Source organism: Cobetia sp. PDI-12MA, from assembly GCF_059507695.1.
On record NZ_CM183351.1, the window covers coordinates 2,122,130 to 2,179,800 of the forward strand.

At 62.7% G+C, this 57,671-nt stretch carries 46 protein-coding genes (2 of these 46 running past the window's edge); 35 read left to right on the forward strand and 11 right to left on the reverse strand.

The window, feature by feature from the left end; all coding sequences use genetic code 11:
• The 8 genes from AC5WNI_RS09120 to AC5WNI_RS09155 all read left to right on the forward strand — a co-directional run.
• A protein-coding gene (locus AC5WNI_RS09120; protein ID WP_175088840.1) for an NAD-dependent succinate-semialdehyde dehydrogenase crosses the window boundary here: on the forward strand, nucleotides 1-770 show its 3' portion. The gene continues 724 nt to the left of window position 1, outside the view; only the last 770 of its 1,494 coding nucleotides appear in the window; its start codon lies off the left edge, out of view; the stop codon is at nucleotides 768-770.
• Between the two features lie 137 nt (nucleotides 771-907).
• Nucleotides 908-2,194: a 4-aminobutyrate--2-oxoglutarate transaminase gene (gabT, locus tag AC5WNI_RS09125; RefSeq protein ID WP_438940911.1), complete on the forward strand. Its 1,287-nt coding sequence runs from the start codon at nucleotides 908-910 to the stop codon at nucleotides 2,192-2,194.
• A 306-nt stretch (nucleotides 2,195-2,500) separates the two neighbouring features.
• On the forward strand, nucleotides 2,501-3,925 hold the full coding sequence (locus tag AC5WNI_RS09130) for an amino acid permease (protein ID WP_175088841.1): 1,425 nt from the start codon (nucleotides 2,501-2,503) through the stop codon (nucleotides 3,923-3,925).
• Nucleotides 3,915-4,907: a homocysteine S-methyltransferase gene (gene mmuM / locus AC5WNI_RS09135; RefSeq protein ID WP_175088842.1), complete on the forward strand. Its 993-nt coding sequence runs from the start codon at nucleotides 3,915-3,917 to the stop codon at nucleotides 4,905-4,907. The genes AC5WNI_RS09130 and mmuM overlap by 11 nt, the downstream gene beginning before the upstream one ends.
• A gap of 282 nt (nucleotides 4,908-5,189) precedes the next feature.
• Nucleotides 5,190-5,843, forward strand: coding sequence for a DsbA family oxidoreductase (locus tag AC5WNI_RS09140; RefSeq protein ID WP_175088843.1), 654 nt, complete (start codon nucleotides 5,190-5,192; stop codon nucleotides 5,841-5,843).
• 204 nt (nucleotides 5,844-6,047) lie between these two features.
• The gene (gene rihA / locus AC5WNI_RS09145; protein ID WP_175088844.1) at nucleotides 6,048-6,983 is read left to right on the forward strand and encodes a pyrimidine-specific ribonucleoside hydrolase RihA; all 936 of its coding nucleotides are present in this window, start codon (nucleotides 6,048-6,050) and stop codon (nucleotides 6,981-6,983) included.
• Nucleotides 6,984-6,999: 16 nt separating this feature from the next.
• The gene (gene choxAB / locus AC5WNI_RS09150; protein WP_175088845.1) at nucleotides 7,000-8,679 is read left to right on the forward strand and encodes a cholesterol oxidase; all 1,680 of its coding nucleotides are present in this window, start codon (nucleotides 7,000-7,002) and stop codon (nucleotides 8,677-8,679) included.
• Between the two features lie 167 nt (nucleotides 8,680-8,846).
• On the forward strand, nucleotides 8,847-9,074 hold the full coding sequence (locus AC5WNI_RS09155) for a glutaredoxin family protein (RefSeq protein WP_175088869.1): 228 nt from the start codon (nucleotides 8,847-8,849) through the stop codon (nucleotides 9,072-9,074).
• Nucleotides 9,075-9,219: 145 nt separating this feature from the next.
• Here the strand turns inward: AC5WNI_RS09155 and AC5WNI_RS09160 are convergent, their stop codons facing one another.
• Together AC5WNI_RS09160 and AC5WNI_RS09165 are read right to left on the reverse strand one after the other, a co-directional pair.
• Nucleotides 9,220-10,089, reverse strand: coding sequence for a hypothetical protein (locus AC5WNI_RS09160; protein ID WP_495928354.1), 870 nt, complete (start codon nucleotides 10,087-10,089; stop codon nucleotides 9,220-9,222).
• 80 nt (nucleotides 10,090-10,169) lie between these two features.
• Nucleotides 10,170-10,835 (reverse strand): GntR family transcriptional regulator, encoded by a 666-nt coding sequence (locus tag AC5WNI_RS09165; protein WP_175090151.1) that lies wholly within the window; start codon nucleotides 10,833-10,835, stop codon nucleotides 10,170-10,172.
• Between the two features lie 428 nt (nucleotides 10,836-11,263).
• Here AC5WNI_RS09165 and AC5WNI_RS09170 point away from each other — a divergent pair, with 428 nt between their 5' ends.
• The 4 genes from AC5WNI_RS09170 (at nucleotide 11,264) to madM (ending at nucleotide 15,873) form a co-directional block, all read left to right on the forward strand.
• The gene (locus AC5WNI_RS09170; RefSeq protein ID WP_495929185.1) at nucleotides 11,264-12,727 is read left to right on the forward strand and encodes a malonyl-CoA decarboxylase; all 1,464 of its coding nucleotides are present in this window, start codon (nucleotides 11,264-11,266) and stop codon (nucleotides 12,725-12,727) included.
• Nucleotides 12,728-12,811: 84 nt separating this feature from the next.
• Nucleotides 12,812-14,371 (forward strand): malonate--CoA ligase, encoded by a 1,560-nt coding sequence (locus AC5WNI_RS09175; RefSeq protein ID WP_175090150.1) that lies wholly within the window; start codon nucleotides 12,812-12,814, stop codon nucleotides 14,369-14,371.
• A gap of 247 nt (nucleotides 14,372-14,618) precedes the next feature.
• The gene (madL, locus tag AC5WNI_RS09180; protein WP_175090149.1) at nucleotides 14,619-15,101 is read left to right on the forward strand and encodes a malonate transporter subunit MadL; all 483 of its coding nucleotides are present in this window, start codon (nucleotides 14,619-14,621) and stop codon (nucleotides 15,099-15,101) included.
• Between the two features lie 10 nt (nucleotides 15,102-15,111).
• On the forward strand, nucleotides 15,112-15,873 hold the full coding sequence (madM, locus tag AC5WNI_RS09185) for a malonate transporter subunit MadM (protein ID WP_175090148.1): 762 nt from the start codon (nucleotides 15,112-15,114) through the stop codon (nucleotides 15,871-15,873).
• Nucleotides 15,874-16,046: 173 nt separating this feature from the next.
• Here madM and AC5WNI_RS09190 read toward each other — a convergent pair whose 3' ends face one another.
• On the reverse strand, nucleotides 16,047-16,937 hold the full coding sequence (locus tag AC5WNI_RS09190; protein ID WP_175090147.1) for an alpha/beta hydrolase: 891 nt from the start codon (nucleotides 16,935-16,937) through the stop codon (nucleotides 16,047-16,049).
• A gap of 65 nt (nucleotides 16,938-17,002) precedes the next feature.
• Entirely contained in the window at nucleotides 17,003-19,174 is a 2,172-nt protein-coding gene (locus AC5WNI_RS09195; RefSeq protein WP_175090146.1) for a TonB-dependent siderophore receptor, read from the reverse strand.
• A gap of 141 nt (nucleotides 19,175-19,315) precedes the next feature.
• Between AC5WNI_RS09195 and AC5WNI_RS09200 the strand changes: the two genes are divergently transcribed.
• On the forward strand, nucleotides 19,316-20,329 hold the full coding sequence (locus AC5WNI_RS09200; protein ID WP_175090145.1) for a helix-turn-helix transcriptional regulator: 1,014 nt from the start codon (nucleotides 19,316-19,318) through the stop codon (nucleotides 20,327-20,329).
• 46 nt (nucleotides 20,330-20,375) lie between these two features.
• Here the strand turns inward: AC5WNI_RS09200 and AC5WNI_RS09205 are convergent, their stop codons facing one another.
• Nucleotides 20,376-21,080, reverse strand: coding sequence for an alpha/beta fold hydrolase (locus tag AC5WNI_RS09205; RefSeq protein WP_217485894.1), 705 nt, complete (start codon nucleotides 21,078-21,080; stop codon nucleotides 20,376-20,378).
• A gap of 359 nt (nucleotides 21,081-21,439) precedes the next feature.
• Here AC5WNI_RS09205 and AC5WNI_RS09210 point away from each other — a divergent pair, with 359 nt between their 5' ends.
• The 8 genes from AC5WNI_RS09210 (at nucleotide 21,440) to AC5WNI_RS09245 (ending at nucleotide 31,551) form a co-directional block, all read left to right on the forward strand.
• Complete coding sequence (locus AC5WNI_RS09210) at nucleotides 21,440-22,747, forward strand: O-acetylhomoserine aminocarboxypropyltransferase/cysteine synthase family protein (RefSeq protein WP_175090161.1); 1,308 nt, start codon at nucleotides 21,440-21,442, stop codon at nucleotides 22,745-22,747.
• Nucleotides 22,748-23,099: 352 nt separating this feature from the next.
• Nucleotides 23,100-24,092, forward strand: a complete 993-nt coding sequence (locus tag AC5WNI_RS09215) for a TRAP transporter substrate-binding protein (protein WP_175090143.1) — start codon at nucleotides 23,100-23,102, stop codon at nucleotides 24,090-24,092.
• Between the two features lie 2 nt (nucleotides 24,093-24,094).
• Nucleotides 24,095-24,688 carry a TRAP transporter small permease gene (locus AC5WNI_RS09220; protein WP_254627136.1) on the forward strand — a complete coding sequence of 198 codons (594 nt, stop codon included), beginning with the start codon at nucleotides 24,095-24,097 and terminating at the stop codon, nucleotides 24,686-24,688.
• On the forward strand, nucleotides 24,685-25,974 hold the full coding sequence (locus AC5WNI_RS09225) for a TRAP transporter large permease (RefSeq protein WP_175090142.1): 1,290 nt from the start codon (nucleotides 24,685-24,687) through the stop codon (nucleotides 25,972-25,974). Before AC5WNI_RS09220 ends, AC5WNI_RS09225 begins: the two co-directional genes overlap by 4 nt.
• A 3-nt stretch (nucleotides 25,975-25,977) precedes the next feature.
• Nucleotides 25,978-26,799 carry an aldolase/citrate lyase family protein gene (locus tag AC5WNI_RS09230; protein ID WP_175090141.1) on the forward strand — a complete coding sequence of 274 codons (822 nt, stop codon included), beginning with the start codon at nucleotides 25,978-25,980 and terminating at the stop codon, nucleotides 26,797-26,799.
• Between the two features lie 168 nt (nucleotides 26,800-26,967).
• Nucleotides 26,968-28,701 carry a thiamine pyrophosphate-binding protein gene (locus AC5WNI_RS09235; protein ID WP_175090140.1) on the forward strand — a complete coding sequence of 578 codons (1,734 nt, stop codon included), beginning with the start codon at nucleotides 26,968-26,970 and terminating at the stop codon, nucleotides 28,699-28,701.
• 1 nt (nucleotide 28,702) lies between these two features.
• Nucleotides 28,703-30,028: a Zn-dependent hydrolase gene (locus AC5WNI_RS09240; RefSeq protein ID WP_175090139.1), complete on the forward strand. Its 1,326-nt coding sequence runs from the start codon at nucleotides 28,703-28,705 to the stop codon at nucleotides 30,026-30,028.
• A complete protein-coding gene (locus AC5WNI_RS09245) occupies nucleotides 30,025-31,551 on the forward strand; it encodes an aldehyde dehydrogenase (RefSeq protein ID WP_175090138.1) in 1,527 nt (508 codons plus the stop codon). Before AC5WNI_RS09240 ends, AC5WNI_RS09245 begins: the two co-directional genes overlap by 4 nt.
• A 136-nt stretch (nucleotides 31,552-31,687) precedes the next feature.
• On the opposite strand, the gene AC5WNI_RS09250 is transcribed toward AC5WNI_RS09245, so the two are convergent.
• Nucleotides 31,688-32,707 carry a LysR family transcriptional regulator gene (locus AC5WNI_RS09250; RefSeq protein WP_153635881.1) on the reverse strand — a complete coding sequence of 340 codons (1,020 nt, stop codon included), beginning with the start codon at nucleotides 32,705-32,707 and terminating at the stop codon, nucleotides 31,688-31,690.
• 186 nt (nucleotides 32,708-32,893) lie between these two features.
• Here AC5WNI_RS09250 and AC5WNI_RS09255 point away from each other — a divergent pair, with 186 nt between their 5' ends.
• From AC5WNI_RS09255 to AC5WNI_RS09275, 5 genes are all read left to right on the forward strand, one after another.
• Nucleotides 32,894-34,321: a sodium:solute symporter family protein gene (locus AC5WNI_RS09255; protein WP_175090137.1), complete on the forward strand. Its 1,428-nt coding sequence runs from the start codon at nucleotides 32,894-32,896 to the stop codon at nucleotides 34,319-34,321.
• Between the two features lie 562 nt (nucleotides 34,322-34,883).
• Nucleotides 34,884-35,873: a TRAP transporter substrate-binding protein DctP gene (gene dctP, locus AC5WNI_RS09260; protein ID WP_172978676.1), complete on the forward strand. Its 990-nt coding sequence runs from the start codon at nucleotides 34,884-34,886 to the stop codon at nucleotides 35,871-35,873.
• Nucleotides 35,874-35,883: 10 nt separating this feature from the next.
• A complete protein-coding gene (locus tag AC5WNI_RS09265) occupies nucleotides 35,884-36,408 on the forward strand; it encodes a TRAP transporter small permease (protein ID WP_175090136.1) in 525 nt (174 codons plus the stop codon).
• A 3-nt stretch (nucleotides 36,409-36,411) separates the two neighbouring features.
• Nucleotides 36,412-37,716: a TRAP transporter large permease gene (locus AC5WNI_RS09270; protein ID WP_175090135.1), complete on the forward strand. Its 1,305-nt coding sequence runs from the start codon at nucleotides 36,412-36,414 to the stop codon at nucleotides 37,714-37,716.
• Nucleotides 37,717-37,738: 22 nt separating this feature from the next.
• The gene (locus tag AC5WNI_RS09275; protein WP_175090134.1) at nucleotides 37,739-38,407 is read left to right on the forward strand and encodes an RraA family protein; all 669 of its coding nucleotides are present in this window, start codon (nucleotides 37,739-37,741) and stop codon (nucleotides 38,405-38,407) included.
• Between the two features lie 159 nt (nucleotides 38,408-38,566).
• Here the strand turns inward: AC5WNI_RS09275 and AC5WNI_RS09280 are convergent, their stop codons facing one another.
• Nucleotides 38,567-39,070, reverse strand: coding sequence for an OsmC family protein (locus tag AC5WNI_RS09280; RefSeq protein WP_153635887.1), 504 nt, complete (start codon nucleotides 39,068-39,070; stop codon nucleotides 38,567-38,569).
• 157 nt (nucleotides 39,071-39,227) lie between these two features.
• Here AC5WNI_RS09280 and AC5WNI_RS09285 point away from each other — a divergent pair, with 157 nt between their 5' ends.
• The gene (locus AC5WNI_RS09285) at nucleotides 39,228-40,313 is read left to right on the forward strand and encodes a hypothetical protein (protein ID WP_175090133.1); all 1,086 of its coding nucleotides are present in this window, start codon (nucleotides 39,228-39,230) and stop codon (nucleotides 40,311-40,313) included.
• A gap of 76 nt (nucleotides 40,314-40,389) precedes the next feature.
• On the opposite strand, the gene AC5WNI_RS09290 is transcribed toward AC5WNI_RS09285, so the two are convergent.
• Nucleotides 40,390-42,045 (reverse strand): sigma-54 interaction domain-containing protein, encoded by a 1,656-nt coding sequence (locus AC5WNI_RS09290; RefSeq protein WP_254627140.1) that lies wholly within the window; start codon nucleotides 42,043-42,045, stop codon nucleotides 40,390-40,392.
• Nucleotides 42,046-42,456: 411 nt separating this feature from the next.
• On the opposite strand from AC5WNI_RS09290, the gene speB reads away from it, so the two are divergent.
• The 4 genes from speB to AC5WNI_RS09310 all read left to right on the forward strand — a co-directional run bounded on the left by speB (nucleotide 42,457) and on the right by AC5WNI_RS09310 (nucleotide 48,356).
• Nucleotides 42,457-43,407, forward strand: coding sequence for an agmatinase (gene speB, locus AC5WNI_RS09295; protein ID WP_175090132.1), 951 nt, complete (start codon nucleotides 42,457-42,459; stop codon nucleotides 43,405-43,407).
• A 310-nt stretch (nucleotides 43,408-43,717) separates the two neighbouring features.
• Entirely contained in the window at nucleotides 43,718-45,034 is a 1,317-nt protein-coding gene (locus AC5WNI_RS09300; protein ID WP_175090131.1) for a YjiH family protein, read from the forward strand.
• 123 nt (nucleotides 45,035-45,157) lie between these two features.
• Nucleotides 45,158-46,810, forward strand: coding sequence for a 5-guanidino-2-oxopentanoate decarboxylase (locus AC5WNI_RS09305; RefSeq protein WP_175090130.1), 1,653 nt, complete (start codon nucleotides 45,158-45,160; stop codon nucleotides 46,808-46,810).
• A 94-nt stretch (nucleotides 46,811-46,904) separates the two neighbouring features.
• Nucleotides 46,905-48,356, forward strand: a complete 1,452-nt coding sequence (locus tag AC5WNI_RS09310) for an aldehyde dehydrogenase family protein (protein WP_175090129.1) — start codon at nucleotides 46,905-46,907, stop codon at nucleotides 48,354-48,356.
• Between the two features lie 113 nt (nucleotides 48,357-48,469).
• Here AC5WNI_RS09310 and AC5WNI_RS09315 read toward each other — a convergent pair whose 3' ends face one another.
• The 3 genes from AC5WNI_RS09315 to AC5WNI_RS09325 form a co-directional block, all read right to left on the reverse strand.
• The gene (locus AC5WNI_RS09315) at nucleotides 48,470-50,266 is read right to left on the reverse strand and encodes a SulP family inorganic anion transporter (RefSeq protein WP_175090128.1); all 1,797 of its coding nucleotides are present in this window, start codon (nucleotides 50,264-50,266) and stop codon (nucleotides 48,470-48,472) included.
• A 22-nt stretch (nucleotides 50,267-50,288) separates the two neighbouring features.
• Nucleotides 50,289-51,596 carry an NAD(P)/FAD-dependent oxidoreductase gene (locus tag AC5WNI_RS09320; RefSeq protein WP_217485893.1) on the reverse strand — a complete coding sequence of 436 codons (1,308 nt, stop codon included), beginning with the start codon at nucleotides 51,594-51,596 and terminating at the stop codon, nucleotides 50,289-50,291.
• Between the two features lie 154 nt (nucleotides 51,597-51,750).
• Nucleotides 51,751-52,641, reverse strand: a complete 891-nt coding sequence (locus AC5WNI_RS09325; protein ID WP_131432162.1) for an MBL fold metallo-hydrolase — start codon at nucleotides 52,639-52,641, stop codon at nucleotides 51,751-51,753.
• Between the two features lie 325 nt (nucleotides 52,642-52,966).
• On the opposite strand from AC5WNI_RS09325, the gene AC5WNI_RS09330 reads away from it, so the two are divergent.
• From AC5WNI_RS09330 to AC5WNI_RS09345, 4 genes are all read left to right on the forward strand, one after another.
• Nucleotides 52,967-54,358: a sugar porter family MFS transporter gene (locus tag AC5WNI_RS09330; protein WP_131432163.1), complete on the forward strand. Its 1,392-nt coding sequence runs from the start codon at nucleotides 52,967-52,969 to the stop codon at nucleotides 54,356-54,358.
• A 412-nt stretch (nucleotides 54,359-54,770) separates the two neighbouring features.
• Nucleotides 54,771-55,772 carry a substrate-binding domain-containing protein gene (locus AC5WNI_RS09335; RefSeq protein ID WP_175090126.1) on the forward strand — a complete coding sequence of 334 codons (1,002 nt, stop codon included), beginning with the start codon at nucleotides 54,771-54,773 and terminating at the stop codon, nucleotides 55,770-55,772.
• An 85-nt stretch (nucleotides 55,773-55,857) separates the two neighbouring features.
• Complete coding sequence (locus AC5WNI_RS09340; RefSeq protein ID WP_131432165.1) at nucleotides 55,858-57,126, forward strand: ABC transporter substrate-binding protein; 1,269 nt, start codon at nucleotides 55,858-55,860, stop codon at nucleotides 57,124-57,126.
• A 205-nt stretch (nucleotides 57,127-57,331) separates the two neighbouring features.
• Nucleotides 57,332-57,671 carry the 5' end (the start) of a carbohydrate ABC transporter permease gene (locus AC5WNI_RS09345; RefSeq protein ID WP_043334942.1) on the forward strand. It continues 509 nt past the right edge of the window, so only the first 340 of its 849 coding nucleotides appear in the window; it begins with the start codon at nucleotides 57,332-57,334; its stop codon lies off the right edge, out of view.

A 57,671-nucleotide genomic window follows, 5' to 3' on the forward strand; every position in this document is an offset into this window, starting at 1 on the left:
AGGTGTCCTTCACCGGCTCCACGCCGGTGGGCAAGACGTTGATGGCGCAGTGTGCCTCCACCGTCAAGAAGACCGCGATGGAGCTGGGCGGCAATGCGCCCTTCATCGTCTTCGATGATGCCGATCTGGATGCGGCCGTCGATGGCGCCATCGCCTCCAAGTTCCGCAATGCCGGCCAGACCTGCGTGTGCACCAACCGCTTCCTCGTCCAGGACGGTGTCTACGACGCCTTCGTCGAGAAGCTCGCGGCACGCGTTGAAAGCATGCAGGTCGGTGATGGTCTGGTCGAAGGCAACACCATCGGCCCGCTGATCAATGATGCGGCGGTCAGCAAGGTGCAGAGCCACGTCGATGACGCCGTCAGCAAGGGCGCGCGCCTGGTCACCGGCGGCAAGAAGCACGCTCTCGGTCACAGCTTCTTCGAGCCGACCGTACTGGCCGATGTCACCACGGAAATGGTCGTCGCGGCTGAAGAAACCTTCGGCCCGCTGGCGCCGGTGTTCCGCTTTGGCAAGGACGAGGAAGCCATCGCGATGGCCAACGACACCCCGTTCGGGCTGGCCGCGTATTTCTACGCCAACGATTACCGCCGCATCTGGCACACGCTGGAAGCGCTGGAATACGGCATGGTCGGCGTCAATGAAGGCCTGATCTCGACAGAACTCGCGCCCTTCGGTGGCATCAAGGAATCCGGTCTGGGTCGGGAAGGATCTCACCACGGTCTGGAAGAGTTCACCGAGCTGAAGTACGTCTGCATCGGCGGCCTCTGATCCTGCGAGGGCGCCTCGCGACGACGCATCGCGCCGATGCCTCGAGAGGACGTCCCACAACGGTATCCCACTACGTTTACTGCACATCGGTGGCATGGCCCGTGCCATGCCACCGACAACAAGAAAAGGAACCTGACATGAGCCACTCTCAGCTGAGCAACGAACAACTCGACGTCCTCAAGCACAAGTACGTCGCCAAGGGTGCCGTCACTGCCACACCGCAGTTCGCCGACACCGCGCTGAACGCGGAAATCTGGGATGCGGACGGCAACCGCTGGATCGACTTCGCCGGTGGTATCGGCGTGCTCAACCTGGGTCACCGCCACCCCAAGGTCGTCGCCGCCGTCAAGGCACAGCTCGACAAGGTCATGCACACCGCCGCGGGCGTCATCTCCTACGCGCCGTATGTGCAACTGAGCCAGAAGCTGGCCGAGCTGACGCCGGTACGTGGCCCGGAACGCAAGACCCTGCTGGTCAACTCCGGCGCGGAAGCGGTCGAGAACGCCATCAAGATCGCACGTGCCGCCACCGGACGCAGCGGCGTCATCACCTTCGACGGCGCCTTCCACGGCCGCACCATGATGACCCTGGCGATGACCGGCAAGGTGCTGCCGTACAAGAACGACTTCGGTCCGATGCCGGGTGATATCTTCCGTGCGCCCTACCCGAACCCGATTCACGGCATCAGCGAAGAGCAGTCCCTGAACGCCATCCGTACCCTGTTCAAGACTGACATCGCACCGCACCGCACCGCCGCCATCGTCATCGAGCCGGTGCAGGGCGAAGGCGGCTTCTACATCGCCTCGCCGAGCTTCCTGACCGCCCTGCGTGAGCTGTGTGACGAGCACGGCATCCTGCTGATCGCCGATGAAGTGCAGTCCGGCTTCGCGCGTACCGGCAAGCTGTTCGCGATGGAGCACAGCGGCGTCGAAGCCGACATCATGACCATGGCCAAGAGTCTGGCCAACGGCATGCCGCTGTCGGCCGTCGTCGGTACCGCCGAGGTGATGGATGCCTCCGGCCCGGGATCGCTGGGCGGCACCTACAGCGGCAACCCGCTGTCCTGCGCCGCGGCCCTGGCCGTCATCGACGTCATCCGCGAAGAGAATATCCTGGAGCGCAGCACCCAGATGGGCGAGCAACTGGCCGCGCGTTTCGCCCAATGGGAAGAACGCTTCGCGCATGTCGCGCACTCACGCAACCAGGGTTCCATGGCGGCCTTCGAGCTGGTGGATGCCGATGGCAAGCCGGACCCCGCCGCGACGGCGGCCGTATGTGCCAAGGCCAAGGAGCTGGGGCTGATCCTGCTGTCCTGTGGCTTCTACTCCAACTCCATTCGCGTGCTGGTGCCGCTGACGGTCGAGCCCGAAGTGCTGGAAGAAGGTCTCGACATCGTCGAGAAGGCGCTGGAAAGCCTCGTCTGATCGGTTGCCTTTTCCGACACACCTGTAACAGAACGGCCACCTTCGGGTGGCCGTTGTCGTTTCCAGCGCCACTCGCTGCGCTGGAGGGAAACCCTGGGCCAAGAAATGAGTCGCAAGCTCATTACCCATCTAACCATATAGCCAATCAACCCAAGCAGCCTTTTGTGGCAACTAATTGATTAAATTATGATATTCGCTGCATTTCTGCGTATTCCCGACCGATTCTCGCCATGCCACACGCCATCGTGAACGACGGCTGCCAGAGAAAGGCCTTTCTCATCGGCAGCCCCTCGAGTGACCCCGACCATGACTGACAGCAACGCCCACGACTTCAAACGCAGCATGCAGCAGCGCCACCTGGTGATGTTGTCCCTCGGCGGTGTCATCGGCACCGGCCTGTTTCTCAGCTCCGGCTATACCATTCAACAGGCCGGTCCGGCGGGGGCGGTACTCGCCTATCTGATCGGCGGCCTGGTGGTCTATCTGGTAATGATGTGTCTCGGCGAGCTGGCCGTGCACCACCCGGAACCCGGCGCCTTCAGCGCCCACGCCACCCGCTATCTTGGCCCGGCCACCGGCTACACCGTCGCCTGGCTCTACTGGCTGACCTGGGCCGTGGCACTGGGCTCGGAATTCACCGCATCCGCCGTGTTCATGGGCCGCTGGTTCCCCAGTGTCGAACCCTGGATCTGGTGCGGGCTCTTCTCGCTGATCGTGTTCGGCATGAACCTCGTCTCGGCACGCTTCTTCGCCGAATCCGAATTCTGGCTGTCGTTGATCAAGGTCGCCGCGGTGATCGTGTTCATCGCCGTGGGCGCCGCCGCCATGTTCGGCTTCACGTCACTCTCGGGCAATACCGAGGCGCCGGGCGTCACGCGCATCCTGCAGGAGGGGGTGTTCGATCACGGCGTGATGCCGATCCTGATGACACTGCTGGCCGTCAGCTTCGCCTTCTCCGGCACCGAACTGATCGGCATCGCCGCGGGCGAAAGCGAGAATCCCGAGAAGAACGTGCCCCTGGCGATCCGCGCCACCCTGTGGCGACTGATCATCTTCTTCATCGGCACCATCATCGTCATCGCCGCCCTGTTGCCCCAGGACAGCGCCGGTCTCAAGGAAAGCCCCTTCGTGGCGGTCTTCCAGCTCACCGGCATCCCCTACGCGGCGGATATCATGAACTTCGTGATCATCACCGCACTGCTGTCGGCGGCCAATTCCGGTCTCTACGCCGCCTCGCGCATGCTGTGGACCTTGGCGGACCAGAAGACGCTGCCCCGCGTGTTCAGTCGCGTCAATCAGCGTGGCATTCCGGTGCCCGCACTGCTGATCACCATGCTCGGCGGCCTGCTGTCGCTGCTCTCGAGCGTCTATGCCGAAGACACCCTGTATCTGGCGCTGGTGTCGATTTCCGGGCTTGCCGTGGTGCTGGTGTGGATGGCGATCGCCGCCAGCCAGTTCAGCTTTCGCCGTCAATGGCTGAAGGCCGGCCACAGCGCCAGCGAGCTGACCTACCGCGCGCCGCTGTACCCCGTCGTGCCGATTGCCGCCTTCCTGTTCTGCGCGCTGGCCTGCATCGGCATCGCCTTTGACCCCAACCAGCGCATCGCGCTCTACTTCGGCGTGCCCTTCGTGGCGCTGTGCTATCTGGTGCACTTTCTGACCCATCGCTCGTCTACCGACGCCGCCAATTCCCCGACTCCGACCCCGCAGGAGGCCCTCGATGCCCGCTGATGCCACCCGCAATCCGCTGAGCGCCATCACCGCGCGCCAGCCCTTCCTGATCGTCGATGGCGCCCTGGCCACCGAGCTTGAGCGTGCCGGATTCGATCTCAACGACTCGCTGTGGTCGGCCAGGGTGCTGGCCGATGAGCCACAGGCGATCGTCGATGTGCACCGCGCCTACTTCGAGGCCGGTGCCGATGTCGCCACCACCGCCAGCTATCAGGCCACGCTCGAGGGCCTGATGGCGCGCAGCCTGAGCGAGACCCAGGCCAGCGCGCTGATCCAGCGCTCCGTCACCCTGGCCGCCCAGGCCCGCAGCGAGTACCTGGCCGCGCACCCGGAGCGTCTGGACTGCCCGCCGCTGGTCGCGGCCTCCGTCGGCCCCTATGGCGCATATCTCGCCGATGGCAGCGAATACCGTGGCGGCTACACGCTGGACCGCGCCGGCCTGCGCGACTTCCACCGTGCCCGTCTCGCCACGCTGCTCGATGCCAAGCCCGACATTCTCGCCGTGGAGACGCTGCCGTGTGCCGAGGAAGCACTGGCCGTGTGTGATCTGCTGCGCGATGACTTCCCCACGGCGCGTGCCTGGATCGCCTTCAGCGCGCGCAATGCCACCGAATTGAGCGACGGCACGCCGATCCGTGAGGCCGTGCGCGCCATCGCCAACTACGAGCAGGTGGTCGCCATCGGCGTCAACTGCACCGCGCTTGAGCACATCGAATCGCTGGTGCGTGAGATTCGTGGCGAGACCGACAAGGACATCGTCATCTACCCGAACTCCGGCGAGGTCTATGACCCAGTCACCAAGACCTGGTCTGCCGCCTGTGCCGTCTCAGATGCCGATGGTCACGGCTATGAACACGATCATGACCTCGCCGGCTGGACACCACGCTGGCTGGCCGCCGGCGCCACGGCCATCGGTGGCTGCTGCCGCACCGGCCCGGACGACATCCGCGCCCTGGCGGATCTGCGCAAGGCGCTGAGTTGATTGAGGCACGGGGCTAGTACGAACGCTGAGTACGCCGCAGTGAATACGCAGCACTGAGCTCCAAGTACTGAACTCGAAGTGTTGAACTCCAAGCACTGAACACGAACGCCCTGTCCGGTCATGTCGCATGATCGGTCAGGGCGTTTTCGGTAGCGTCCCGCGCCCCAAATCGCTAGGATGGCAGGACACTGATGAGCGATTGCTCAAAATCATTTCGACGTGCTCTCACAGCGCCCTTCACGCTGTATTGAAGAGCGCATGAGAGATCAGCAGGAGAACCCCATGTCACAGCTCGATATCCAGGTCGCCTACGATGTGGTCTGCCCCTGGTGCTGGATCGGCAAGCGCCATCTTGATGACGCCATCGCGCAACTCGACTTCAAGGATGAGGTGCGCGTCAGCTACCTGCCCTTCCAGCTCAATCCGTGGGTGCCACGTGAAGGCATGGCGCGCGCCGACTATCGCGCGCAGAAGTTCGGCAGTGTCGAGCGTGGCGCGGAGCTGGATGCGCAGGTGGCACAGTCCGGCGCGCAGAGCGGCGTCACCTTCCGTCATGCCCTGATGAAGCGCACGCCCAACTCCACGGACGCCCAGCGCATCGTCTGGCGCCAGCAATCCACGGGCCTGGCGGAGCGCCCGTTGCTGGAAGCGCTGTTCAGCGCCTACTTCCACGATGGCAAGGACGTGGGCGACCGCCAGGTGCTGGCAGAGATCGCAAGCCAGCACGATGAGAATCTGAGCGTCGAACAGGCGCTGGCCTTCCTCGAATCCGGCGAGGGCGAGCAGGAAGTCGTCGCCCAGCAGGAAGCGCTGCGCAACGCCGGTATCCAGTCGGTGCCCAGCACCATCGTCGGTCAGTACTACGTGCCCGGCGCCCAGCCGGTGGAAGTGCTGGTGCAGATGCTCAATGAGGCGCGTGCCCAGCAGACGGATTGATCTGCCACGCACTGTCACCAAGCACTGACACCAAGCACTGACACCAAGCGCTGACACCAAGCGCTGACACCAAGCGCGAATGCCATGAACGGACAGACGACACGCCCTTCGCAAGGATGGCGTGTCGTTTTGCGTTCAGGCATAAAGGAAAGGCTGATTGAGGCAAGTCACGACAACAATACGACTCACGACAAGGACTGCTGCATGCCGCGCCCCATCATTCTCGATTGTGATCCCGGCCACGACGATGCCATCTCGCTGATTCTGGCCCTGAGTTCAGAGGCGCTCGACGTACTGGCCGTCACCACCAGTGCCGGCAACCAGACGCCTGACAAGACCCTCAACAATGCGCTGCGCGTGCTCACCCTGCTGGGACGGCATGACATTCCGGTCGCCGGTGGCGCGCCCAAGCCGCTGGCGCGTGAGCTGATCATCGCCGACAACGTGCATGGGGAAAGTGGCCTGGATGGCCCCAAGCTGCCGGACCCCGCCTTCGCTCCCGTCACCCAGAGCGCCATCGAGCTGATGGCCGAGAAGGTCCGTGCCTGTGAGCAGAAGGTCACGCTGGTGCCCTCCGGCCCGCTGACCAATATCGCGCTGTTTCTCTCAGCCCATCCGGAGCTTCACCACAAGATCGACAGCATCGTGCTGATGGGGGGCGCGGCAGGTGTCGGCAACTGGACCCCCGCCGCCGAGTTCAACATCTTCGTCGACCCCGAAGCCGCCGACATGGTGTTCAAGTCCGGGCTGCCCATCGTGATGTGCGGGCTGGATGTCACCCATCAGGCGCAGATCATGGATGAGGACATCGAGCGTATCCGCGCCATCGACAATCCCGTCGCCCAGTGTGTCGCCGAGCTGCTCGACTTCTTCATGATCTACCACCGTGACCCCAAGTGGGGCTTCAGCGGTGCGCCATTGCATGACCCCTGCACCATCGCCTGGCTGCTGAAGCCTGAGCTGTTCACCGCTGTCGATTGCTGGGTCGGGGTCGAGACACAGGGCGAGCATACCCAGGGCATGACGGTGGTCGACCGTTACCAGCTCACCGGCAAGCCGCACAATGCCAGGGTATTGTTCGATATTGACCGCCAGGGTTTCGTTGACCTGATCGCGCAGCAACTCAAGCGCTATCAATGACTACCGATGACTATCGATGACTACCGCTGATCGCCACGCCAGTGCCACTGCGCCACAAGAGCACGACCACGGCCACGACCACGACTACCTGATCGTGGGCTCGGGCTTTGGCGGCTCGGTGTGCGCGCATCGCCTGACCGAGAAAGGCTATCGCGTGGCGGTCATGGAACAGGGCAAGCGCTGGACGCCGGACAACATGCCCCGCTCCAACTGGCGTCTTCGCCGCTGGCTGTGGCGACCGATGCTGGGGCTGCGCGGCTTCTTCACCATGAGCTTCTTCCGCCATGTCATCGTGCTGCACGGCAACGCGGTGGGTGGCGGCTCCATCACCTATGCGCAGACACTGCTGGTGCCGCCTGCAAGGATCTGGGACAACGGCCAATGGGCAGGACTCAATGACTGGCATGCGGTGATGCCAGAGCACTACGCCACGGCGCAGCGGATGCTCGGCGTGACGACCAACCGGATCATCGCGCCGGCGGATGACGCCCTGAAACGCATGGCGGAAGTCGCCGGCTGCGAAGACACCTGGTACCCCACCGAGGTCGGCATCTTCTTCGGCCCCGAGGGCGAAAGCGGCACGCCTGCCGCCGGTAGCACCCATCCAGACCCCTATTTCGCTGGCGAAGGGCCTGAACGAAAAAGCTGTATCGGCTGTGGCGGCTGCATGATGGGCTGCCGTCATGGCGCCAAGAACACACTCGACAGAAACTATCTCTATCTGGCCGAGAAGCACGGCGCCAAGGTGCACGCCGAGACCAAGGTGATCGATGTCGTACCGCTCAATGGCAAGGCGGATGGTGCCGATGGCTATGTGGTAACGACGGTGCCCTCCACCTTCGCCGGGCTCTATCTTGGGCTGGGACAGCGCCGTGTCACCTGTCAGTCCATCGTCTTCGCAGGCTCGTCGCTCGGCACCCAGGAGTTGCTGTTCCACCTCAGGGACAAGGGCTCATTGCCGAACCTCTCGGACGCGCTGGGCAAGCGGGTGCGCACCAATGCGGAGTCCTTGATCAGCTGCCGCATGCCGGGAAGTCACGATGACATGTCCAAGGGCATCGCCATCGGCTCCGGCATCCATATCGATGAGCACACCCATATCGAAGCCACGCGCTATCCCGCGGGCTCCGATTTCATGGGGCTGCTCTTCACCGCGATGGCTAGGGGCAAGCCCGGCTGGACACGCCCTTTTTCCTGGCTGAGCGCGATGGCGAAGCTCTTCCTCGCCAATCCACTGCGCGCGCTGAGATTCCAGCTGCCGTGGGGCTTCGCGAAGGAGACCATCATCTTTCTGTGCATGCAGACGGCGGAGGGCCACCTCGACATGACGCTCAAACGCCTGTGGTACTGGCCATTTCGCAAGGCGCTGGTCACCGAGGGCAAGCGCATTCCCACCTTCATCCCCGAGGCGAATGACTTCGTCACGCGTGGCGCCAAGGCCATCGGCGCCATCCCCGGCAGCAGCATCCCCGAGATACTCTTCAACATCCCCACCACGGCGCACTGCATGGGCGGCGCGGCCATGGCGGCCTCCCCCGAGGACGGCGTCTGCGATGGGCAAAACCGGGTCTTTCATTACCGCAACATGCTGATCTGCGACAGCTCGATGCTCGCCGCCAATCTGGGCGTCAATCCCAGCCTGACCATCACGGCACTGGCGGAACATGCGATGAGCCATATCCCGCGCAAGGGCTGATTTTCAGGGTGCGCAATGTGGGGAGCTGATAAGGGAGGTGCTGGGATAGAGAGTGCTGGTGTAGAGAGAAAGCGACGGCTGGTATGATTGCCCGCCAGCGCCTCAGGCCAGCAACTCAGGCCACGTGCCTACAACACGCGGGATCGATCAACACGGGAGCAACAGCAATGAAACGGGTGTCACTCTTCACCATGGCAAACTGCCCGCACTGCAAGACAGCCAAGCAGTATCTGGAGCAACAGAAGATCGGCTTCCGCCTGGTGGATGTCAGATCCCCCGCGGGCCAAAAGGAATTCGCCAAGACCGGCTTTCGCAGCGTGCCGGTCCTGAAGATCGGCGATCAGTACCTGAAGGGGTTCAGCGTCAAAGGCTTCAATCAGTTGTATAAGGGTTGAGTGAATAGTTTATAGCGGAAGAGCACTCTCTACATACAAGTCAACAATCTGAATAATCGCCTCCTAAAAGGCGACACCAACTCATCTAACTATTAGTAAAAATTAAACTATAAAAAGAATATTTGAAATCAGAAACCCAATACTATTATATACTTTTTATTTTGACCTTGAGATTTGCAAATGCTCCTCTACCTTTATCTACTTCTCCTGAATGTGCATAAGTCTTCGACCATGCAGCAACCATGTCTAAGTACTCTTGCCTAGCCCTGAGTAATGTCTTTACCTCAAGATCATCAAACATGGCTTCAGTACCTAGAAATATACAGCTATCATCACGAAAAGGGTGAACTATTCCAAAAGAACTCCAAGATACTAACAAAGACCACATTCTTATTAAGACTGAAATATCCCTATCTATATCTTCCCATACAACTTTTGGAGTAGCTTCATTATGCGAAACAAATTTATTGCGGAACAACATAGCCTTAGACTTGTCGTTAGTAAACAACCCCGTCTTAACACTTAAGCATCCATTGATATAGTCAGTCTCTTGCTTTAAACAAGCTCCATCCTCTAGCATAATCGGGGAGATCAATTGCCATAGTTTTCGTAATGAATTGTCTCGAGAATCTTTACTTAACAATTTCCCAAAAATAGAAAACACACCGTAAATAGCTCCTAGATACCATTGTGCAAAGAAAGCACTTTCTTCAAAAGCATTTCTTTTAGTTTCTACTCTCTGCAAAGCATATATCATGGCTCTCCACTCAATCATCTCAATTATCAATTCATCAATCCCCTGAGGGAGAAGACCATCAACATAGTCTTGATTAACACTTAACTCCTTAAATTTTTCGAGCTCCTCAGCCCACAGCTCTCTAGATTCTTCAGTACAAGCTTCATTGACCTTATCTCTACAGTCACTTATCACACCTTCAAGTTCCTTTTTATTCAGTAACCTATTCGTTTTTAGAACAACATACTCTTTCGCCTCAGAGCTGTTATTGAATATCATATAGAATCCCTGAAATATCAAAATGAGTAAGATTTAAACTGTATAAAAATAAAGCAAAAGCTTACGTAAGTTAAAGTTAATTACCCAACTTCATGCAAACGCTCAAAATTCGCCACCAGGTCCGTAAACCTCTCCCCCTGGATATGCACGTGATCCTTCAGCGCCTGCTCGGCAGCAGCAGCATCGCCGGCTTCGATGGCGGCGACGATGGCTTCGTGTTCAGCGTAGGAGCTGTGCATGCGGTGGCGGACGTGAAGTTGCAGGCGGCGGTAAGGCTTGAGGATGGCGTGCAGGCGCGTGGCTTCTTCGGTGAGGAAGGCATTGTGGCTGGCGCGGTAGAGACAGTGATGAAAGAGGCCGTTCTCGTAGTAGTAGCCATTGGCGTCGTCGGCTTCCAGGCGTTCACGGCAGGCGGCGTGGGCGTCCTTGAGTTCAGAAAGTTCCTGCGGGGTGATGCGTCGCGCGGCGAGTCGGCCACACATGGCTTCCAGTTCCGCCATGACTTCAAAGCGTTCCACCAGCTCCGACACCCCTAGCTGCGTCACGAAGGTGCCGCGCTTGGGCACTACCTTCACCATGCCGGAGGCGGCGAGCTGCTGCAGCGCCTCGCGAATCGGGGTGCGGGAACACTGATACTCGCGGCCCAGCGCTTCGGGATCGAGCTTGGTGCCCGGCGGGAAGCGCCCTTCGACGATGGCGTCTTCCAGCAGGTCTCGCAGGCGTTGCGCATGAGACATCTTGATCATCATCGGCGTCCTTGTGCTGTGGCCTGGCGGCTGTTCTCGTTGAAGCGGTCTTGATGGGGCATCGCTTGTCAGTCGCTGTGGCCTTGTCAGTCACCATGAACGTGTCAGCAGCGGTGATTCTGAAAGCGACCTTCTTATTGTTGCGCCTTTGCTTTTAAAGAAGAAATCGATTCACCGCTGTCACGCCCACCACCACGCGCTTCAGGCTTTGCTCCCTGCCCTCATTGAACAGGGGATGCGGCCGCACAGGAAACTGACTTTAGTCGTGTCTGGCATGCCAAGACTTGACGCTAACACATCAGACGCCTATCTGTTGTATACAACAAGACGAAGCCAAATATTCAAGTCTCAGACGCCATACTGAGCAATGGACAGGAATCAGCCACCACAGCTTCGCGTCTCGCGCCTTGAGGAAGACCGCTATGAACATAAATCTGAGTTTTCTGCAGGACCTGCTGACCCACGTCGGCCAGCGTGCCCGCCAGCAGGTCGGCCTCTCGCCCGGCGCCGGCAATGAAGACACTGCCCTCGCCCGCCTGACCGAGAGCTGCCACAACCTCACCGAGAGCAGCGGTGAAGCCTCACGCATCATGATGGCCCAGCGTGCGCTGGAGGATTATCAGCAGCTGGACCACGAACAGCGCCTCGCCTTCTTCCGCGTGCTGGCCGAGCACTACGCCGCCGATGAAGGCCGCATTCACGCCGCCTACGCCGCCTATCGCGACTCCCCGGACAACGCCAATCTCAGTGCACTGTTCGACGCCAGCGAACCCAGGCGCCAATCGCTGCTGCGCCGTCTGAACCTGTGCCCCGGCGGCACCTATGAAATCGTGCGCATGCGCGCCGACCTGCTCAAGCTCATCAAGCAGCACCCGGAGCTCAAGCCGCTGGATGCCGACTTCGCGCATCTGTTTGCCTCCTGGTTCAATCGTGGCTTCCTGATGCTGGAGGCCATCGACTGGAACACCCCCGCCGCGGTACTGGAGAAGATCATCCGCTACGAGGCAGTGCATGCCATACAGGACTGGAGCGACCTGCGCGGCCGTCTCGATCCCGAGGACCGCCGCTGCTACGCCTTCTTCCACCCGGCCATCGGCGACGAGCCGCTGATCTTCGTTGAAGTGGCGCTGTGCAAGGGCGTGCCCAACAACATCCAGCATCTGCTCGCCAACAGCGGCCAGACCACCGAACGCGAGGCGGACACCGCCGTCTTCTACAGCATCAGCAATTGCCAGAAGGGCCTGAAAGGCATCTCGTTCGGCAATTTCCTGATCAAGCAGGTGGTGCAGGAGCTGCAACGCGAACTGCCCAACCTCAGCCGCTTCGTCACTCTCTCGCCGGTGCCAGGCTTCAGTCCGTGGCTGGCCCGTGCACGTGATGACGAAGGCCTGGAAGTCTCCGACCTGCTGGCCCATCACCTTGAGCACGATGACTGGATGAATGACGAGGAGGCCCAGCAGAAGATGGCGCCGGAACTGCGCGCCCTCGCCGCCCACTATCTGGTCAACGTCAAGCACCGCAGCGGCCAGCCGATGGACCCGGTCGCCCGCTTCCACCTCGGCAACGGTGCCAGCCTGCATCGCCTCAACTGGCCCGGCGATACCTCGCCCAATGGCCGCCAGCAAGCCCACGGCCTGATGGTGAATTACCTCTACGAGCCGCACCGCATCGAGCAGAACCACGAGGCCTTCAGCCGCAACGACAGCGTGGTGTGCAGCAGCGAGGTCAAGAAGGAGTCGAAAGCCAACAAGGAGCTGGCCAGGGCGCCGAAGCGCGAAGCCAGAAAGGAAAGCGATTCCTTGCCACCCAAAACAGACGAGCAGCCGCCCGCGCCGAAGTCGGCTGCTGATGCCAATGACAGCAAGCCAGCGCCTGAGTCTTTGGAAGAATGAGCCGCTCGAAAAATGATTCGCCCGTCAGGCACGCCGCCTGCCGGAGCACGCCTCACTACAACAACAACGCCATTGGAGCCAACGATGCCTCACGCCGACAACGACAACCTCTATCTGCAATTCGCGCGCAACTTCGATGAGCGCCCGGATGCCACCCTCCTCGACACCGTCGAAGGCCACGGCTACACCTTCGCCGAGGCACGCACCGCCGCCGGCCAGATGGCCACTGCCCTGCGCGAGCTGGGCGTGGCACCGGGCGACCGCGTCGCGGTGCAGATCGACAAGAGCTGCGAGACGGTCATCCTGTATCTGGCCTGCCTGCAGGTCGGTGCGGTCTATCTGCCGCTGAATACCGCCTATACCGGCGAGGAAATCCGCTACTTCCTGGGCGACGCCGGTCCGCACCTGTATGTCTGCCAGCCCAGGGTGCTGGAGACGGCGCGCGCACTGGGCAAGGAATGTGGTGTGCCGCGTGTTGAGAGTCTGGGCACCGAGCAGGACGGCAGTCTGATGGAGCAAGCGCGCCAGTGCAGCGCAAGCAGTGAAATCGAGCCGCGCGCCGCCGATGATCTCGCCGCCATCCTCTATACCTCCGGCACCACCGGGCGCAGCAAGGGCGCTATGCTGACCCACGCCAATCTGGCCTCCAACTGCCAGGCGCTGGCCGAGACCTGGCGCTTCACTGCCGATGACCATCTGATCCATGCCCTGCCCATCTTCCACACCCACGGCCTGTTCGTAGCCTGCAACATCGTGCTGACGGTGGGCGCCTCGATGACCTTCCTGCCGAAGTTCGATGCCGAGCAGATTCTGGACCTGATGCCGCGCGCCAGCGTGCTGATGGGCGTGCCAACCTTCTACACCCGCCTGCTGGAGTCCGAGCGCCTCAATCGCGAGACGACCGCCGGCATGCGTCTGTTCGTCTCCGGTTCCGCACCGCTGCTCAGCGAGACCCACAGCGAATTCAGCGCACGCACCGGCCACGCGATTCTCGAACGCTACGGCATGACCGAGACCAACATGAACACCTCCAACCCCTACGATGGCGAACGCCGTCCGGGCACGGTGGGCATGGCGCTGCCCGGCAGCGAAGTCCGCATCACCGACCGCGAGACAGGTGCCATCCTGCCGCGTGGCGAGACAGGCCTGATCGAGGTGCGCGGTGCCAATGTCTTCAAGGGCTACTGGAAGATGCCGGAAAAGACCGCCAGCGAATTCCGCGAGGATGGCTTCTTCATCACCGGCGATCTCGGCCATATCGATGCCGATGGCTATCTGTGCATCAGCGGTCGCGACAAGGACCTGATCATCTCCGGCGGCTACAACATCTACCCGAAGGAGGTGGAGCTGCTGATCGATGACATGCCCGGCGTCAACGAATCGGCGGTGTTCGGCGTACCGCATCCAGACTTCGGCGAAGGTGTCTGTGCAGTGGTGGTCATGCAGGCCGGCCACCAGGGCAGTCTCGATGAAGCAGCGGTGCTCGCCGCCCTCAGCGACACGCTGGCCCGCTACAAGCAGCCCAAGCGCGTATTCTTCATCGACAGCCTGCCACGCAACGTGATGGGCAAGGTGCAGAAGAAACAGCTGCGCGAGGAGTATGCGGAGCTGTTCGCCCCTGAGCCGGCCCGTTCACACGGCTGAGCCACCCCTGACAGGCCTGATACTCGATACATTCGTGCCATCGGCATGGCGTGACGCCATTACGTCATGCCGGTGGACTCACTCACCCTCAAGCCCAGCCAAGGACAGACAAAGGACGCGCAATAGTCAGACACAAGACACTCAACGCCAGGCCAGCCAACCTGGATAAAGAGACAAGTCGGATAGACGACAAGACGCCACACTGATTCACCACCACTTAACCACAACAACAAGAAGGTATTACGCCATGGTGATCTACGGAGTTGCCCTGCTCGCAGGGTGCATGATGGCCGGTCTCGTGATCGGGGACCTGCTCGGAGAAATGCTCAATATCGATTCCAATCTCGGCGGTGTCGGCATCGCCATGCTGCTGCTCATCTTCATCACCGGCGTGCTGAAGGACCGCGGCAAGATGGCCGACAGCACCGCCAGCGGCATCAATTTCTGGAACGCGATGTACATCCCCATCGTGGTCGCGATGGCCGCCAGCCAGAACGTGGTCGCGGCCTTCAGTGGTGGCATGGTCGCGCTGGTCGCGGGCGTGCTGGCCGTGGTGCTGGGGCTGGCCCTCGTGCCGCTGCTGACCGGCAAGCGCCCCGAGAATGCGCTGGAAGATGACCCGCTGGCCGGCGAGACCCGCTACACGCCGACCAGAACCTCAGTGACGACGGGTGCCCCGGTGCTGGACCGCAACCGCCACGCTTCCTCCACGCCTGCGCACAAACTCTGAGGGCTGAACCATGATCGATTCACTCGTCCAACTGTTCGACAAGTATCATCTGGTCGCTGCCTTCGCCGTGATCGGCCTGGCGATGTATGTCGCCTACTGGATCAGCAACAATCTGACCCACGGCAAGCTGCACGGCTCCGCCATCGCCATCATCCTCGGCCTGGTGCTCGCCTATGTGGGCGGTGCGACCACCGGCGGCAGCAAGGGGCTCTCGGATGTCACGCTGTTCTCGGGGCTTGGCCTGATGGGTGGCGGCATGCTGCGCGATCTCGCGATCATCGCCACCGCCTACGGGGTCAACCTGCGCGAAATCCGTCAGACCGGCTTTCGGGGTGTCGTGGCGCTGTTCGTCGGCGTGCTGATCTCCTTCGTCGCCGGTGGTGGTGTCGCCATCGCCTTCGGCTATACCGATCCTGTCGATATCACTACTATCGGCGCGGGCGCAGTCACCTATATCGTCGGCCCGGTCACCGGGGCAACGCTCGGGGCCAGCTCCGAAGTGGTCGCGCTGTCGATTGCCGCCGGGCTGGTGAAATCAATCCTGACCATGGTGGCCACGCCGATGACGGCGCGCCTGATCGGGCTCGACAACCCCCGCTCCGCGATGATCTTCGGCGGCCTGATCGGCACCACCAGCGGCGTCGCGGCCGGTCTCGCCGCCACCGACGCCCGTCTGGTGCCCTACGGCGCGATGACGGCCACCTTCTACACCGGCCTGGGCATTCTGCTCGCCCCGACGGTGCTGTTCCTCGCGGTGCGTGCGGTGATGTAAGCATCGCTCTGACACGAGAGGCTATGACACGAACCGCTCTGAACAAGCGGCGCTGAAACAAGACGACGGCGGCATCAGTCAGGACGCTACATGTCCCATGCTGATGCCGCCGTCGTCTTGTTACTGCCTGACTGCTTCCTTTCACATGCACGCTCTCACGCAGGCAAGCCTGATCAGCGTGCCTCCAACAACATTTCCATCACCGAGCGCGCGGCGGGCCACATCACGCTGCCATGATCTTCGCCTGCATAACGCCGCCATTGCACCTCGATCTGCGGGCAGCGCTCGCCCAGCTGGCGGGCATAGGCATGGGCGTTGTCGATCATCGCGCGCTGGACACGCAGTCTGTCCCGCTTCGGGTCATTGCGCTGTGGCTGCGGCGATTGCTCGCGTCCGCCAGCGGCAATCAATACCGGACCCGCCGCCTCGGTACAGGCAAGACGCAGCGGCCAGTTGGCCTGGTCATTTTCCTGCAGCCACCACAGCGAAGGACTGATCGCGAAGATGGCGCCGAAGGCCTCGGGCACCTTCTGCTGGGCATGGAGTGCGAACAGGCCACCAAGCGAGTGACCGACCAGCGCAGGTCGCTCGAGATCGAGCGGATAGCGTGAGGCCAGTTCAGACGGCAGAGCCTGGGTCAGATAGGCGAGAAAATCTTCACCACCGCCCGTCCCCTCAGGGGCCGTGCCGCTGGTGAGCGGTGGCGTGAAGTCCTTGTAGCGCAGCGTCGTGACGGTACCCCGCGCCACCTCTTCCTGCTCGTCAGTGCCCGCATAGCCGACCGCGACGATGGCGAGATCTGACGGCGCCTTGTCAAAGCCACGGCGACCCAGCACGTCCCGAGCCGCCGTGAAAAGGTCCAGGTAGCGATTGCCATCCAGCACCAGCAGTACCGGATAACCTCCTTGAGGCGGCGCGGCCTGCGGCAGCGCCACCTGGATCAGATAATCGTGCCCCGTGAGACGCGAATGCTGGGTGAAAGAGGTCGTGGTGCCTGGCAGAGCATCATCAGCGGTGTGAGCCATGGCAAAGCCCGGCAAGCAGACGGTACCGGTGGTCAGCATGATGAGGCCCCAGGCCTGTCGCCGGACGAATAGCCTCACGCGTGCTCGCAATCCGAGACGCATCATCAGAACTCGTACTTCATGGTCGCGACGGCACTGGCCGGGCGTCCCACGAAGTTGAAGACACTGGCCGAACCGGCGCGCACGTAATATTCACGATCGAAGAGGTTGTAGACGTTGAGCTGGCCACTGAGTCTGGGCGTGAACTGATAGCCCAGCATGGCATCGAACACGGCATAGCCCGGCGCATGGATGGTGCCCTGGGTGCTGTCGAAATCGCTCAGCGCCGTCATGCCGGCACCGACGGACACGCCATCCAGCAGGTTGCCCTCGAAGCGATACTGGGTCCACAGATTGACCATGTTGTTGGGCATCAGCATCAGCAACGCATCGGAGCTGCCGGCTTCCAGAACCTCGGAGTCCATGTAGGTGTAGCCGAAGATGACATCCCACTGCGGCGTGATGTTGCCGGCCAGTTCAAGCTCGGCGCCGGTGATGCGCATCTTGCCGGAATCCACCGAGTAACTGACGCTTCCGTCGGTCGAGGATGCCGCGCGGTGGCTGTCGGTCAGCTGGAAGCCGCTGATGCGTGCATTCAGCGCACCATCCAGATAGCTGCCCTTGATCCCGATCTCGTATTGCTCGCCTTCGCGCGGGTCGATCAGATTGCCATCTTCGTCTTCACTGGTCTGCGGCTCGAAGACCTTGGAATAGCTGGCGTAGATAGAGTGGTCGGCATCCAGGTCATACACGAGTCCGCCATAGGGCGTGAACGCGGTGTCCTGCATGTCGCTGCTGCCGCCGTTGAGCTTGTCTTCGGTCTCGGCCGAGAACTGGCTGACGCGCGCACCCACTATCACTGCCAGCGGTGCCACGGGACGCAGTGTCACCTTGCCGTAAAGGCTCTGCTCTTCCAGGGTGGTCTCGGTGCGCGACAGGCTGTAACCGCTCACGCCATCACGGGCATTGCCGAGTATGTCGACATAGGCGAGGTTGTTCAGCTCGCTGATGCTGGCGCCAGAGCCGGTCAGGTTGCTGGTGCGCGCTGCGGTGGTGTCCGATTCCGATGTCTTGTAATCGACCCCGACCACGAATTCGTTCTGGTTGCCGAAGGCATCGAAGCCCTGGGTATAGCTGGCATCCACGCTCACCGAGGTCTCATCGGTGAAACCGGCATAACCCGCGACACTGCTCAAGTCGCCGGTATCGCTCAGTGCCGAGCCGCTGTAGGCGTATTCATAATCCGCATTGCGGTCACTGTAACGCGCCGCCAGCCGGCCATAGCCGCGTGAGCTGAAGCGATGGGTCAGCTCGGCGATCACATCGGTGGAATCACTCTCGAAGCTGTTCCAGTCCGCGCCGTAGAATGCCGAACGGCGGCCATAGGTGAAGTTGTTGTCTCCATCCACCGGCTGACCCTGATTGACGGTGATGTCCTTGGTGTTGTGGATCACCCCCAGTGACAGCTCGGTATTCTCATCCAGATCGATATCCAGCGCGCCATAGAAATCATTCAGGGTGTTGTCGTTGTCATCCACCCATTGCGCCTGCTCGGTGGAGCGGGTCACCAGGCGGCCGCGGATACGGCCCTGCTCATCGATGGGTCCGGAGATATCGACACTGACGCTTCGGTCTTCCAGCGTCCCGACACTGCCGCTGATGGAGCCCTGGAAGGTATCGGTCGGGCGCTTGCGCACCAGATTGATCACACCGCCCAGCTCACTGGTGCTGTTGAACAGGCCGGACGGCCCACGCATCACCTCGACCCGGTCGATGGCAGTCAGGGAAGGCACCGAGCCCGTCAGACTCGACATCGGTGCGGACAGCCCATCGATGCTGTAGGCATCGTATTCATAGCCACGCGCGAAGATCGAGGAACGACCGCTGTCATTGTTCAGCACCCGCACACCCGGCGTACGTGCCGCCAGCTGATCCAGCGTGATGAAGTTCTGGTCCTCGATGGCGTCATGGGTCACCACGCTCACCGACTGCGGAATGTCGCGCAGCGAGGCCGGTACCTTCGAGCCCACCGTGGCAGCATCAACACTGTAGCCGCCGCTCTGCTCACTGGACGCCATGTCATACAGACGCAGCCCCGTCACCCGCTGGGTATCCAGCACCATCGTCGCATCTTCCGCCTGTGCCGGCAGACTGACCAGCACCACACCTGCCCCGATCATCAGACGACGCGTGCCTGCCCCGCACAGACCGCGTCCTCGTGCATTCACCTTCTTCATCGTGTCCCCTTGCCTGTCGTGTCCTGGATCATCGCCACTAATGATAATTATTTGCATTTGATGTGCTGACGGGGCATTTTGGCACTCCAGAACGACAAAAACCTTTGCGGAACCCTCCCTGATGTTTGCAGGTGCGACAAGATGAGCCTTACCCCCCCTCCCGGCCTCGCCAGTTCTCACACCTCGGCAAGCGCACGCCACCGGATCATCGAGCTCGATCACGTGCATCGCATGGCGCGCGCGCTGACCAGCGACCACCAATGCCAACCTGCCGAGGGCCAGTCCGCTGACGGCGCCTTGATCGGCAACATGCATCTACAGGAAGCGCAGCCGGGACTGTTCATGCGCCTCAACCGCGTGCGCAAGCGAGCGGATCTGATGATTCGCTCCCGAATCGAGCCATCGCTGAAGATCGCGGTGGTGTGGCGTGGAGAGCCAGAGGTCAGTTTCGGGCCACGCTGCCATGCGCTGAAGCCGGGGCGTGCACTGTGCATCGCCCTGGACGAGCCCACTGAATTCCGACTGAACAGTCCCAAGGGAGCCCACGAACACAGCGCCATCCTGACACTGACGCCGGCCTGGCTGAAATGGCACCTGAACGTCTCACGTGCCAGTGAGGTGATGTCCCACATGCGCCATCTGGCGCATTTCCACTGGTGGCCGTCCCCTCGTCTGCTGGAACGACTGGACACCTTCAGCCGACAGCGTCCCACCTCCCCGGCACAGCGTCTGGGAATCGAATCGCTGGCGCTGGAGATGATCAGTGAATGCCTGGCGGCCGGACCCGCCCAGACGGGAGCCGGGGAAAGGCATCCTCCCCGGGAGACGGCAGACTGGAAGGAAACGCTGGAAGACTGGATCCACAACGGGGAAGTCGCCTATCAAAGTCAGGCGGAGATCGCCGCTCGTCTGGGCATGAGCGTGCGCCAGTTGCAGCGCCGCTATCGCGACGCCTACGGCCAGACCATGACGCAGGACCTGAGACGACGACAGTTGGTCCGTGCCGCTCACCTGCTTCAGGACCGCAATGTGACGGTGGAGGCCGCGGCCGAAATGGCGGGGTATCGCAGCGCCGCCAATTTCGCCACCGCCTTTCGTCGCCAGTTCGGCGTGCCACCCAGTCAGCGGCCTGTCATTGACAACGGCGCGGTGTAGGGTGAGTCGACATGCAAGGGGGACGGTCGGGGCAAGGCGCTGGATGTCAGACGCAAGCGGCAAGGAAGCGGACAAGTCGTGTCATCACTTCCTCTGGCTGTTCGCGATGCGGAACATGTCCGCAGTCGTCGAGAAGATGCAGCTCAGCACCGCGCCCCGCGTTCTCGGTCAGGCGCGCCGGCTGGGAAGCACTTCCGTACTCATCCTGCGCGCCATGGATCACCAGCAGCGGACAACGCAACGCTGCCAGAGAGGCATCGAGACACCAGTCACGGAAAGCGGGGGCCAGCCAACTATCGATCCAGGCGCTGAGCACCCACTCGGTCCTGGAGCCGTGATATCGGGCAAGTCGTGCGCGCTGGTCGGGCTCGGCAAACAGGCGTTGCGCTTCACGGATACCGCTCAGGGTCAGCTCCTCGACCATCGCCTGCGCCGCCAGGGTGATGACAGCCTGACAACGCGCATGATGTGTCGCGGCGCCGGCGATGGCCATGCCCCCGCCGACACTGTGGCCAAGCAGGATGAAGCGCTCCAGCGCGAGCCCTTCGATCACGGCCTGCAAGTCGCCGCGAGCCTCCTGCTCGATGAAATCCAGCGGCATGGGGTGATGGCGTGCCTCCGAACGGCCGAAGCCTGCCCGGTCGTAGGCGATTACCTCGCGTCCGCTACTGGCCGCCAGCGTTGCAGGAAAGCCTCGCCACAGCGTCACGCAGCCCAGTGAATCATGCAGCAGAATGATGGGCGCACGCACTGGGTGATTGTCCGGGACAGCAGGCTGCCACCGGGCCACGAACAACGCACCATACGGGCCTTGCAACCAGTTCTGCTGGCATATGATGTCTTGTGATGTCACATCCATGTCTCCTGTGCCCACCATGATGGAATCTCCGAGCTGTCGCTCTCAAGACACTGCCACAGCCCGCGCCGGGAAACGCTTAGACATCCTGATGACCCATTGCTAATGTTGGGCGTCGTCGCGGTATGCGCCCCTGTTGGTGTTGGCGGCAGATCGCAGCCGCACGATAGCAAACAGCACGAACGAAAAGCGCACGACAGAACAAGAACTTCGCCACGCTCTCGCACAAGGACACTGTCATGTCGGTTGACAACATGAAGCTGGAATCCCTCGCCCTGCATCACGGCTATACCTCGGAAGCCACCACCAAGGCCGCAGCGGTGCCGATCTACCAGACCACTTCCTACACCTTCGATGATACCCGGCACGGCGCGGATCTCTTCGACCTCAAGGTGCCGGGCAACATCTATACCCGCATCATGAACCCGACCAATGACGTGCTGGAGCAACGCATGGCCGCCGTCGAAGGCGGTATCGCGGCGCTGGCGGTGTCCTCCGGCATGGCGGCGATCACCTATGCCATCCAGGCGCTGGTACAGGTCGGCGACAACATCGTCAGCACCAGCCAGCTGTATGGCGGCACCTACAACCTCTTCGCCCATAGCCTGCCGCGTCAGGGGGTCGAGGTACGCATGGCAGCCTTCGATGATTTCGAAGGCCTCGAAGCACTGATCGACGACAGGACCCGCGCCGTCTTCTGCGAATCCATCGGCAACCCTGCCGGCAACATCGTCGATCTCGCGCGTCTGGCCGAGATCGCCCACAAACATGGCGTGCCGCTCATCGTCGACAATACCGTCGCCACGCCAGTGCTGTGTCGCGCCTTCGATCACGGCGCCGATATCGTGATCCATTCGCTGACCAAGTACATCGGCGGCCACGGGACCACCGTGGGTGGCATCATCATCGATTCCGGCAAGTTCGACTGGGTCGCCAACAAGGACCGCTTCCCGATCCTCAACGAGCCGGACCCCTCCTACCACGGCGTCGTCTACACCGAAGCCTTCGGCCCGGCTGCCTATATCGGGCGTTGCCGCGTGGTGCCGCTGCGCAATACCGGCGCGGCACTGTCACCGCAGAGTGCCTTCCTGCTGTTGCAGGGCCTGGAAACCCTCAGCCTGCGCATGGAGCGCCACTGCAGCAATGCGCTTGCACTGGCCGAATACCTTCAACAGCACCCGAGCGTCAGCTGGGTCAACTACGGTGCCCTGCCGGACAGCCCCTATCACGCCACCTGTCAGAAGATCACCGGCGGCAAGGCCTCCGGCATCATCAGTTTCGGCATCAAGACGGACGCGACAGGTGACGACAAGGCCGAAGCCGGGCGCATCGCCGGCGGCAGGTTCATCGATGCGCTGCAGATGATTCTGCGCCTGGTCAATATCGGCGATGCCAAGTCACTGGCCTGTCACCCGGCCTCCACCACTCACCGCCAGCTCAACGAGGAAGAACTGGCCAAGGCCGGCGTCTCGGCGGATCTGGTGCGCATCTCGGTGGGGATCGAGCATATCGACGACATCATCGCCGATGTCAGCCAGGCACTGGACAAGGCGGTGGCCTGACGCGGGAGCGGTTCCTAAACGACAGTCAGGCGACATTGAGACGCCAACCAGGCAGTCTCAGTCATATCTCAGCGCCCGCGAAGACTCGCTTCTTCGCGGGCGCCTTGTGTTGCGTATCCCGATGACTGCACTTCTCTCAGGTCTGCCAGACCTGCAAGTGACGACAAGAAAGATAACGGTATATATGCAGCTGAACCGTCAGATCGGCGGGACATCCAGACCCAGCATAAATCTGGTTAATACCAAGAATAAAAAATCGAAACTACCGAAATACACGAGCAGAACACACTCTTGGCTCAAGGCGCACACAGAGGCGCCTGTCACGATGATAACAACTCCAAGAGGTGTCCCGATGAAATCCGTCCAGTTGAAGCCAGCTCTGCTGACCACCGCCATCGCGGTGGCCTGCGCCTTGCCGCTGAGCGCCGCTCAGGCCCAGGATATCAAGCTCGGCCACGTGCTGGCGCCCACCCATAGCTGGAACATCGCGGCGGAAGGCTTCGCCAAGGATGTCGCCGAGGCCACTGATGGCCGCGTCAATTTCCAGGTCTTCCCCAGTGGTCAGCTCGGCAACGAGAAGACCGTCGTCGAAGGCATGCAGATCGGCAGTGTGCCAGCTGGCGTGATCGGCTGTGGCTCCTTTCAGCCGCTGGATGCCCGCTTCGGCATCGTCGAACTGCCCTACTCCTGGCCGGACCGCGAACACGCCTACGCAGCCTACGATGGCAAGCTGGGCGATGCGCTCGAGGACATCGCCGACGAGCACAACATGAAGATCCTGTCGTGGTGGGAGAACGGCTTCCGTCACGTCACCAACAACCGTGGCCCCATCACCACCCCGGAAGACCTCGCGGGTCTGAAGATTCGCGTCACGCCGGACAAGATGCGTCTGGATACCTTCACCGCGCTGGGCTCAAGCCCCGCACCGCTGTCCTTCGGTGAGCTCTACTCCGCGCTGCAGCAGGGCGTGTTCGATGCCCAGGAAAACCCGCTGGCCATCATCTATTCCTCTTCCTTCAGCGAAGTGCAGGACTACGTCTCCCTCACCGGTCACGTCTGGGCACCGGCGTGTCTGACCATGTCCAACTTCACCTGGAACCAGCTTTCCGAGCAGGATCAGGCGGCAGTGCAGAAGAGCGCCGACGAATGGCGTGACAAGCAGCGCGCGATGACCCAGAAGGATGACGCCGAACTGGTGGCCAAGCTGGAGGAGGCCGGCATGCAGGTCAACGAGGTCGATACCGCGCCCTTCAATGCCAAGGTGCAGGGTGTCTGGGCCGAGTACACCGACGTCTTCGGGCCTGAGCTGATGGGCCTGGTCGAGCAATACCGCAAGGGCGAGTGACGATGTCTTCCGCCTCTCCCTCCGTCAAGCCGCAGGCCGTGTTGTGTGCCTTGCGTACCTTGATGATCACCCTCTCACGTTGGAGCTGCCGGGGCTGTCTGGCCCTGGCTGCCAGCGGAGTCGCCGCGCTGTCGGCACTGGTGATCTGGACCGTCTTCATGCGCTGGGTCATGGGTCAGCCGCCGCACTGGGCAGAAGAGTTGCCGCAGCTGGTACTGGTATGGACCACCCTGCTGGCCGCGGTGTCCTGCACCCGCAACCGCACTCACCTGAGTGCGGGCCTGCTGCCGCTGCTGGTGCACTCGGTGCGTATCCAGCGCATCACCGGCCGCATCACTGACGCCATGATCCTGATCATGCTGCTGATGCTGGCCAAGGCAGGCATGGACCTGACCGCCATCACGATGCGCCAGACCACCACCGCGCTGCAGATTCCGGCCGGTATCGTCTATCTGTCCGTGCCGCTGTGCTGCACCGCAATGGCCCTGATCCAGCTTGAGCATCTGTTGAGCCCTTCGGCCATCGCAGCCGAGGTTCACGAGACGGATACCACTGCGTCTGACAACGCTTCATCTCGCCAAGGAGATGCCCCATGACACTCGGCGCCCTGGCTCTGCTCGGCGTCTTCGCGCTCGGCATCCTCATCGACATCCCCATCGCCTTCGCGCTGTTGATGTCGGCCCTCTTCTACCTGCTGGCCTTTGGTGCCGCGCCCATGATGGTCTCGGCGCAGCAGTTCGTGGCCGGAATGGAAAGCTTCACCCTGCTGGCGATCCCGCTGTTCGTGCTCGCCGCCCAGTTGATGAACCGCGCCGGTCTGACCGAACGCCTGGTACGCCTGTGCATGGCGATGGTCGGTGACATCCGCGGCGGCCTGGCGGTGGTCGCGGTTCTCGCCTGCATGATGTTCGGCGCGCTGTCCGGCTCCGGCGTGGCGGACGTGATCGCCATCGGCAGCATGCTGCTGCCCACCATGGCCCGCAACGGCTATGACAAGGGCTTCAGCAGTGCGCTGGTCGGTACCGCCAGCTCCATCGGCACCGTGATTCCGCCCAGCATCGTGATGATCGTCTACGGCACCACCTCCAATACCTCGGTGGGCCAGCTGTTCATGGGCGGCATCACCCCCGGACTGATGCTGACCGTCGCGCTGGTCGGCGTCGCCCTCTACCTGTCACGCAAGCATGGCTGGTCGGGTGGTGTCGCGGCCCGTGTGCCCGGCGAGCGTCGCCGTGCCCTGCTCAGCGCCATGCCGGCCCTGATGGTGCCGGTGATGATCATCGGCGGTATCCGCTTCGGGGTCTTCACGCCCACCGAAGCCGCCGCCTCCGCGATTCTCTACGCCATCATCATCGGCACCTGTGTCTATCGCAGCCTCACCTGGCGCGGCTTCCTGGACAGCGTCCGCGCGACCGCCGAGACCACCGGCGCCATCCTGCTGATCATCGGGGCGGCCGGCATGTTCGCCTGGGGCCTGACCTACGAGCAGGTGCCGCAGGCCATCGCCCAGCTGATCGGTGAATTCACCGACAGCCGCATCAGCGTCCTGCTGCTGCTGACCGCCGTGCTGCTGGTGCTGGGCTCCTTCATGGAAAGCGTGGCGATCATCATCATCGTGACGCCCATCGTGATGCCGTTGTTGGCGCAATACGGCATCAGCCCGGTGCACTTCGGGGTGCTGCTGACCGTCAATCTGGCCATCGGCGCCAACACGCCGCCATTGGGGATCGATCTGATGGCCGCCTGTCGCATTGCCGGGATAAACGTCAGCGACTCGCTGCGTCCGCTGGGCCTGATGCTGGGCGCGATGCTGACCGTGCTGATGCTGATCACCTTCATCCCGGAACTCGTGCTGTTCCTGCCCAACCTGATGGAGGGCTGAGTGATGACCACCGCCATGGACCACAAGCTTCCCCAGCGCTGGCTGTTCGTGCCGGGTGACGACGACGCCCGTCTGCAGGCCGCCCTCACCAGCGGCGCCGATGCCATCGTCGTCGATCTCGAGGAGTTCACCCCGGCCACCGGACGCAAGCTTGCCATCAGTCGCTTTGCCGACTTCGCCAGACGCGCCCGTGCCCTGAAGGTGTGGCCGTGCGTGCGTCTCAACCCGCTCACGCACGGCGGACATGACGAGCTGGCCGAACTGATCAGCACCACCCAAGGCGATTCCAGCGGGACTCCCGCCGCCATCTTCCTGCCTGCCGTCGAGCAACGCACCCAGCTGGCAGCGCTGGATGACGCCCTGGCCGAGCAGGAAGAGCTGCACGGCCTACCACGGGGCAGTCTGAAGAGCATCGCGACACTGGAAAGCCAGGCCGGACTGATGGCCGCCGAGGAACTGCTCGCCGCCGGCGATGATACGCCACGCCTGTTGGGCGCACTGATCGGTACCGGAGATCTGGCTGCGGATCTGGGCCTGATGCCCGACCAGCCTGTCGCCACCATCACCGAGACCCTCAAGCCGTGGCGCGCGCGGCTGGCGAAGGTCTGCCAGCGCCATGAACGACTGGCCATCGATGGCCCATGGCGCTGGCAACACGGGCTGGGCACCGACCAGCACTGGGCCAATCAGCAGGGGCTGCAGGCGCGTTGCGTCATCCACCCCGAACAGCTCGAGGCGCTCTATGACTTGATGCCCGCTCGCGGCGGTGACCCGATGCCCGCTCGCGGCGCTGGCCCGAGGCCCGCTGATGGGGCGGTGACCTGATGCCCGCCGACAGCACCGCGTCGCAGTTCTGAAAGGCGGCCCTGCCGAGCGCGCACCGAATTCATTGCCGCTTCAACACTAGCTGCGTCTCAACACCGATTTCTCAACATCGAATTCTCAACACTGATTTCTCAACACTGATTTCTCAACAACAACGAGAGCACTCCCATGACTCAGGCCACGAACACTTCCTCCGCTTCCACCCTGCCGCTGCGCAATGGCGGGCAGATCCTCGTCGACCAGATCCGTCTGCACGGCACCAGGCGTGTCTTCCTGGTGCCGGGCGAAAGCTACCTGCCGTGCATCGATGCGCTCAATGAGCACAAGGGCGCCATCGAGCCCATCGTCTGTCGCCAGGAAAGTGGTGCAGGCTACATGGCCGAAGCCTACGGCAAGCTGACCAACGAGCCGGGCGTATGTTTCGTTACCCGTGGCCCGGGCGCGACCAACGCCTCCATCGCCGTGCACACCGCCTATCAGGACTCCACGCCGATGATCCTGTTCATCGGTCAGGTCGGTGGTGACTTCATCGAGCGCGAAGCCTTCCAGGAAATCGATTACCGCCGCATGTTCGGCGAGATGACCAAGTGGGTCGCGCAGATCGACGACACCTCACGCATTCCGGAATACATCGCCCGTGCCTATCAGGTGGCGCGCAGCGGCCGTCCGGGGCCGGTGGTGCTGGCATTGCCCGAAGACACCCTGTGGGGCGAAGCCCAGGTCGCGGACGTCAAGCCGCACCCGCGTCTTGCCACCTACCCGGGACAGCCGCAACTGGATGAGCTCAAGCGCCTGCTCGCCAGCGCCGAGCGCCCCTTCCTGATGGTCGGTGGCAGCGGCTGGACCCGCGATGCCCAGGTCGCGCTGGAAGGCTTCGCCCAGCGTTTCGATATTCCCACCGGTGTCGCCTGGCGCCGTCTGGAGTGCGTCGATGCCGAACTGCCGCAATTCGCCGGTCACGTCGGCATGGGCATGCATGACGCACTGCGCCAGCAGCTGGTCGAGAGCGATCTGGTGATCGCCGTCGGCACCCGTATCGGCGAGGCCACCAGCGAAGGCTACAGCTGGATCCAGTCGCCGGTGCCGACCCAGAAACTGGTGCACATCTATGCAGACCCGGAAGAGCTGGGCCGCGTCTATCAGCCAACGCTGGCCATCAATACCGACGTCAACGGCTTCGCGCTGGCGCTCGCCACCCTGTCACCGGATAGCGCCCCGCGCTGGTCCAACATTACCCGCGAGGCGCGCGCCGCCTATCTGGCCACGCTGGAAGAGCAGCCGTCGCCGGGTCCGCTGAGCCTGGACAAGGTCAGCCTGACCGTCGACCGCATTCTCGATGGCAAGGGCTGCATCAGCGTCGGCGCCGGCAACTACGCGCTCTACGCCCACCGCTATGTGCGCTTCCGTGGCCTGGGCAGCTCGCTGGCCCCGACCGTCGGTTCCATGGGTTACGGCCTGCCAGCCGCCATTTCCAGCAAGCTGGAATTCCCGGAACGCCCCGCCGTCTGCTACGCCGGTGATGGCTGCTTCCAGATGAACCTGCAGGAGCTGGGCGTGGCGCTGCAATATCGTCTGGGCATCGTGGTGCTGGTGTTCAACAACGGCATGTGGGGCACCATCCGTGCCCACCAGGAAAACGACTTCCCGGGCCGCGAGATCGCGCTGACCTTCACCAACCCGGACTTCGCCGCCCTGGTCACCGCCTACGGCGGCCTGGGTCAGGTGGTGGAGAAGGACGAGGACTTCGAGGAAAGCTTCACGCGCGCGCTGGAATTTGCCGACCGCGAGCGTCTGCCGGCCCTGATCGAGCTGCGCTATGACCCGGACGGCATCGCCCCGGGCAAGCTGCTCAGCGGCATCCGTGAAGATGCTCTGACACGCAACGACAAGGGAGGTATCTGACATGAGCACATCCACAACTCAAGCGACTCAAGACGTGCTGGACTCCCTCGCCCTGCGCGTCGATGGCAAGCGCCTGTGGGACGCGCTGATGACATTGGCCGAGATCGGCGCGACGCCCAAGGGCGGCAACTGCCGCCTGGCACTCACCGAAGAAGACCGCGCCGGCCGCGAGCTGGTCACCGGCTGGCTCGAGGCCGCAGGCCTCACGCTGCGCGTCGACGAGATCGGCAACATCTTCGCCCGTCGCCCGGGCCGCAATGACAGCCTGCCGCCAGTCGCCACCGGCAGCCACATCGACACACAGCCCACCGGCGGCAAGTTCGACGGCTGCTTCGGCGTGCTGGCTGGCCTGGAAGTCATGCGCGTGCTGGATGAGCACGGCATCGAGACCGAAGCCCCGCTGGAAGTGGTGATCTGGACCAACGAGGAAGGCAGCCGCTTCGTGCCGGTGATGATGGGGTCCGGGGTGCATGCGGGCCTGATTCCGCTTGAGAAGGCACTGGCCGCCACCGACCGCGACGGCGACAGCGTTGCCGCGTCACTGGCGCGCACCGGCTATGCCGGCGACGTGCCGGTGGGCAGCCACGATTTCGGCGCCTATTTCGAGGCGCATATCGAGCAGGGCCCGGTGCTGGAGCAGGAAGAGATCACCATCGGTGCCGTCACCGGCTCGCTGGGTCTGCACTGGTTCGACGTGGTGGTCAGCGGTCAGGAAGCCCACGCCGGCCCGACACCGATGCCCTACCGCCGCGATGCGCTCAAGACCGCCTGCGCGCTGGTCAGCGACATCCTGACGCTGGCCGATGCCTATCAGCCCAACGGTCGCGTCACCTGTGGCGAATTCAATGTGCATCCCAACTCGCGCAACGTGATTCCGGGCCAGGTGCGCTTCAGCGTCGACCTGCGCCACCTGGAACCGGCGGTGCTCGCCGAGATGCACGACCAGCTCAAGGCGCTGTGCCTCAAGCATCACGCCGCCAACCAGAGCGACAGGCAGCGCGTCGATATCGAACTGATCGAGGTCCAGCACATTCCGCCGACGCCCTTCGCGCCGGAACTGGTCGAGATGGTGCGCAGCGCCAGCCAGGAGCTGGAACTCAGCTTCCGCGACATGGAAACCGGCGCCGGTCACGACGCCGTGCAGATCGCCGGTATCAATCCGGTGGCGATGATCTTCGTGCCCTGCGAAGACGGCATCAGCCACAACGAGAGCGAGAACGCCGAGCCTGCCGATCTCGAAGCCGGTGCCAATGTGCTGCTGCTGGCGATGCTCAAGCGCGCCGGTGTCGTCAGCACCAACACTACCACCGTGGAGAACGCCCAATGAGCGCAACCACTGCAACCTCCGTTCCGCTGACGCATGCCGACTGGCAGCAGCGCGCCGCCGCGCTGACCTTCGAGACGCGTGCCTTCATCGACGGTGCTTATGTGGAAAGCACCGGCTGCGACACCTTCCCGGCATATAACCCGGCCACCGGTGAAGTGCTGGCGCATGTCACCGCCTGCACCGAGCAGGACATCGACCGCGCCGTGATGGCCGCGCGTCGCGCCTTCGACTCCGGTGTGTGGTCGCGTCAGTCCCCCCAGGCCCGCAAGGCCGTGCTGCAGCGCTTTTCCCAGCTGATCAGCGACAATGCCGAAGAACTGGCCCTGCTGCAGACGCTGGAAATGGGCAAGCCGATCGGCGACAGCCTGGGCTTCGATCTGGCGGAAACCGCGCGCTCGGTGGCCTGGTACGCCGAGGCCATCGACAAGCATTACGACGAGATCGCGCCTACCGGCGAGAACGTGCACGCCACCATTACCCGTGAAGCGCTGGGCGTGGTCGCGGCGGTGGTGCCGTGGAACTTCCCGCTGATGATCGCCTCCTGGAAGTTCGCGCCGGCGCTGGCGCTGGGCAACAGCGTGGTGCTCAAGCCGGCCGAAGCCTCAAGCCTGAGTGCGCTGCGTCTGGCGGTGCTGGCCGATGAAGCCGGCATTCCGGCGGGCGTGTTCAACGTCACGCCAGGCCTGGGCGCGGTAGCGGGTCAGGCGCTTGGCCTGCACATGGAAGTCGATGCGCTGGCCTTCACCGGCTCCACCGCGACCGGCAAGCGCTTCATGCGCTACGCCAGCGACTCCAACCTCAAGCGTGTGTGGCTGGAGTGTGGCGGCAAGTCGCCGCATATCGTGTTCGCCGATTGCCCGGACCTGGACCAGGCCGCTCGCGCCGCCGCCGATGCCATCTTCATCAATCAAGGCGAAGTCTGCATCGCCGGTTCACGCCTGTACGTCGATGAGGCCATCTTCGATGACTTCATGCCGCGCCTGATCGCCTGCGCCCGTGCCATGCCGGCCGGTGACCCGCTCGACCCGGCCACGCGCATGGGCGCACTGGTCAGTGCGGACCACCACGAGAAGGTGCTCGGCTTCGTCGAGACGGCGCTCTCGGAAGGCATGACGCTGCACCAGGGCGGCCGTGCCATCGCGCCCAGCGATGCCACCTCAGGCGGCTGGTATCTTGAGCCGACCATCGTGGAAGGCGGCCAGAACAGCACCGTGATGCGCGAGGAAATCTTCGGCCCGGTGCTCGGCGTGACCCGCTTCAGCGGCGAAGAAGAAGCCATCGAACTGGCCAATGATTCCATCTACGGGCTGGGCGCTGGTCTGTGGACACGCGATCTGGCGCGTGCCCATCGTGTCTCGCGGCGTTTGAAGGCAGGGCTGGTGTGGGTCAACTGCTACGCCGATGGCGATATCAGCGTGCCCTTCGGTGGCGTCAAGCAGTCCGGTTTCGGGCGTGACAAGTCGCTGCACGCGCTGGACAAGTACTCCGACCTGAAGACCACCTGGATCAATCTGGCCTATTGAGACGTCGGTCGACCAACGCGGGTAGCCCCGAAGCGCCGCTGCCACCCGGACTCTCTGGTGACAGCGGCGCTGGCCTTTCAGGACACGCTGCAGGACGGGCTCCAGCACAACGTCTTGAACTTGTCTCAAAGGTGACTCAAGTGGCGGGCGTATCACCACCCGGCGCACCGTCACTGGCCAGCACGGCATTCGTGTCCGGCAGTTGCATTTCGAGACCACGATGCAAGCGTTCTTCCAGCGGCACCTTGGCCAGCGCGTTGTGCAGGAAGTCGACAAAGGTGGATTCGGCGGCACTGAAACGCGCTTCACGGTGCCACATCAGGTGCAGATCGATATCGGCCACGCCCCCGTAGGGTGGCAAGGGCCAGAGCTGACCTTCGTCGATCTCGCGCCGCACGGTGTGTTCCGGCATGCAGCCGATGCCCCAGCCGGCCAGCACCATACGGCGGATTTCCTGCAGGCTGCTGGATTGACCGATCACCGGGCCCTGCAAGCCCTCGCGGGCGCGGAACATCGCCAGCGGTGACAGCACGCCATCGAGCTGCTCACTGCCAAAGGAGACATAACGCTCATTGCGCAGCGCCTCCAGCGGCAGATTCTGCTGACCGAACAACGGATGCATGCGACCACAGAAATAGCGGTAGCTCTGGCGCGCCAGCACCTGAGACATCAGCTGCTCGGGCGTCTGCTGGGCCAGACAGATACCCAAGGCCCCCTGGCGCTGCAGCAGACCCTGCTGCACCTCGTGACTGGACATTTCCTGGATCGAGAAAGTGACCTGGGGGAAACAGCGATGAAAGCGCGCGAACACGCTATCAAGGAATCGGCATTCGATGCCGGTGATGAACAGGAGCGAGACATGCCCGGAAATCTCCGTATGACTGTTGCCCACCTCAGAGGCGAGACGCGCCACGTTGGCGTAGATCTCCACCGCCTCGCGATAGACCACCTGCCCCGCCCCCGTCACGCGAAAGCTGTGACTGTCCCGTTCGATCAGACGCTGCCCCAGGCGCTCTTCCAGGCGCTTGAGTGACAGACTCACCGCTGGCTGTGACAGGTAGAGACGCGCCGCGGCCCGACTGACACTTTCCTCCTGGACGATGACGATGAATGTTCTCAGCAGGTTCCAGTCCAGCGTGTCATGTATGGGTCGCATGGTGATTGTTCCTGTCCCGAAAGTGGCGCGACCGGCAAGAGCGCAATGAAACGCACTCTCGCCGACACCCAGATAGCAATAAAGTCAGCACCGCGTCACCGACGTCTGCCCTCGAGTGATATATTCCCTCTCACTCAAGACAGCAATGACGATCAATACAAAATCAATAAAGCGGAAAACACGACGATGTTCGATACCAGAGAAACCTTCATTCTCTCGATCATGATCATAGCATGTGGCGTATTTCTGATGGGGCTTTCGCTCTATTTCTTCCGCCACATCAAGACCTATGATGATTACAATGTCGCAGGCCGTTCCACCTCGACCTTCCCGCTGATCTGTACACTGATCGGTACCGCCGTCGGCGGTTCTACCCTGCTGGGCTTCGTCTCCAAGGGTTACACCTTCGGCATGGGCCAGCTGTGGCTGCCGGTGGGCATGACCTTCGCGGGCATCGCGCTGTACTTCTTCATCGGCAGGATCCACGCCGAAGGCGAGCGCCTCAACATGGTGACACTGGCCGACTTCCTGGTCAGTCGCTTTGGCGAAGGCGTCAGGGTGCCGACCCTGCTCAGTATCCTGTGTGCCTACGCGGCCATCACCGGCATGCAGTTCGTGGCCGTGGCCACGGTGCTCAAGCTGGTGTTCGGCCTGGCACTGCCGGTGGGCATCCTGCTGACCTGGGCACTGCTGACCGCCAAGACATGGCTGGGCGGCCTGATGGCGGTCATCTGGTCAGATGCCATCCTGGGCACCCTGCAGACCCTGGGCATCTTCTTCCTGCTGGTCACCGTCTACTACGCCAGCGGCAGCTGGGAGTTCATCAGCGCGGCACCCATGCCCGAAGGCAACCCTGACTTCCTGAGCCTGACCGGCATTTCGGGTCATGAACTGGCAGTCTACATGCTGACCATCGGCGCCTATCAGTTCGTGCGCCAGGACCTGTGGCAGCGCTTCTGGGCCGCACGCAGCCTCAAGGCGGCACGCACCGGCTACGCCGTCGCCATCGTCTTCACGCTGCTGGTCGGCGCTGCCGTGGTCCTGATCGGCGCCTTTGCGAAACTGGGCCTGGATATCGCGGTGGCCAATCCGGACCTGTCCTTCTACGCCATCATCAAGGCGACACTCCCGCTGCCATTGATGGTCAGCATGGTCGTGGTGCTGCTGGCGACCATCATCTCATGCGCCGATTCGTTCTTCATCGCCGGCGCGTCCTCGATTGCCAACGACATCATCAAGCCGCGCATGAAGGGCCGCGATGATGCCTTCATGCTGCGCATGAGCCGCCACTCGGTGGTCGCCATGTCCTTGATTTCACTGGGCCTGGCACTCTATGCACCGCGTCTGCTCGATATCTGGATTCTCGGCAGCGCAATGCTGGTCTGCGGTGTGCTGGTGCCGACGGTGGTCGCACTGTGCCGTCGCACGCCAGACCCGCGTGGCGGGGTGATCATGATGTGGGGCGGGCTGGCCACCGCCGTGCTCTGGCAGGTGCTGGGCCATCCCTTCGGCCTGCACCCGGTGATGATCGGCCTGCCGGTCTCGCTGGCGCTGATGCCGCTGGCGCTGCGCAAGCCGAGCCTGACTCTCTCGACCGAGTCCGCGGCGCGCTGACTGGCCATGCTGACTCAATAACCTGCCTGGCCAGGATAACGGTTGCACTCAGTGCGTGTCAGACAGTGATGTAATACCCGAGAGCCCCCGTTGCCGAGACTCACAAGAGGTCATCGGCAACGGGGGCTTTCCTGTGTTCAGCTTCATTCACTCGATGATTTATGCCCGCCATTCTACTGACTATCTTCTTGACCAGCTTGCTGAGCGAGCAGATGGCTTCAGGAAGATTTTCGCGATCGACTGCCCACCATCCTTGCGACGACTTGCCTGCCTTTTCTGCCATCAATCGGCCTATTCCCCATCACAATCCCCGCATGTTGTCATGGCACAATACACACATATTTTCTTACATAAATCTGGCAAATACTGCGTATTGAAATTTGAAAGCCCAAAAGGCTGATGATTCGTTGACCGCGAAGGGAGGGCCTCATAGATTGAAGGCGTACCATCACAACAAGAAGCAGGGACAGGTACCGCATGCATCTCCCGGACGCAGCATCATGGTCACGAGAAGTCCCGCATGCACTGCCCCGCTCACAATAACGATAACGTGGATACTGTCATGAAAACCCTCAAGCCCGCTCTTCTGCTCCCGCTGCTCGCACTCCTCCCGGCCACCCAGTCCATGGCCACCGAATTGCGCATGCTGTCCAGTTACGACCAGACCACTGCCTACTCCCGCGAGATTGCCCAACGCTTCATCAAGGAAGTCGAAGCCAACAAGGCCGCCGACCTCACCATCAAGCTGACCGGCCCGGATGTGGTGCCGCCCTTCGAGCAGCTGCAGCCTGTCGCGGCCGGTGTCTTCCAGCTGCTGTATACCCATGCTGCTTACCACACCAACACCACCGGCGTCGGCGCCGCGATGGATGGCGTGGCGGTGAATCCGGAACAGACACGTGAATCCGGCCTGTGGGACATGGTCGATGAGCACTACAACGGCCTGGGCCTCAAGCTGATCGCGATTCCGCCGCTGGGCAGCCACGGCTTCCAGTACGTGCTGAAGGAGCCGATCACCGGGACGCCGGGCCTGGATGGCCGCCGTCTGCGCGGCAGCCCCACCTACACCAACGTCACCAAGGGCCTGGGCGGTACGCCGGTGCTGATGTCCAGTGGCGATGTCTATTCCGCCATGGACCGTGGCGTGATCGACGGCGCGGCCTGGGGCCTGAATGGCGTCAAGGACATGGGCTGGCAGGAAGTCGCCGGCTACTACTCCAAGCCGACCTTCGGTCAGACCTACAACTTCGTGCTGATGAATCTCAACGCCTTCAACTCCCTGTCGCCGGAACAGCAGCAAGTGCTGCTCGACGAAGGCCGCGAGCTGGAGACCGAGATCATCCCGATCCTGGATGAACTGGCCATCGAAGAGTGGAAGGCGCTGGACGAAGCCGGCATGCAGGCCACCGAATTCGCGCCGGAAGACGCCGAGCGTCTGGATGCCCTCGTTACGGACGGCATCTGGCAGCTGGGCATCGACAAGACCCCGGACACGGTGACCGCCATGCGTGAACTGGCGATCGAGAAGAACCTGACCACCGTCAGCGAGTAAGGAATCCACCATGCTAACCCTGCTTGCACGTGTGCATGACGGCGTGACGCGAGCAGGCTTCCTTCTGGGCGGTGTCACCTTGTGTGGCATCGTCCTGTGCTTCTGGCTGGAAGTCATCGCGCGCTACTTCTTCAACTCGCCCACCCTGTGGTCCGGCGCGATGGTGGCTTATCTGCTATGCCTCTCGATTTCGCTGGCGACGCCGGAACTGGCACGCACCCATGGCCATATCGCCATCACCGTATTGCCGGAGCGCCTCGGCCCTACCGCGCGCGCTTTCTATGATCGTCTCCTCGCCCTGGTGACCGGCGCCGTCTGCGCCGTGGCCGGTTGGATCTGCGTGCAGGAAAGCCTGCGTCAGTTCCAGTATCACACCACCACCGCCATGGGCCTCGATATTCCCAAGGTCTGGGTCTCCAGCTTCATCGCCTACGCGATGATCGGCGCCGCCCTGTACTTCCTGCGCCACGCCTTTAGCCGCTCGACTAGCCGCGCGACGCCTTCGGCGACCGCCGACACCAGAAAAGGACCCTGAGTCATGGAATGGTATACCTCTCTGGGCCTGGCCATCGCCTTGCTGATGGGCCTGTTCGCCCTCGGCATTCCCGTCTTCGCCGCCTTCTTGACCATCAACGTGCTCGGCACGCTGTGGTTGATGGGCACTGCCGGTTTCGGCATGTTCGCCAACAGTGTCTACGACAGCATGACCTCGGAGACACTGACCACCATCGCGCTGTTCGTGCTGATGGGGGAGCTGCTGTTCCGCTCCGGCTCCATCGATGTGATCTTCGACTCGCTGGATGCCCTGATGGGCCGCATGAAGGGGCGCCTCTATTTCTTCGTCGTCGCCCTCTCGACGCTGTTCGGTGCCCTGTCCGGCTCGGCGCTGGCCGTGACCGCCATGCTCAGCCGCTCGGCGCTGCCGACCATGCAGGAGCGCGGCTATGACGACAGGCTGTCCATCGGCCTGATCCTGGGTGGCGCGAGTCTCGCACCAATCATCCCGCCGAGCCTCTTGGTGATCATCATCGGCTCGATGGTCGATGTCTCCATCGCACGCCTTTTGATCGCGGGCATCCTGCCCGGCATTCTGCTGGCCGCGCTGTTCATCCTCTATGTGAAGGTGCGCATCACGATGGACCCGCGCCGTGCACCGCCCCTCGATGAAAGCGGGGGTGGCACGGCAAAGGAAAAGCGCCGCGCCGTGATCAACATGCTGCCGTTCACCATCATCATCTTTGCCGTGCTCGGCCTGATTCTGCTCGGCATCGCCACGCCGTCCGAATCCGCCGCCACCGGCGTGCTGGGCTCGCTGGTGGTCGCGGCCTACTACCGCAAGTTCTCGTTCAAGATGGCGGGCGAAGCGGTGATGTCCTCGCTCAAGGTCAGCACCATGATCATCCTGATCCTGGCGTGTTCGAAGCTGTTCTCCCAGCTGTTGAGCTTCACCGGCGCCACCAGCGGTCTGGTGAGCAGCGTGACCGGGCTGGATCTCGACCCGGTGTGGATGCTGCTGATCCTGATGCTGATTCCGCTGATCGCCTGCATGTTCATCGACCAGATCGCCTTCATGATGGTGGTGATTCCCATCTACGCGCCGCTGGTCAAGCTGTATGGCTTCGATCCGGTGTGGTTCTGGACGCTGTTTTTGATCAACATCTCGGTGGGCAGTCTCACCCCGCCCTTCGGCTACAACCTGTTCGCGGTGAAAGGCGCCGCCCCGGCAACGCCGATGCAGACCATCTACGCCGCCGCCTGGCCGATCGTCATCTGCTTCCTGTTCGCGATGCTGATGCTCTACTGGGCCCCGTGGCTGACGACCTTCCTGCCCAGCCTGATCTGACCGACCACGACGAGAGACTTTCATGTACCAACTCAATGACATGCCAGCGCAGGTCGCTCCTGAACGGCTGGAACAGCTCAAGCAGTGCGAGACGGCCACCATCGGCCACTTCCACACCCGGGGCTTCGTCGATCCGGCGATTGCCAGCATGCTGCCCGAGGTGCGCATCGCCGGTACCGCCATCACTGTCTCGCTGCCGCCGGAAGATGGCACCCTGCTCAACCATCTGATGCGCCTGGTGCGCCCGGGCGATGTGCTGATCGTGCATCGACAGGGCGATCGCCACCGCGCCTGCTGGGGCGGCGTGATGACCACGGTCGCCTCGCGCCTCGGCGTGGCCGGTGTGGTGATCGACGGCATGGCCACCGATGCGCTGACCATTCGCGACAAGCAGTTCCCGGTCTGGAGTCGCGGCGTCGCTTCGCTGACCACCCGCTTCGCCGGAATCGGCGGCGCACTCAACGTACCGGTCAGCATCGGCGGCGTGGTCGTCAATCCGGGCGATGCCATCCTTGCCGATGAAAGTGGCGTCATCGTCATGGCGCCCGAGGAAGTCTCGGCCATCGCCAGCCACGCCATCGAGGTGCAAGAAGCCGAAGACGTGCTGCTGGCGAAGATTGCCGACGGCGCCTGCCTGCCAGACCTCACTGGTTCCAGCAAACTGATCGAGGAAGTGAACGCACGGGGTTGATCCCCTCGCTTGATGCCCTTGCGAGACGCTGTTTCTTTAGAGAGATGCTGAAAGCAAAAAAGGCCACCAGATCGCTCTGGTGGCCTTTTGGGTTCTGACACGGTCTGTAAGACACGGTCAGTCCGACACGGTTGTAGGACACGGGCTGAGGGCTGCCCATCACTGATGGGTGATCACCGCCTCGCAGCTGACCGGAAAATTCAGTGAATTGGCGATGAAGCACAGCGCATGCGCCCGGTGGTGCAGCTCATGGGCGAGCGCGATATCGTCACCGGCGGCCAGCGTGATCTCGGGGCGCAGCACGATGGAGGTGAAACGTCCCGCCTCGCCCTCGTTCTCTGCCTGACTATTGCCAACAGCGGGCGTGCCTTCCTGCATCGTGCCCTCGGCGTGGTCGTGATAGCTCATGACACGAATGCCGGCCTCGGCACACAGGTGCAGATACCAGAGCTTGTGGCAGGCCGAGACGGAGGCCACCAGCATGTCTTCGGGGTTCCAGCGGGAAGCGTCGCCCCGAAAAGCGGGGTCGGCGGAGCCTTCCAGGCTCGGCTTGCCACTGACACGGGCCACGAAATCACGCTCATAGGCGGTGTAATGGCGGGTGCCATCACCGCGATTACCGGTCCACTCAAGTTCAACCGAATACTGGTGTCGTCTGGACATCGTTGTCTGCTGCTCTCTGAAGGGAAACCGCGTGCGCGGCATGACGCGCAGTCTGATACTTCTGCCTGATTAGGCATCTGAACATCATCAGCACGCGAGAAGTCATCGTAGGCCGATGATAGGATTGAATCGATCGCACTCTGACAGGATGTCACGCATGGCGTTTGCCGTAACACGCTCCCTTGGGGCAATTCCCGGGCTGGCCGCCGCCGCCCTGACGCTCGGACTGGGCCTGAGCTTGTGCCTCATCACCCCCGGCGCCTCGGCACGCGCCGAAGCCGCACAGTTTCGCCCCACGCCCAAGGTCATCAATACGCTGAGCAGTACCTACGGCTTCGTCATCGCCCAGGACATCACCCTGTCACGCATCGCCGAGGAGTATCCCGGCCTCGCGCCGGATGCAGAGCTTGCCTCCGCCTATTTCGACAATGCCTTCCCGAACATCACCCATCGCCTGGCGGACAACCTCGCCACTTTGATGGGGCGGGAGCACGCACGCGAAGTGCTGGATGGCATCCGCCGTCAGATAAAGACGCAACTGGATTCGCAACTGACCACCGACAAGCTGACCAGCGACTTCGCGGCCCGCTTCATCGAGGCCATTCATCTGCGCGCCCAGGGGGAATACCTGCCCTCGCCGTTCAAGGAATTTCTGCTGGCGACCAAGTATCAGATCGAGCCGGTGTACGAGCTGTACGACGGCTATTTCCAGCAGTTCCACACCAAGGGCCATCCCAAGTCACTGGGCATCAGCCTTGCGCTGCACCTGCCCGCCTCGTGGTCTGCCGCCGAGGGACGCCTGCCGCATATCGTGCAGAAATGGCAGAGTCAGGCGGGTACCGGCACCGACATGATCATCCTCGAAATCTATGACCTGCATGGCGAGACTGTCAGCGACGCGCAGCTCAAGGTGATGGCCGCCACGGACCAACTGGCGCAATGGGCGCCCATCAACAGCCAGATGCTCGACTCCGGCCTGACCCGAGTGGATCACCGTCAGGTCTACTGGTTCGATATCGCCATGACACAGCGACACCAGGGCATGCCCATCACCTCGCAGACCCGCGAATACGGCCTCTTCCTCGACGACAAGCTGATCCGCCTGCACTGCACCAGCTACCACCCCACCGCCGACGGCACCACCTACGCCAAAGCCAAGACAGACCTCGCCGTCGACGAGGGCTTCAGCGAGATCAAGCCGTTATGTGAGGGAGTGATGGGGAGTCTGGTGGTGATGCAATGAATATAGTGTACCTTAGCTGTCGGGCCCGGATGATTGACTAATCGATTGGTCATCACATAGATCCGACACATGGTAATTATTTTAACAACATATGCTTCAACTTCCTCACCACCGTCGGCTGACTAATCCCTGCCCTCTTGGCTATCGCATAGGTGCTGGGCAGCTCGGCAGCCATCTCGCGTAGCCATTGTGCTTCGATGCGTGCCAGGCCTTCCTTGAGGGTTTCGTTGGGGCCGAGCTTGGGGGTTGGCATGGCTACTGCCCCCTCAGCGGCAGGCGCTGAGAGGGAATTGGGACTATGAGAGTTATCGGCAGTGGTAAAACTTTCAGTAACGCCTATTCCATTGGATTTTTCATTACTGAAGCCAAATGAACTGCCTAGTCCATTAGCGTTATTCGTGGAACAGGTGTTGAGCAGTGTTTTCACTGAATCGCTGTCAATGACATCACTGGGGGCGCTGAGCCAGGCGCGTTCCAGCCAGTTTTCCAGTTCGCGGATATTGCCGAGCCAGTCCTGGCGCATGAGGATGGGCCATAACGAGGCGTCGAGGAGTTTGCGGCGACCATGACGTTGATTAAGGCGAGAGAGGTGTTGCTCGATCAGGGCGGGAATGTCTTCGCGGCGTTCGCGTAGCGGTGGCAGGCTGACGGGGAGCACATTGATGCGGTAGTAGAGGTCGAGGCGGAACTGTCCCTGCTCCACGCGGGCGGCGAGGTCTTGATTGGTGGCGACGACCAGCCGAAAGTCGGCGCGGCGGGTGGTGGTGTCGCCCAGGCGGGTGATCATTCCGTCCTGAATCACCTTGAGCAGCTTGGTCTGGGTGGCCAGCGGCAGCTCACCGATTTCATCGAGGAACAGGGTGCCGCCTTCGGCCTGCTCCATCAGGCCCGCCTTGCCACGGTTACCCGCGCCGGTGAAGGCACCGGCCTGATAACCGAACATCTCGGACTCGAACAGGCTTTCGGGAATGGCGCCGCAGTTCACCTCGATGAAGGGGCCGTCGGCGCGTTGGCTCCAGCGATGCAGTTGATGGGCGAAGGCCGTCTTGCCGACCCCGGATTCGCCCAGCATCAATACCGTGGCGTTGGTGGGCGCGACCCGCTTGAGCAGCAGCGCTATCTCCCGCATCACGGGGCTTCTGACCTGCAGCTCGCCCAATTCCAGCGCGGCGTCTTCGCATTCCGCCTGCTCGCGCGCGGCCTGCTCGCACAGAGCACGCCCCTGCTGCGCGTCATGGGTGGTCTGCTCAGCAACTGAGCGCGCACTTCCCACCGTCCCCCAGTCACGCTCGCCCGCACTCCCCCCGCCCAGCTCACTGCCCCGCGAGTTGCGGCGCAGGTGATCCGTGAAACGCTGCTGGAGCACAGCATATTCCTGCTGCAACAGCTGGATATCGGTGAGGTCCATCGAGCGGCTGACCACGCACTCAAGCTTGCCCGCGACGAATACCGGATGCGCCTGCGCCACCACTCGCCGCCCGGTGGCGGTGAGCTGCATCATCTGCAGCGCGCGCCCCGTACGCAGCACCTCCAGACTGATCGATGGCTTGAGCACGCCACTGGCTTCCAGGTCATGCACGTTGGCGGCACACAGCTCCTCGCGGGTCATGCCATAGACCGCCGCGGCGCCGGGGCTGACATCCAGCACCTGGCCATCGGCATTGACCACGAAGTAGTGATCGTGAGCGGTGTCGATGATGGTCTTGAGAATCTGACGGTCGAGCTCTGACATGGCGGGTACCTCATGGTCGAGCCTGTGAATCGGGCGGGGCTTTCTGTGCTTCTTTTCGCAGGTCTTTCTCGCAGCTCTTTCTAACAGCTCTTTCCAGCAGGTCTTTCTCGCACTGCGCTGAAGACAGTCTCGATGATGCCTGAATGTGATCCACAAATGAATCAGTGATCCATTTTTGAATCATCAATGCCGCACTGGTGATCCACAAATGAATCACCCAGCAACCTCCGCCAAATAAAACTCAATAAAATCAATTGACTAAAAATTGGCATGGTTACTGCAATGCTGGAGTATGCGCCAAGGAGGATCGCCGGCTTTCATCACACCGTCCGGTCGGGCGATCAGGCGATCGAACACAATACCCCGCTCGCCGTCAGCGTATCGCGAGCAACTCAAGACCTGGAGAGACAGATGAGCGAGTTCAATCAGCCGCTGGGCGGCAACGACATGCCACGTTTCGGCGGCCCGGCCACCATGATGCGCCTGCCGGCTCAGGAAACCGCGGAAGGCCTGGATGCCGCCTTCATCGGCATTCCGCTGGACATCGGTACCTCCAACCGTCCGGGCGCGCGTCTCGGCCCGCGTCAGATCCGTGATGAATCGCGCATGCTGCGCCCCTACAACATGGCCACCCGCGCCGCGCCCTTCGACAGCCTGCAGGTGGCGGACATCGGCGATGTGCCGATCAACACCTTCCACCTGCCCAAGAGCATGGACATCATCGAGCAGTTCTACGATGAAGTGCTCAGTCACGACTGCGTGCCGCTGACACTGGGCGGCGATCACACCGTCACCCTGCCGGTGCTGCGCGCCATCGCCAAGAAGCATGGCCCGGTCGGCCTGATCCACATCGATGCCCACGCCGACGTCAACGACCACATGTTCGGCGAGCCCATCGCCCACGGCACGCCGATTCGTCGCGCCCAGGAAGAAGGCCTGTTCGACAGCCAGCGCGTGGTGCAGATCGGCCTGCGTGGCACCGGCTACTCCGCCGATGACTTCGACTGGTGCCGTCAGCAGGGCTTCCGTGTCGAGACCGCCGAGATGTGCTGGTTCAAGTCACTCGCGCCGTTGATGGCCGAAGTGCGCGACATGATGGGCGATCGCCCGGTGTACATCACCTTCGACATCGACGGACTGGACCCCTCCGTCGCCCCCGGTACCGGCACCGTGGAAGCCGGCGGCCTGACCATGCCCCAGGGCATGGAAATCGTACGCGGCGCGCGTGGCCTCAACATCGTCGGCGGTGACCTGATGGAAGTCTCCCCGCCCTACGACACCAGCGGCAACACCGCGCTGATGGGCGCGACCCTGCTCTACGAAATGCTCTGTGTACTGCCGGGCGTGCAACAGCGCGACTGATCCACGAACGACCCACGAATGACCTGCTGTCCTGCTGCACCCGCGCCGGGGGCCCGTCCCGCCCTCGGCGCACACAGAATCACCCGACACGATACGGCATGATGCATCACACGATGCACGGCTAGAGCCTGACCATTACAACAAGATCTAGGTGACCCGAATGACAACCAGCATCGACCCGACGGCGGATCACACGCCGTCCCGCTCCAGCCCAAGCGCCGATTCACCTTCAGACAAGGTGCACAAGGGTGAGAAGGCTCAGAAAGAGCTCATCGCCACCCGTCCCGTTCCGCTCACGACTCACGGAGTCATGAAATTTCTGCTGCCGTCATTGCTCGGCGTCAGCTTCTTCCTGGTGCCCTTCAGCACGGGTGACACCATCAACATCGGCATGGGCCTGATGGCCGATTGGCTCAAGGCGACGCTGGGCGGCGCACTACCCGCCATCGCCGTCGCGGTGCTGTGCCTTTCCGTACTGCTGACCGGCTTCGTCAAGCTCGCCAAACCGGTCTGGGCACGTCAGGGCGCTGCACACGAGCTGTTCGATGTCTCGCCGGTATGGTTTGGCATGCGTGCCCTCGGCGCAATCTTCGCGCTGATGACCTACTCCCAGTGGGGCCCCACTCAAGTGACGGCGGCCTTCACCGGCGGCGTGATGCTCAATGATCTCGCGCCGGTACTGCTGACCTTCTTCTTCTTCGCGGCCATTCTGCTGCCGCTGCTGGTCGACTTCGGCTTCATGGAATTCATCGGCAGCCTGGTACGCCGTCCGTTCCGTGCCATCTTCAATCTGCCCGGGCGCAGCGCCATCGATGCCACCGCCTCATGGATGGGCTCCGGCACCGTCGGTGTGCTGATCACCACCCAGCAGTACGAGCAGGGCTTCTACAGCAAGCGTGAAGCGGCGGTGATCGCCACCAACTTCTCGGTGGTCTCGATCGCCTTCGCATTGCTGGTCACCAGCTTCATGAACATCAACCACCTGTTCGTGCCCTTCTACCTGACCGTGGTCATCGCGGGCCTGATCGCCGCCGTCATCGTGCCGCGTCTGCCGCCGCTGTCACGCAAGCGCGATGACTACCACGAGCCGGTCGGCTGCCAGATCAGTGAAGAGAACCAGAGCGGCTGTGGCGTGCTGCGCTACTCACTCGGCATGGCCGTCGCGCGCGCCGAGCATGCGCCGGGCCCGCTCAAGCTGGTGAAATCGGCCTGCTTCAATGTGGCGGACATCTTCCTCGGTCTGCTGCCGGTGGTGATCGCCATCGGTACCGTGGCGCTGATGCTGGCCGAGTTCACGCCGGTGTTCACCTGGCTGTCCTACCCGATGATTCCGCTGCTGGAACTGCTGCAGATTCCCCACGCAGCAGAGGCAGCCCCTGCCACGCTGGTCGGATTTGCCGACATGTTCCTGCCGGCGGTACTGGCCAAGGACATCGACAGCGAACTGACCCGCTTCGTGATCGCCTGCCTGTCGCTAACCCAGTTGATCTACATGTCCGAGATCGGTGCCCTGCTGCTCAAGTCGAAGATTCCGCTCAAGCTGTGGGAACTGGTGGCCATCTTCGTGCTGCGTACACTGATCACCCTGCCGATCATCGCTGGTATCGCCCATCTGTTCGTGTTCTGAGCCATCGATTGAACTGCTAGTTGAGCGACGACTCGCACTCGACTGACACCGCTTCGCGACCGACTCCTTTTCCTCATGACTTCAGGGAGCGCCACGGCGCTCCCGTCTGCCGGATAGACTGCCATGACCTGTGCTGAACTCCTGATCCGATTGCTGCGTGACACCTACGGCGTCGACACCGTCTTCGGTATTCCCGGCGTACATACCGTCGAGCTCTACCGTGGCCTGGAACCGGATGCCGATCCCGCCGCGAGCAGCATTCGCCACGTCACCCCGCGCCATGAACAAGGCGCTGGCTTCATGGCCGATGGCTATGCCCGCAGTACCGGCAAGCCCGGGGTGTGCTTCATCATCACCGGCCCGGGGATGACCAACATCACCACCGCGATGGGGCAGGCGCTGGCCGACTCCACTCCGATGCTGGTGATCTCCAGCGTCAATCGCACCGACACCCTCGGCCGTGGCCAGGGGCGTCTGCATGAGCTGCCCAGCCAGCATCAGCTGGTGTCGGGCGTGGCGCGCTTCAGCCACACGCTGCTCGACACGTCCGCACTGCCGGAAGTGCTGGCCCGCGCCTTCGCGCTGTTCGAGGGCGCCCGCCCGGGACCGGTGCATATCGAGATTCCCATCGATCTGTTCAATGCCGAGGTGGCACTGCCTGCCGGTCGCACCACCCATGACGTCACGCGCCCGCGCATCGGCCGTCTGGCGCCGGACCCGGCCCTGCTCGAGGAAGCCGTGAGCCTGCTGCAGGGCGCCGAGCGCCCGCTGGTGCTGCTGGGCGGTGGCTGTGTCGCCGCACCTGCAGCGGCCCGCCAGTTGGTGGTGGCACTCGATGCCCCCACCGTCACCACCATCAATGCCAAGGGCCTGCTGGGCAGCGCTCACCCACTGGATCTCGGAGCCAATGCCGCGCTGCCTGCGGTACGCAAACTGGCGTGCGACGCCGATGTGGTGCTGGCGATCGGCACCGAACTTGGCGAGACCGACTACGACGTGGTGTTCGATGATGGCTTCGTCATCGGTGGCCAGCTGATCCGCATCGATATCGACCCCGAACAACTGGCGCGCAACCAGCAGGCGACACTCGCCATCGTCGCCGACGCCGGCTTGGCGCTGGAGACCCTCGCCGACCGGCTGACCGGCCTCGAGAGCAACCCGAAAGGCAAGACACGCGGCGCGCAGATTACCGCCGCCACGCTTGACGCCCTCGCGATACCGACTGACCCGGCCTTCGCGCCCTACGTGCCGCTGTTCAATACCCTGCAGCAAGCGCTGCCGGAGGCGATCTGGGTCGGCGATTCCTGTGCGACGGTCTACGCTGCCAATCACCTGCTCAGCCAGCCGGCGCCGCGCCGCTACTTCAATGCCTCCACTGGCTACGGCACGCTCGGCTACGGCCTGCCTGCCGCGATGGGCGCCACCCTGGGCCGCCCGGACCTGCCGGTGATCGCGCTGGTCGGCGATGGCGGCATCATGTTCACGCTGTCCGAACTCGCCTGCGCGGTGGAAGAACAGCTGCCGGTGGTGATCGTGCTGTGGCACAACCAGGGCTATGAAGAGATTCGCCGCTTCATGGACAACGCCGGCGTCACGCGCCTGGGAGTCGACATCAAGGCCCCCGACTTTCAACTGCTCGCCCAGGGCTTCGGCTGCGCCGCCGTGGCGATCGACTCCCCCAGTGAGCTGGCGACCGCGATCAGCGAGCGCAACGCAAGCGCCCCGCTGCTGGTGGAAATCGATGCGGCAGCGTGGCAGCGCTCAATCGCACAGTGAGTCTGGCTCGCCGCTTATCGCCACAACACTGAACAATGCCCGCCTGTGCCCTCGAGGTGGCAGGCGACAGCAAAATCACATGTCAGGAATGTCCATGCACAAGCTCGATCATCAGTTCATCAACAACGAGTGGGTCAAGTCCCACGGCGAGCGTCGTCTGGCGGTCACCAACCCCTTCGAGGAGACCGTCATCGCCGAGGTGACGGCGGGTGATGCGCGTGATGTACAGGCCGCCGTCGCGGCCGCCGCCGAGGCCTTCGAGGGTTGGCAGGCACTGAGTGGCGCCGAGCGTGCGGTCTATCTGGAGGCCTTCGCCGAGGGGCTGACGTCACGCCGGGAAGCGCTGGTGGAGATGTCGTGTCGCAACAACGGCAAGATTCGCGCCGAGGCAGAGATCGATCTCGATGACGCCATCGGCTGCTACCGCTATTACGCCGCCCAGGCACGCGCGCTGGATGCGCGTCAGGGCGCGGAGGTCGCGCATGATGTCGAAGGCTACGCCGCGCACACCTATCACGAGCCGGCAGGCGTGGTGGGATTGATCACGCCCTGGAACTTCCCGCTGGTCACCAGCGCCTGGAAGGTCGCGCCGGCGCTCGCCGCGGGCTGCACCCTGGTGATCAAGCCGTCTGAAGTGACGCCACTGCCGGAGCAGGTGATGGCCGAGATCGCGCTGGAAGCCGGTCTGCCGGCGGGTGTGTTCAACCTGCTGCACGGCGATGGCGAGGGTATCGGCGCGCCGCTGACCCGTCATCCGCGCATCGACAAGATCTCCTTCACCGGCAGCAATGTGGTCGGCGAGAAGGTCATGCAGGCCGCGGCCTGCGGCACGCGCGGCGTCTCCCTGGAGCTTGGCGGCAAGTCGCCGATCATCGTGCTCGACGATGCTGACGTCGAGGAAGCCGCCGACTGGGTGATGGCCGGCATCTACTTCAATGCCGGTCAGATCTGCTCTGCCACCTCGCGCCTGCTGGTGCACGAGGCCATCGCCGATGAGCTGCACGCCGCGCTGGCCAGCCGTATCGATGCACTGGTGCTGGGTGACCCGCTGGACGCCGCGACCCAGATGGGCCCGATGACCAGCGCCCGCCAGCGCGACACCGTGCTGAGCTATCTGAACGTGGCGCGCGAGGAAGGCCTGACGGTGCTGCGCGATGGCACCCATCGCAGCCTGCCAGGCAAGGGCTACTTCGTGGCGCCGACCCTTTACACCGATGTGCCGGTGACAAGCCGTCTGTGGCGCGAGGAGATCTTCGGGCCGGTGCTGTGCTCGCGCCGCGTGGCCGATGAAGCCGAGGCGATCCGCCTCGCCAATGACTGTGATTTCGGGCTGGTGGCCACGGTGGTCAGCGGCGATGCCAGGCGCGCCCAGCAGCTCGGCCGTCGCCTGCGCGCCGGGGTGGTGTGGTACAACAGCGAGCAGCTGCCGCTGGTGCAAGCCAGCTGGGGTGGCTTCAAGCGCAGCGGCATCGGCCGTGAGCTGGGGCCGTGGGGCCTGGCGGGCTATCTGGAGGTCAAGCACATCATCGGCCCAGTACTTGATTGAACGTATTGACTGAGCATCTTGTGTGACCAGATGACAAAACACCCCGCCTCGGCAATCACCGAGGCGGGGCGTTTTCGTTCACAAATCTTTCTTGAAACCAGCTACTTCTCCTATCAGCCGACTGCAGCCGTCTGGCTGATGCCATCCCGCGCACAGGACTGGCCGCAATGGCTGCCGTGAATGCTCAGCGCCTGCCAGGCATCGAAGGTACTGAGGTAGATGTCGCCACCGAGATTGGCCGGCAGCTCCGAGCACTTGAGGCGGTCCATCACCGGGCCCTTCACTTCACTCAGATGCAATTTCACGCCAGCGGCGCTCAGGCGCTCATTGATGACTTCCAGGCTTTCCAGCGCCGAGGCGTCGATCAGGTTGACCGCCTGACAGGCCAGCACCAGATGCTTGAGCGAGGGGCGTTCGGCCATCAGCGCCAGCACCGTGTCTTCCAGATAGCGCGCGTTGGCGAAATACAGGCTCTCGTCGATGCGCAGAATCGCCAGTTCGGGATCGGTCTCCACTTCATGGCGCTCGACATTGCGAAAGTGCTCGCTGCCCGGCACGCGCCCGACCAGTGCACTGTGCGGCTGGCTGGTGCGCTTGAGGTAGAGCCCCAGCGACACGGCGATGCCGACGATGATGCCGCTCTCCACCCCATGCGCGAGAGTGATGATCAGCGTGATCATCAGCGCCGCACCGTCACCCTTCGAGTAGCGGAAGGTGCGCTTGATCGCCGCGATATCGATCAGGCTGGTGGTGGCGACGATGATGATCGCCGCCAGCGTCGCGCGCGGCAGCCACGCCAGCCAGTCGGTCAGCCACAGGCTGGCGAGCAGGATGCCGATGGCGGTGAAGGCCCCAGCCAAGGGCGTGGCGGCGCCGGCATCGAAGTTGACCACCGAGCGCGACAGCCCGCCCGAGATCGGCATGCCACCGCTGACGCCTGCGCCCATGTTGGAGACGCCTAGCGCGATCAGCTCCTTGTCGGGGTCGATGCGCTGACGGCGCCGTGCGGCGAGGGTCTGGGCCAGCGCCAGCGATTCGACGAAGCCGACCACGCTGATCAAGAGTGCCGAGATCAGCAGACCCGACCAGTCATGGCTGACAAGGCTCGGCAGGCTGAGGTCGGGCAACCCACCGGGCACGGCACCGACCAGCGCCATGCCGCTTTTACCCTGAACGAGTGGATCACTCAGCCCCCAGGCCAGCAGGCTGGAGACGATGACGGCGATGATCGGCGTGGTCTTGCACAGCATGCCCGCCGCGCTCTCACTCATCCGCAAGGCCATCAGGCCGTGCTTGAGATGACGACGTGCCAGGATCAGCCACGCCAGGCAGCCCAGCCCGATGGCGAGTGTCGGCCAGTGCAGCTCATGCGCGCCTGCCGACAGCGACTCGCCCATCGCGATCAGATTGCCACCGCTCAGGCTCAGGCCAGTGATCGGCCCGAGCTGACTGGCGATGATCAGGATGCCCGAGGCGGTCATGAAGCCCGAGATCACCGGGTGGCTGATGAAATTCACCAGCACTCCCAGGCGCAACAGCCCCATGGCGATCAGCATCGCGCCGGAGAGAAAGGCCAGCAGCAGCGCGGCGGCCAGCATCTCGGGCGTGGAGAGCGCCGCGCCATCGGCGCCGCTCATGCCCGCGATTGCCGAGGCCGTCATCAGCGAGATGATCGCCACCGGCCCCACCGCCAGGGTGCTGCTGGTGCCGAACAGCGCATACAGCACCAGCGGGAACATGCTGGCGTAGAGGCCGACCTGTGCCGGCAGCCCTGCCAGCAGTGCATAGGCCAGCGCCTGCGGCACCAGCATGACGCTGACGATCACCGCCGCCAGCAGATCACGCCCGAGACTGTGACGGTCATAGTGGGCAAGCCAACCCGCCAGCGGCAGCCAGCGGGCAAGCGACATCCCCCTTGCCTCTCGAACCGGCTCAGACATCGCGTGACGCCGGACGCGCCAGCCATTCGTGGCCCTTGAGCAGCAGGTTCCAGTAGATGAACGGCAGCCCCCGTGCCTTGAGCTGCCAGGCCAGGCGAGTCGGACGCGTGCCGTCATTGACCCACTTGGGGAAGGTCGGCTGCAGTTCACCGCCGTAGCCGAATTCCGCCAGCACGATGCGGCCGTTCTCCACCGTCAGCGGGCAGGAGCCATAGCCCCGATAGCCCGCCGTGAGCGCGCCACCGGTCAGCGTGGCCAGCAGGTTCTCGACCACCACGGGGGACTGCTTGCGCACCGCCGCGGCGGTCTTGGCATTCGAGGTGCCGCTGACATCGCCCAGCCCGAAGATGTCGGGATGGCTCATGTGCTGCAGGGTCTCGGGTTCGAGATCCAGCCAGCCGGCGGCGTTGGCCAGCCCGGATTGTGCGATCAACGCCGGTGCCTTCTGCGGCGGCACCACATGCAGCATGTCGAAGGCCTGCTCGACGATCTGCGGCTCGCCGCCCTCCTCGGCTGCCGGCACCTCGAAGCGTGCCGTCTGCGTCTCGCCATCCACCGCGACCAGGCGCTGATGGAACCTGGCGTCGATGCCATAGCCCGCGACCGCCTCTTCCAGCGCTGGCACGTAGGCCGGCACGCCGAACATCACGCCGCCGGCGTTGTGGAAGCTGACCTCGAGCTGCGACAGCACGTTCTCGCGCTGCCAGTGATCGCAGGCCAGATACATCGCCTTCTGCGGCGCACCGGCGCACTTGATGGGCATCGGCGGCTGGGTGAACAGCGCCTTGCCGCCCTTGAGGGTCTGCACCAGCTGCCAGGTATAGGGCGCGAGATCATAGCGATAGTTGGAGGTGACGCCATTCATTCCCAGCGTCTCCTCAAGCCCGTCGATGGCGCCCCAGTCCAGCTCCAGCCCGATGGCGATCACCAGACGCTCGTAGCGCAGACGATGACCATTGCCGAGCGTGACTTCATGCGCCTCGGCATCGATGCCGGTGGCCGTATCGCGATACCAGTGCACGCCCTTGGGCATCACCGAGTGCATCGGCTTGCGCGTGAATTCCGGCGTGAAGATGCCGCCACCGACCATCGTCCAGCCCGGCTGATAGCTGTGCTGCTCGGCGGGTTCGACGATGGCGATGTCCATGCCCGGCTGGCGCTTGAGCAGACTGGCCGCCACCGCGATACCGCCGGCCCCGCCACCGATGATCACCACCTTGTGGGCGTTGGGTGCCAGGCGGTGATTGGCGGCGCGGGTCGCTTCCGCGGCCGAATCAGCCCCCTGATTGTCACAAGGCATCGTTGCAGAATCCGAAACTGGCGGGGTCTCTGGCGTGCTCTGGCTCATCGATAAGGCTCCCATCGCGGAAAATCGTCCATTTGAGTCACAAAATTACGTAAGCAAGCTACATAGGCAAAGCGCTTGGACATGCTCCCTGCCGGCATGGCAGCCATCACAGCTGATCAAACGGCAGGTTGAGCGGAATCTTGAGATAGGCGCGACCGTTGTCTTCCGCCGGCGGCATCTGGCCAGCACGCATGTTCACCTGCACCGCCGGCAGCATCAGACGCGGCATGCCAAGCCCGGCATCACGCTTGGTACGCATGTCGACGAAGGCCTGCTCATCGATGCCGTCATGCACATGGATATTGTGCTCACGCTGCTCACCCACCGACGTCTGGCAGCAGAAGCCTTCACGCCCTTCGGCCGAATAATCATGGCACAGGAAGATGCGCGTGCTGTCCGCTAGCGAGAGCACCTTGTGAATCGAGCGATACAGCGTACGCGCATCGCCGCCGGGGAAATCGCAGCGCGCGGTGCCGTAATCGGGCATGAACAGAGTATCGCCGACGAAGACGGCGTCGCCGATCACGTAGCTGACGCAGGCCGGCGTATGGCCCGGCGTATGCAGCACGCGGCATTCAAGCCCCCCGATCGCCAGGCTGTCGCCCTCTTCCAGCAGGCGATCGAACTGGCGGCCATCACGCGCGAAGCCCGCCTCGGCGGCGAAGATATCGGCAAAGATGTCCTGCACTTCGCGTATGCGCGCCCCGATCGCCAGCTGGCAATCCAGCTTGCCTTTCAGATAGGCGGCCGCTGACAGATGGTCGGCGTGAACGTGGGTCTCGAGAATCCACGCCACCTCGAGGGACTCCGCTTCGATATGCGCAAGCAAGGCATCCGCTGAGCGGGTGCTGGTGTGGCCTGCGGGATAATCGAAGTCGAGCACGGGATCGATGATCGCGCACTGGCGGGACTGCGGGTCGCGCACCAGGTACGTGAAGGTGTTGCTGTCTTCGTCGAAGAAGCTCTCGACCTGGGGGCGCTGTGTTGAGGTTGCCATCTTTCGACCTCCTGCTTTGCTCAAGAATTGATGTCTCAAGCCTACGCCTGAAGCGGCAACAACGCAAAAAAGAATAACGTTAAAACCATAAAGAATAACAATAAGGCGTTTTCAATAACCTATTGTTCTAGCTATTAAATTTCCGAATAGGCAATGAGCGACATCTCTCAACGAAATGCCTTTCACCATAAGGTATAGCTGATAGGAAGAATCGCACACGCTATGCTGACATTGCGCGGTGACACGATTCATCCATACAATCTTGTACGATTAAGTTTCACAAGTTGCTGTCACTTACCCTAGCCCTCATTGGACGAGCTACACCATGTCACGAATACTTCAATGGTCGATCACGGTTGCCCTCGCCGGCTTCCTGTTCGGTTTCGATACCGCCGTCATCTCGGGGGCGGATACCTCACTGCAGAGCCAGTGGGGTCTCAGCGATCTCAACCACGGCCTCATCATCATGTCGATGGCCCTGTGGGGCACGGTGATCGGCGCCATCTTCGGCAACTGGCCGACCGATCACTTCGGACGCCGCGCCACGCTGATCGGCATCGGTATCCTCTATCTGGTCTCGGCGCTGGGGTCGGCGCTGGCCACTGACCCTTATGTGTTCTCGTTCTTCCGTCTGCTGGGCGGGCTGGGCGTGGGGGCCTCATCCGTCGCGGCGCCTATCTACATCTCGGAAATCGCACCGCGCAAGCGGCGTGGTGCGCTGGTCGGGCTCTATCAGTTCAATATCGTCTTCGGGATTCTGATCGCCTTCGTCTCCAACTACTTCATCGGCTTCATCGACGGTGAGAACTGGCGCTGGATGCTGGGCGTGGAAGCCGTACCGGCCGCGCTCTATCTGTTGATGATCTGCAAGGTGCCGCGCAGCCCGCGCTGGTTGATCCTCAAGCGCAACGATGAGGCGGCCGCCGCCGAGATCATCGCGCTGATCAACCCCAAGGCCGACATCGCCGAGGAAATCGCCATCATCCGCGGCACCGAGAGCGAGGAGAGTGCCAAGCAGCACACCCGTCTGTTCGCCTGGCGCTATCGTCTGCCGGTGCTGTTCGCCTTCCTGATCGCGGCCTTCAATCAACTCTCCGGCATCAACTTCATCATCTATTACGCGCCGCGCATTCTGGCCGAGGCGCAGCTGGAAGCGAGTGCTGCCCTGCTCTCGACGGCGGGCATCGGGGTAATCAACCTCGTCTTCACCCTGCTGGGCATGGCGCTGATCGACAAACTGGGGCGCCGCACCCTGATCAAGATCGGCTCTGCCGGCTATCTGGTGTCGCTGTGCCTGATCGCCTGGGCCTTCCATCTCGAGGACTTCTCCGCCATGGGCGGCTATGGTGTGCCGGTGCTGCTGGGCGTGTTCATCGCGGCGCATGCCATGAGCCAGGGCACGGTGATCTGGGTGTTCATCTCCGAGATCTTCCCCAACAAGGTACGCGCCATGGGCCAGTCCTTCGGCAGCTCCGTGCACTGGATCTTCGCGGCGCTGATCGCGCTGCTGATGCCGACCATCCTCAGCCACTTCAGCGGCGGGCCGGTGTTTGCCTTCTTCGCCGTCATGATGCTGCTGCAACTGATATTCGTGCTGTTCTTCATGCCCGAGACCAAGGGTGTCTCGCTTGAGGACCTGCAGGGCCGTCTGATCCGCCCTTCGCGCAAGGAGAAGGAGCAGGAACAGGCCGCGGCACTCGCGCCACAGGGCAACTGAGGTTCTTGACGATTGGGCTTTGAAGCCTGACTCGAATAACGCTCTCCAGACGCCGACACCCCGCCCTGTGCGGGGTGTCGGCGTTTGTGGCTCTGGCAGCCATGCCTGTCAGGAGCCCCAGCCGAGCGTCGCCTCACGACATGAAAGCGGCTCCGCTACCAGCCTGTCCGCATGGCTTTCTCCCTCCTCCTGCGCTGACGCGCGCCAGATCGCTACGTGCAAATAGCGTGGTATCGTCGCCGGCTCAATCGCCAGCCAGAGCGGCGATTTTCAGCGCCAGATGTCGGGATTATTACGGATATATTCTTTGGTCTCGTCATTCTTGCCAAGCTAATCAAAACAGTGAAAAGATCGCTTCCGAAACGTTTCGGGTAACGGTTTCCACTCACAGTTACCGCAAAGGAAAAGTGCCATGCCGCCGAACATCACACTCAAGCACCTCGCCAGCCAGCTGGGCCTGTCGGTCACGACGGTCTCGCGGGCACTGGGCGGATTCGAGGATGTCAGCGCCACGACCCGTGAGCGGGTACAGGCCTACGCCAGTGAAGTGGGCTACAAGCCCAATCAGAGTGCACGCCGCCTCAAGACAGGCCGCACCTCCTCGGTGGGCTACATCATGAACGGCGCCCAGGGCGACTTTCGTGATCAGTTCAACACCCGCCTGCTGGTCGCGCTGGGCCAGGCGCTGCACGACGCCGCACCGGAACATGACCTCATCGTCACCACGGTGCCCGAGGACCGCGACGAGCTGGACACCTACAAGCGCTTCATCGACGGCGGCAAGGTCGATTCCTTCGTGGTGGCCCGTACCCGCATTCAGGACCCGCGCGTCGACTTCCTGCTCGACAGCGGCATCCCCTTCGTCACTCACGGTCGTACCGGCCGCGCCAGCGAGCACGACTGGGTCGACATCAATGCCGCCGACGGCTTCATGCGCGCCACCCGTCATCTGATTGGCCTGGGCCATCGCAACATCCTGTTCCTCAACTTCTTCAGCGACCTCTACACCGCCGTCGAACGTGAGACCGGCTATCTGCAGGCGATGCACGACGCCGGCCTCGCGCCCAGCTCGCGCCATTGCCCGCACGGCTATGCCAGCGCCTATCAGGTCGCCCATGAAGCGCTGTCCGGGGCCAACGCCCCCACCGCCTTCGTGTGTGCCAGCGACATCTTCGCCTACGGCGTGATGGAAGCGGTCAGCGCCTGCGGCCATACACCCGGCGAGGACATCGCCATCATCGGCGCCGATAACCTGCCGCCGCAGATGTACCGCCAGCCCAGCCTCAGCACCCTGGACGTCTCGTTCGAGACCGTCAGTCAGGCGATGATCGAACTGGTGCTGGCACCGCAGGAAGGCGCGCCACGCCATCGCTGCTTCGATTACGACCTGCTGCTGCGCGATACCACTGCCTGAGCACACATGCCTGATCTGAAAATGCCATCGCCAGAACGTGGTCAGCGTGACGCCAGAAAAACAACACCCGACCGGGGAGACCTCCATGCGCAAGATGCCAACCGCCCTCGCTTTGCTGGCGCTGCTGGGCAGTACGTCCGCCTTCGCTGACATCACCTTCTTCAGCACCCAGGCCAGACCGCTGGAAGAGGCCCAGCAGATGCGCGAGATCGCGCTGGCACCCTACGCCGAGGCCATCAATTACATGCCGCAGGAGACGGGCACCTTCCTGTCGCGTCTCGAGGCGGAGAAGTCCAGCCCCGACGGCGCGCTGGATCTGCTCGGCGGGCTGCACGGCGAACTGGGGTCGCTGACGCCCAGCATTCTGGCGCCGCTGGATGACCTGCAAGGCTCACTTGCGGACACGGGCATCAGCCAGCAGTACATGACGCTGGGCAAGCTGGGCGGTGCCCAGCAGCGCTACATTCCGTGGATGCAGGCGACCTACATCATGGCCGCCAACCGCAAGGCGCTGCCCTACCTGCCCGAAGGCGCTGACCTGAACGCGCTGAGCTATGACGAGCTGCTGGCCTGGGGCCGCAACATGCAGGAGGCCACCGGCAGCCCCAAGCTGGGCTTCCCGGCCGGTCGCAAGGGGCTGATCCACCGCTTCCTGGAAGGCTATCTCTACCCGTCCTTCACCCACTCGGTGGTACGTGAGTTCCGCAGCGATGACGCCGTGGCCATGTGGCAGAAGTTTCGCGAGATCTGGGCGGTGACCAATCCGCGCTCCACCGCCTACGGCTTCATGCAGGAACCGCTGCTCAATGGCGAGGTGTGGGTCGCCTTCGACCACACCGCGCGCTTGAAGGACGCCTTCAACAAGCAGCCGGATCAGTACGTGGCCTTCCCGGCCCCTGCCGGCCCCAGCGGACGCGGCTACATGCCGGTGGTCGCCGGTCTGGCAGTCCCCGCCAATGCCACGAATCCCGATGCCTCGCGCAAGCTGATCCGCTATCTGATGACGCCGGAAGCCCAGATTCGCACCCTGCGGGCCACCAACTTCTTCCCGGTGGTAGAGGCTGAACTGCCCGATGACCTGCCCGCCAGCATTCGCATGTCCGGCAAGGCGGTCGCGGCCCAGTCCTCCGCCGATGACGCCGTGCTCTCGCTGCTGCCCAGCGGCCTGGGCCAGCAGTCGGGCCTGTTCAACAAGATCTACCGCGATGCCTTCGTGCAGATCGTACTGCGCGACGCCGACATCGAGGAGACGCTGGACATCCTCGCCCTGCGCCTGCAGACGCTGATCAACACATCAGGCGCAGGCTGCTGGCTCCCGGATACGCCCAGCGACGGCCCCTGCCCGGTCAAGTAAGCCGGTGGCGCCAGAACGCAGCACTCAAGAACGCAACACTCGCCACACACGCATCACTCGCAACACTCGCAACACACGCAATACAGCAGCAGCAACGGCACCCCCCGACGGGTCGCTATGACGGTACGCCAACCCCTGTCATGCCGACCCGGTGCCACCAAACCATTCCGACAAGCCATCACAACAACGCCAAAGGTGAGCAAAGATGAAGCACGATCGCTGGCTACCTTATTACCTGATCGCCCCCAGCCTGCTGTTCATGGGTGCCTTCTTTCTCTATCCGTTCATCCAGATCTTCGCCGAAGCCTTCACCAGCAGTGACGGCAACGTGGGCCTGGCCAACTTCACGCGCATCTATCAAGACTTCAACTTCTGGCCGTCACTCAAGAACACCCTGCTGCTGACCGGGGTCGTGGTGCCGCTGCAGCTGGTGCTGGCCATCGGCATGGCGCTGATGGTCACCAAGATGAACAAGGGGCGCGACAGCATCCTCTACATCTGGACCATCCCGCTGGGCATCTCCGATCTGGCCGCCGGCATCATCT

Excerpts from the sequence above, each read along its gene's own strand:
- gabT (WP_438940911.1), top strand. The coding sequence starts at position 908 with ATGAGCCACTCTCAGCTGAGCAACGAACAACTCGACGTCCTCAAGCAC.
- AC5WNI_RS09130 (WP_175088841.1), top strand. The coding sequence starts at position 2,501 with ATGACTGACAGCAACGCCCACGACTTCAAACGCAGCATGCAGCAGCGC.
- mmuM (WP_175088842.1), top strand. The coding sequence starts at position 3,915 with ATGCCCGCTGATGCCACCCGCAATCCGCTGAGCGCCATCACCGCGCGC.
- AC5WNI_RS09140 (WP_175088843.1), top strand. The coding sequence starts at position 5,190 with ATGTCACAGCTCGATATCCAGGTCGCCTACGATGTGGTCTGCCCCTGG.
- rihA (WP_175088844.1), top strand. The coding sequence starts at position 6,048 with ATGCCGCGCCCCATCATTCTCGATTGTGATCCCGGCCACGACGATGCC.
- choxAB (WP_175088845.1), top strand. The coding sequence starts at position 7,000 with ATGACTACCGCTGATCGCCACGCCAGTGCCACTGCGCCACAAGAGCAC.
- AC5WNI_RS09155 (WP_175088869.1), top strand. The coding sequence starts at position 8,847 with ATGAAACGGGTGTCACTCTTCACCATGGCAAACTGCCCGCACTGCAAG.
- AC5WNI_RS09160 (WP_495928354.1), bottom strand. The coding sequence starts at position 10,089 with ATGATATTCAATAACAGCTCTGAGGCGAAAGAGTATGTTGTTCTAAAA.
- AC5WNI_RS09165 (WP_175090151.1), bottom strand. The coding sequence starts at position 10,835 with ATGATCAAGATGTCTCATGCGCAACGCCTGCGAGACCTGCTGGAAGAC.
- AC5WNI_RS09175 (WP_175090150.1), top strand. The coding sequence starts at position 12,812 with ATGCCTCACGCCGACAACGACAACCTCTATCTGCAATTCGCGCGCAAC.
- madL (WP_175090149.1), top strand. The coding sequence starts at position 14,619 with ATGGTGATCTACGGAGTTGCCCTGCTCGCAGGGTGCATGATGGCCGGT.
- madM (WP_175090148.1), top strand. The coding sequence starts at position 15,112 with ATGATCGATTCACTCGTCCAACTGTTCGACAAGTATCATCTGGTCGCT.
- AC5WNI_RS09190 (WP_175090147.1), bottom strand. The coding sequence starts at position 16,937 with ATGCTGACCACCGGTACCGTCTGCTTGCCGGGCTTTGCCATGGCTCAC.
- AC5WNI_RS09195 (WP_175090146.1), bottom strand. The coding sequence starts at position 19,174 with ATGAAGAAGGTGAATGCACGAGGACGCGGTCTGTGCGGGGCAGGCACG.
- AC5WNI_RS09200 (WP_175090145.1), top strand. The coding sequence starts at position 19,316 with ATGAGCCTTACCCCCCCTCCCGGCCTCGCCAGTTCTCACACCTCGGCA.
- AC5WNI_RS09210 (WP_175090161.1), top strand. The coding sequence starts at position 21,440 with ATGAAGCTGGAATCCCTCGCCCTGCATCACGGCTATACCTCGGAAGCC.
- AC5WNI_RS09215 (WP_175090143.1), top strand. The coding sequence starts at position 23,100 with ATGAAATCCGTCCAGTTGAAGCCAGCTCTGCTGACCACCGCCATCGCG.
- AC5WNI_RS09220 (WP_254627136.1), top strand. The coding sequence starts at position 24,095 with ATGTCTTCCGCCTCTCCCTCCGTCAAGCCGCAGGCCGTGTTGTGTGCC.
- AC5WNI_RS09225 (WP_175090142.1), top strand. The coding sequence starts at position 24,685 with ATGACACTCGGCGCCCTGGCTCTGCTCGGCGTCTTCGCGCTCGGCATC.
- AC5WNI_RS09230 (WP_175090141.1), top strand. The coding sequence starts at position 25,978 with ATGACCACCGCCATGGACCACAAGCTTCCCCAGCGCTGGCTGTTCGTG.
- AC5WNI_RS09235 (WP_175090140.1), top strand. The coding sequence starts at position 26,968 with ATGACTCAGGCCACGAACACTTCCTCCGCTTCCACCCTGCCGCTGCGC.
- AC5WNI_RS09240 (WP_175090139.1), top strand. The coding sequence starts at position 28,703 with ATGAGCACATCCACAACTCAAGCGACTCAAGACGTGCTGGACTCCCTC.
- AC5WNI_RS09245 (WP_175090138.1), top strand. The coding sequence starts at position 30,025 with ATGAGCGCAACCACTGCAACCTCCGTTCCGCTGACGCATGCCGACTGG.
- AC5WNI_RS09250 (WP_153635881.1), bottom strand. The coding sequence starts at position 32,707 with ATGCGACCCATACATGACACGCTGGACTGGAACCTGCTGAGAACATTC.
- AC5WNI_RS09255 (WP_175090137.1), top strand. The coding sequence starts at position 32,894 with ATGTTCGATACCAGAGAAACCTTCATTCTCTCGATCATGATCATAGCA.
- dctP (WP_172978676.1), top strand. The coding sequence starts at position 34,884 with ATGAAAACCCTCAAGCCCGCTCTTCTGCTCCCGCTGCTCGCACTCCTC.
- AC5WNI_RS09265 (WP_175090136.1), top strand. The coding sequence starts at position 35,884 with ATGCTAACCCTGCTTGCACGTGTGCATGACGGCGTGACGCGAGCAGGC.
- AC5WNI_RS09270 (WP_175090135.1), top strand. The coding sequence starts at position 36,412 with ATGGAATGGTATACCTCTCTGGGCCTGGCCATCGCCTTGCTGATGGGC.
- AC5WNI_RS09275 (WP_175090134.1), top strand. The coding sequence starts at position 37,739 with ATGTACCAACTCAATGACATGCCAGCGCAGGTCGCTCCTGAACGGCTG.
- AC5WNI_RS09280 (WP_153635887.1), bottom strand. The coding sequence starts at position 39,070 with ATGTCCAGACGACACCAGTATTCGGTTGAACTTGAGTGGACCGGTAAT.
- AC5WNI_RS09285 (WP_175090133.1), top strand. The coding sequence starts at position 39,228 with ATGGCGTTTGCCGTAACACGCTCCCTTGGGGCAATTCCCGGGCTGGCC.
- AC5WNI_RS09290 (WP_254627140.1), bottom strand. The coding sequence starts at position 42,045 with ATGTCAGAGCTCGACCGTCAGATTCTCAAGACCATCATCGACACCGCT.
- speB (WP_175090132.1), top strand. The coding sequence starts at position 42,457 with ATGAGCGAGTTCAATCAGCCGCTGGGCGGCAACGACATGCCACGTTTC.
- AC5WNI_RS09300 (WP_175090131.1), top strand. The coding sequence starts at position 43,718 with ATGAAATTTCTGCTGCCGTCATTGCTCGGCGTCAGCTTCTTCCTGGTG.
- AC5WNI_RS09305 (WP_175090130.1), top strand. The coding sequence starts at position 45,158 with ATGACCTGTGCTGAACTCCTGATCCGATTGCTGCGTGACACCTACGGC.
- AC5WNI_RS09310 (WP_175090129.1), top strand. The coding sequence starts at position 46,905 with ATGCACAAGCTCGATCATCAGTTCATCAACAACGAGTGGGTCAAGTCC.
- AC5WNI_RS09315 (WP_175090128.1), bottom strand. The coding sequence starts at position 50,266 with ATGTCGCTTGCCCGCTGGCTGCCGCTGGCGGGTTGGCTTGCCCACTAT.
- AC5WNI_RS09320 (WP_217485893.1), bottom strand. The coding sequence starts at position 51,596 with ATGCCTTGTGACAATCAGGGGGCTGATTCGGCCGCGGAAGCGACCCGC.
- AC5WNI_RS09325 (WP_131432162.1), bottom strand. The coding sequence starts at position 52,641 with ATGGCAACCTCAACACAGCGCCCCCAGGTCGAGAGCTTCTTCGACGAA.
- AC5WNI_RS09330 (WP_131432163.1), top strand. The coding sequence starts at position 52,967 with ATGTCACGAATACTTCAATGGTCGATCACGGTTGCCCTCGCCGGCTTC.
- AC5WNI_RS09335 (WP_175090126.1), top strand. The coding sequence starts at position 54,771 with ATGCCGCCGAACATCACACTCAAGCACCTCGCCAGCCAGCTGGGCCTG.
- AC5WNI_RS09340 (WP_131432165.1), top strand. The coding sequence starts at position 55,858 with ATGCGCAAGATGCCAACCGCCCTCGCTTTGCTGGCGCTGCTGGGCAGT.